This is a genomic window from Lelliottia jeotgali (assembly GCF_977070485.1).
Genome location: NZ_CDRVFO010000024.1, coordinates 1 through 56,929, shown reverse-complemented (window position 1 = coordinate 56,929; position 56,929 = coordinate 1). Strand labels below are relative to the sequence as shown.

Sequence of the window (56,929 nt, the reverse complement as noted above, 5' to 3'; positions counted from 1 at the left end):
GGCCGTAAGGTTCGAGAACGCGGTTCAGCTCGGCGTAGCGCTGCAGGTTCACGCCTTGCACCTGCACTTGCAACTGGCTGCTGGCGCCTGGCCGGGTCACGTAACGTGGCGCCAGGCGATTGCTGACGGCCAGCATCACGGCATCGGCCAATGCAGCCTGGTCGGCGCCTTCGGCGCTGCCTTGCTCGCGCTTGTCGCCCAGCCACAACTGCCATTTGCCTTGCCACTTGCCGTCGGCTTCAAGGGCGTGCACTGCCAACAGTGCGTCGGCGCCATAGCGCTCGGAGGCTTCGCGCAGTGGCGCCGGGTCGTTGCCTTCGAGCTGCTTGGCGTTGGCCACCAGTTGCTCCTGCAGGTCGGCCAGCGGCAGGCGCAATGGCAGGCCGCGGTGTTGGGCGGCACGGCGCAGGGACTGGGCGCTGGTCTGGCCATCGCCGACCAGGCTGCTACCCTCGACACTGTCGTTGAGCCACCAGCCGAGGATCGACGGCCGGTTGCTGCCCCACAGCGCCAACCCGGCCTTGCGCAATGCCCGCTCGGTGCTGCCCGGGTCGAACTCGACCATCACCGACTCAGGCGGGCCGGCCTCGGTACCGACCTGGTTGATGATCTGTTGCGGGTCCTTGCGCAGTTCGGCCAGCGCAGGGGTTTGCGGCGCCTTGGGGTCGCCGGTCAGGCGCAGCACCAACGTATCGAGCGCCTTGGTGGTAGCTGCAGTGCGGGCTTCAGCGCCCTGCCCTTCGAGCGGTTCGCGCACCTGATAGAGCCCGGCAACGTTTTCGGCCTGGGCGGCAATACTGACCAAGGCAAGGCAGCCGGCTGACAGATAATTGAGAAGACGCATTGAGGATTCCTGTCCAGTCGAGCTTCAAGCTGCAAGCTTCAAGCTGTAAGAAAAAGCAGTCAGAACCCAAGCGCTTTCGCTTGCGACTTGGGGCTCGCTGCTTGCAGCTTATACAGAAGGAACTGCATCAACCACCCGCGAGCCTTTTTCAGCAATTTACTGCCCTGCCCGTCGGCCTGAGGATGGCCGCTGCACGGCAACCCTGATAAAATCGCGCGCCTTCACAGACCTCTGACGTTTCAGGCAGCCGCCGCTCCCCAGCCGGCCTTGGCCGTCACGGTCGTTTTTACGAATCCCTCCCTCTTAAAGGCCTGGATCAATGAGCAAGCAACCCTCCCTGAGCTACAAGGACGCCGGTGTAGACATCGACGCCGGCGAAGCACTGGTCGAACGCATCAAGGGCGTGGCAAAACGCACCGCACGCCCTGAAGTCATGGGTGGCCTGGGTGGCTTCGGCGCCCTCTGCGAGATCCCGGCCGGCTACAAGCAGCCGGTGCTGGTCTCCGGCACCGACGGCGTCGGCACCAAGCTGCGCCTGGCGCTGAACCTGAACAAGCACGACAGCATCGGCCAGGACCTGGTCGCCATGTGCGTCAATGACTTGGTGGTCTGCGGCGCCGAGCCGCTGTTCTTCCTCGACTATTACGCCACCGGCAAGCTCAACGTCGACGTCGCCGCGACCGTGGTCACCGGCATCGGCGCCGGCTGTGAACTGGCCGGCTGCTCCCTGGTTGGCGGCGAAACCGCCGAAATGCCGGGCATGTACGAAGGCGAAGACTACGACCTGGCCGGTTTCTGCGTCGGCGTGGTTGAAAAGGCCGAGATCATCGACGGCTCCAAGGTCGCTACAGGCGACGCGCTGATCGCCCTGCCGTCTTCCGGCCCGCACTCCAACGGCTACTCGCTGATCCGCAAGATCCTCGAAGTGTCGGCGACCGACATCGAGAACACCCAGCTCGACGGTAAGCCGCTGACCGACCTGCTGATGGCGCCGACCCGCATCTACGTCAAGCCACTGCTGCAACTGATCAAGCAGACCGGCGCAGTCAAGGCCATGGCCCACATCACCGGTGGCGGCCTGCTGGACAACATCCCGCGCGTTCTGCCGAAAAACGCCCAGGCCGTGGTTGACGTGGCCAGCTGGCAGCGCCCTGCGGTATTCGACTTCCTGCAGGAAAAAGGCAACGTCGATGAGCACGAGATGCACCGTGTACTGAACTGCGGCGTGGGCATGGTCATCTGCGTGGCGCAGGACCAGGTCGAAGCAGCACTGAATGTTCTGCGCGCAGAAGGCGAGCAGCCTTGGGTCATCGGCCGCATCGAACAAGCCGCTGAAGGCGCTGCCCAGGTCGAGCTGCAAAATCTCAAGGCACACTGATGCCGAGCAAGCCCTGCAATGTAGTGGTACTGCTGTCGGGTTCCGGCAGCAACCTGCAAGCCTTGATCGACAGCAGCCGTGGTGAACACAGCCCGGTACGCATCGCTGCGGTGATTTCCAACCGTGCCGACGCCTACGGCCTGCAACGCGCGGCGGCGGCGGGTATCGCCACCGCCGTACTGGACCACACCGGCTTCGACGGCCGTGAAGCCTTCGATGCGGCGCTGATGGCGCGCATCGACGGCTTCGCGCCCGACCTGGTGGTGCTGGCTGGTTTCATGCGTATCCTCAGTGGCGGCTTTGTGCGCCACTACCAGGGCCGCCTGCTCAACATCCACCCGTCGCTGCTGCCCAAATACAAGGGCCTGCATACCCACCGACGGGCCTTGGAGGCAGGCGATGCCGAGCACGGCTGCAGCGTACACTTCGTCACCGAGGAACTCGATGGCGGCCCTCTGGTCGTACAGGCTGTGGTACCGGTATCGTCAGGCGATAGTGCTGAAAGCCTGGCCCAGCGGGTACACCAACAGGAACACCAGATCTACCCGCTGGCAGTGCACTGGTTTGCCGAGGGGCGCTTGCGCCTGGGCGAACAGGGTGCATTACTGGACGGCCAGCCACTGCCGGCCAGTGGTCATTTGATCCGACCCTAGGAGAATTTATGCGTCGCGCCCTGCTCTTGGCTCTCGCCGTGCTCGCCCTGCCCCTCCAGGCAGCCGACCTCAAACCCTTCTCGGCCAGCTACACCGCTGACTGGAAGCAACTCCCCATGAGCGGCACTGCCGAGCGCAGCCTGGTCAAGAATGCCAACGGTACATGGGACCTTAATTTCAAGGCCTCCATGATGATCGCCAGCCTGACCGAGCAAAGCACCCTGCGCATGGACAACGACACCCTCCTGCCGCAGAAGTATCACTTCGAGCGTGGCGGCCTGGGCAAAGCCAAGAAAGTCGACCTCACCTTCGACTGGAACGGCAAGAAAGTCACCGGCAGCGATCGGGGCGATGCCGTCAGCCTGCCGCTCAACCGCGGCGTGCTGGACAAGTCCTCCTATCAGCTGGCGCTGCAGCATGATGTGGCAGCCGGCAAGAAAAGCATGACCTACCAGGTGGTCGATGGTGACGAGATCGACACCTACGACTTCCGCGTGCTGGGCACCGAGAAAGTCACCACCAAGACCGGCCAGGTCGAGGCGGTCAAGGTCGAGCGCGTGCGCGACCCGAGCCAGAGCAAGCGCATCACCGAGCTGTGGTTCGCCAAGGACTGGGACTACCTGCTGGTACAGCTGCGCCAGGTCGAGACCGATGGCAAGGAGTATGTGATCGTGCTGCAGGATGGTACGGTCGATGGCAAGTCGGTCAAAGGCAACTAAGCCGCAGCCCGTAAGATCCGTAGCCCCGCCCTGTGCGGGGCTTCTTTTTGTCTGGGCAACATGAAACTTGTTTCATGGCCATTTTATTTACTTAGGCTGCTAACAAACTCTATAAAAGAAGTGCGCGACATAATGTCGCAACCAACTGAACAGTGGAGTTTAACGATGACAGTCCAAGTAACCGAACGCGACGAATCGAAAATGTCCCACGAAGGCCTGGCCGCTGGCGTGCGGATCTGGGATGTGCACCAGCAAGGCGAATTGGTCGGGATGTTCCACAACGAACACGAAGCCCACCAATATCGGGTAGAGCTTGAAGTGCTGGAAACCCAGCGCGCTGCGCAATGACCCACACAGTCTTTTGCTTTGGGGCCGCTTTGCGGCCCATCGCCGGCAAGCCAGCTCCTACAGGTACCGCGCAGGCCTCCAGTACTGCGAAATCCCTGTGGGAGTTGGCTTGCCGGCGGTCGACTGCGTAGCAGCCCCAATAGGCGTTACCGCTTAGGCGGGTTTCTTCATGCTTACCACATCAAGTCGTCAGGGATCTTGTACGCAGCGTACGGATCGTCCTCATCCGCTTCCTCGACATGGGTGTTGAGCAGCAAGATGCGATGAGGGTCGCGTTCCTGGATCTTCACCGCCGCCTCGCGTGGGATGACTTCGTACCCCCCACCAAACGACACGATCGCCAGCGCACCATTGCTCAGCTTGCTGCGCATCAGGGCGTTCACCGCAATGCGTTTGACCTTCTTGTCGTCGACGAAGTTGTAGTAGTCCTCGGTCGTGAGCTTGGGCAGACGGGTCGCCTCGATCAACTGCTTGATCTGCGCGGCACGGGCCTTCTGTTCGGCCTTTTCCTGCTGCTGACGGTTCAGTTCCTGGTCACGCTTGGCCTTCTCGGCCATGGCTTCCTTGGCCAGGCGCTGCTGGGTATCGTCGACTTCGACCTGGCCCTTGTGCTCCAGGCGTTTCTGTTTCTTTTGGGCCTTGTTGGCCTGGGAGACCTGCTTCTGGTTTACCAGACCGGCCTTGAGCAATTGATCGCGAAGGGAAAGACTCATGGATGTTCACTCACTTATTCAGCCACTCAGCCGCAGCTGGGCAGGTTCTTTTCCTGACGTTTGGCTTCCCCCCAAAGGGCGTCCAGTTCGTCAAGGTTACACGATTCGATGGGGCGACCGCTGTCGCGCAATGCCTGTTCGATAAAGCGGAAACGCCGTTCGAACTTGCGGTTGGCGCGACGCAGCGCATTTTCCGGGTCTTGCTTGAGATGGCGGGCCAAGTTCACGGCGGCGAACAGTAGGTCGCCGACTTCGTCCTCAAGTGCTTCGGCATCACCGTCAGCCATGGCCTGCAGCACTTCGTCGAGCTCCTCGCGGACCTTGTCCAGCACCGGCAATGCGTCTGGCCAGTCGAAACCGACGGTGGCAGCACGCTTTTGCAGTTTGGCCGCCCGCGACAGGGCAGGCAGTGCAGCCGGCACATCATCGAGCAGCGACAGCTGTTCGGGCTCGCTTTTCTCGGCGCGCTCCTGGGCCTTGATTTCTTCCCAGCGTGACTTGACCTGGGCTTCGCTCAGGCTAGGCGTGTCCAGCGGTGCGTACAATTCACCGGTGGGAAATACATGGGGGTGGCGACGGATCAGCTTGCGGGTAATGGCATCGACCACACCGTCGAACTCGAAACGCCCCTCCTCCCGGGCCAGCTGGCTGTAGTAGACCACCTGGAACAGCAGATCTCCCAGCTCACCCTGCAGGTGCTCGAAATCCCCGCGCTCGATGGTGTCGGCAACTTCGTAGGCCTCTTCGATGGTGTGTGCCACGATGCTGGCGTAGTTCTGCTTGAGGTCCCACGGGCAACCGTACTGCGGGTCGCGCAGCCGGGCCATGAGGTGCAGCAGGTCTTCGAGGGAATAGGTCATGTAAGCAGGTCCTTCGGCGGTGACTTCGTCGCGGGCGAGCCCACAAAGAAGCCACCGCAGTTTCAAGGGGTACGATTACGCCGCGTCTCGATGATGTTCGGCAACTGCGAAATCCTGCCCAACAGACGCCCCAGCGCATCCAGGCCCGGAATTTCGATGGTCAGCGACATCAACGCGGTGTTGTCTTCCTTGTTCGAGCGGGTGTTGACTGCCAGCACGTTGATTTTCTCGTTGAGCAGCACCTGCGACACGTCACGCAGCAAACCTGGGCGGTCGTAGGCACGGATAACGATATCGACCGGGTAGGTCTGCACCGGTATCGGCCCCCAGCTGACCTGAATCATCCGCTCCGGCTCACGCCCAGCCAGCTGCAGCACCGAGGCACAGTCCTGGCGGTGAATGCTCACGCCGCGGCCCTGAGTGATGTAGCCGACGATGGCGTCCCCCGGTAGCGGCTGGCAGCAGCCGGCCATCTGTGTGAGCAGGTTACCGACGCCCTGGATCTGAATGTCGCCACGCTTGCCATTGCGCGGGCCGGTAGGCTTGCGCGGTACCAGCTCGATCTGCTCTATACGCTCGGGTTCGAGCAACTGCTGGGCAGCGTTGACCAAGTGCGCCAGGCGCAGGTCACCGGCACCGAGCGAGGCGAACATGTCCTCGGCGGTCTTGACGTTGGTCTTCTCGGCCAGGCGTTCGAAGTCTACCTGCGGCAGGCCCAGGCGGCTGAGTTCGCGCTCGAGCAGGGTCTTGCCGGCGGCGACGTTCTGATCGCGCGCCTGCAGCTTGAACCAGTGGACGATCTTGGCCCGGGCCCGTGACGTGGTGACATATCCCAGGTTGGAGTTCAGCCAGTCCCGGCTGGGGTTGCCGTGCTTGCTGGTGATGATCTCCACCTGCTCGCCGGTCTGCAGGCTGTAGTTGAGCGGCACGATGCGCCCATTGATTTTGGCGCCACGGCAGTTGTGGCCGATCTCGGTGTGCACGCGGTAGGCGAAGTCCAGCGGCGTGGCCCCCTTGGGCAGGTCGATGGCATGGCCGTCGGGGGTGAATACATAGACCCGGTCCGGCTCGATATCGACCCGCAACTGCTCGGCCAGGCCACCGATGTCGCCCAGCTCCTCGTGCCATTCGAGCACCTGGCGCAGCCAGGAGATCTTTTCTTCGTAGTGATTGGAGCTGGGCTTGACGTCGGTGCCCTTATAGCGCCAGTGGGCGCAGACGCCAAGTTCGGCCTCTTCGTGCATGCCGTGGGTACGGATCTGCACTTCCAGTACCTTACCCTCGGGGCCGATAACGGCGGTGTGAAGCGAACGGTAGCCGTTCTCCTTGGGGTTGGCGATGTAGTCGTCGAACTCTTTGGGAATGTGCCGCCACAGGGTATGGACGATACCCAGCGCGGTATAACAGTCGCGCACTTCCGGTACCAGCACGCGCACCGCACGCACGTCGTAGATCTGGCTGAACTCCAGGCCTTTGCGCTGCATCTTGCGCCAGATCGAATAAATGTGTTTCGCCCGCCCGCTGATGTCGGCGTTGACCCCGGTGGCAAGCAGCTCGTTCTGCAGCTGGTTCATCACGTCACTGATGAAGCGCTCACGGTCCAGCCGGCGCTCGTGCAAAAGCTTGGCGATCTGCTTGTACTGATCGGGCTCCAGGTAGCGGAAGGACAGGTCTTCCAGCTCCCACTTGATGTGGCCGATGCCCAGACGATGGGCCAGCGGTGCATAGATGTCGAACACCTCACGCGCCACCCGCAGGCGTTTCTCGTCATCGGCGGACTTCACCGCACGGATCGCGCAGGTCCGCTCGGCAAGCTTGATCAGCGCCACGCGCACATCGTCGACCATCGCCACCAGCATCTTGCGCAGGTTCTCGACCTGCGCCTGCGAGCCCAGCACCAGCGACTGGCGGGGGCTGAGGCTGGCACTGATGGCAGCCATGCGCAGCACGCCGTCGATCAGCTTGGACACCACCGGGCCGAAACGCTGCCCGACCTCGGCCAGAGTCACCTTACCCTCACGCACGGAGCGGTAGATCACCGCCGCCACCAGCGAATCCTGATCGAGCTTGAGGTCGGCAAGGATTTCGGCGATTTCCAGGCCTGCCTGGAAACTGGAGGTACCATCGGCCCAGGAATGCTTGGCCGGGTTGCCCTTTTTCTCGATTTCCTGGGCGAACTCGCAGGCCTCTTCGAGTGCCACGCGATCCAATGCCGAATCGACGCTCACCACATGATCCAGCCATGCTTCGAGATTGATACTGCCGTCCGTATTGACCGGCTGGTGCACTCTCACCTGTACCATCTTTGTTTTACCTTTCCATACAGCGCGCCAATCGGAGCGCTGGCTATCACCGTGTGGCTCCCAGTCCATGGAAACCGCACCAAGGGGCCAGGTTTGCTAGCCCGCTTCGAATAACGCCATGGCCTCGACATGCGCCGTCTGAGGAAACATGTCGAGAATCCCGGCCCTTTTTAACCGGTACCCTTGGCCAACCAGTACCTGGGCGTCTCGCGCCAGCGTGGCCGGGTTGCATGATACATAAACCAGCCGCTTGGCCTTGAGGCGTGCGATGCCTTGCACCACCTCGAAAGCACCGTCGCGCGGTGGATCCAAGAGTACCGCAGAAAAGCCCTCGGCGGCCCATCCGGCGCCTGCCAAAGGCTGCGATAAATCGGCCTGAAAAAACCGTGCGTTATGCACATTGTTGTTTCTGGCATTGGCCGCAGCACGATCAACCATCGCCTGCACTCCTTCGACCGCCACCACTTCCCGCGCTTGGCGGGCCAGCGGCAGGGCGAAATTGCCCAGGCCACAGAACAGGTCGAGCACTCGCTCATCGGCCTGCGGAGCGAGCCAGGCCAGAGCCTGCTCGATCATTGCGGTGTTGACCTGGGCGTTGACCTGAACGAAATCGCCCGGGCGCCAGGCCAGCTCCAACTGCCAAGGCTGCAAGGTGAAGCCCAGCTTCGTGCCAGCATCCACCGGCGCCGGTTCACCTTCACCCTGCAGCCACAGCTGCGCCTTGGCCTCGTTGCAGAATGCCTGCAGACGCGCCAGGTCATCGGCCGGCAACGGTGCCACGTGGCGTACCAGTAGCGCTTCGGCCGTGCCGCTGAACAGCTCGACGTGGCCGATGGCCTGGGGCTTGCCCAACGAACGCAGCACGGTAGGCAGATGCCGCAGAATCGACTGCAAAGGCTGTACCAGCACGGCGCAGTCGTCGATGGCGACGATGTCCTGGCTGGCCTCGGCACGGAACCCTACCTCCAGCTGACGCGCTTTCACATCCCAGCGCACGGCTACACGTGCCCGACGCCGATAGCCGAATTCCGGCCCGCTCAATGGCGCCGCCCATTCTTGCGGTTGCACACCGGCAACCCGTTGCAGCTGTTCGGCCAGGGTACGTTGCTTGAGCGCCAGCTGCGCCTCATGCGGCAGGTGCTGCAAGTTGCAACCACCACAACGTTCGTAATGGCGGCACGGCGCCTGGCGGCGCTCGGGGCTGGCCTGCAGCACACGCTCCAGGCGAGCCTCGACTACCTTGCCACGGGCATTGAGCACCCGCGCCTCCACCGCCTCACCGGCCAGGGCGCCGCTGACGAACCAGGTGCGCCCGTCGTGGAAAGCGATGCCGCGGCCGTCACCGGCCAGGCGCTCGATCTCCAGGCGCTGCTTTTTGCCCACGGGGACCTGGGGCGTGCGGTTACCGCCGGCCGGCTGAAAGCGCAGGCCGCTGTTACTTTTCTTTCTGGACATTTAGCTCGGGTCGAACAGGCCGGTGGACAGGTAACGGTCGCCACGGTCGCAAATGATCGCGACCATTACCGCGTTTTCCACTTCACGGGACAGGCGCAGCATGGCTGCCACCGCACCACCGGAAGACACGCCGCAGAAAATGCCCTCTTCACGGGCAAGGCGACGCATGGTGTCCTCAGCTTCGTGTTGGGACATATCCATGACGCGGTCAACGCGGGTGGCATCGAAGATTTTCGGAAGGTACTGCTCGGGCCAGCGGCGAATGCCCGGAATGGCCGAGCCTTCCATCGGTTGCAGGCCAACGATCTGCACCGCCGGGTTCTGCTCCTTGAGGTACTGCGAGCAGCCCATGATGGTGCCGGTGGTGCCCATGGAACTGACGAAATGGGTAATGGTGCCTTGGGTCTGCTGCCAGATTTCCGGGCCGGTGCTGTTGTAGTGGGCAATCGGGTTGTCGCCGTTGGCGAACTGGTCCAGAACCAGGCCGCGCCCTTCGGCCTGCAGCCTCTCGGCCAGGTCGCGGGCGCCTTCCATCCCCTCTTCCTTCGTCACAAGGATCAACTCGGCACCGTAGGCAGTCATCGCTGCCTTGCGCTCTGCGGTGGAGTTGTCGGGCATGATCAGGATCATCTTGTAGCCCTTGATCGCTGCCGCCATGGCCAGGGCAATACCGGTATTGCCGGAGGTGGCTTCGATCAAGGTGTCGCCGGGCTTGATCTGACCGCGCAGCTCGGCACGGGCGATCATCGACAGGGCCGGGCGGTCCTTCACGGAGCCTGCTGGATTGTTACCTTCGAGCTTGAGCAGGAGGGTATTGCTGGTTTCTCCAGCGATGCGCTGCAGGCGAACCAGGGGCGTATTGCCGACGCAATCGGCGATGGTTGGGTACTGCAAGGTCATGGCGTATTTCACAATCCGGACGGCAGGGGCGCCTATCATACCGGCAAACCCTTCGCGGCCATATCACGCAATCTGTGGTGGGTATAGCTACAAGCTATAAGCGGCAAGCTTCAAGCAGTAGGTAGCGCCTGTGGCTGCGGGGTTTCCCGCGAGGGAGCGGGCAGATGTAGCGGCAAGCGCATGCAGAGCTTCAACCCGCGTTTGCCGTTCTCTGCCCACAGGGTTCCACCCTGGCGCTGGATCGCACTGCGGGCGATGCTCAGGCCCAGGCCGAAACCGCCGTCACCGGGGCGCGAGCCATCTAGCCGGGTGAAGGGGGCAAATATTCGCTCCAGATCATCGTTAGCCACGCCACCGCCTTGATCTTCCAGCCACAGGCGCCAATAGCCACCTTCACGCTGCCCGGCCAAGTGCACCAAGCCGTTTTCCGGAGAATGCCGGATGGCATTGCGCAGCATGTTTTCCAGCGCCTGGGCCAGATGATTCAGATTGCCCTGCACCCAGCAGTCGACTGGCAGCTCGCAGCGCAAGCGCTCGGGCGACCAGCCGCTTTCGTAACTGGCATCCTCCGCCAGCAGGTCCCACAGCGCCTGCACCTGGATCGGCTCAAGGTTCATCGGCGCACGCTCGGCATCCTGCCAGGCAAGCTGCAAGGTGTCCTCGACCAACTGCTGCATGCAGTCCACCTCGCGCCCAAGCCGCTCGCGCAGGCGCTGCAGGTCGGTTTCACCGTCGCAGGCCACGCGCAACCGGCTCAACGGTGTGCGCATTTCATGGGACAAGTCCCGCAGCAACTGCTGTTGCATCGCCACCGTGCCCTGCAGCCGCTCGGCCATCTGGTCGAAGGCCCGGGCCAACTCGCCCAGTTCGTCATGCCGGGCGATGGTGCGCGAATCCAGCCGTGCCGAGAGCTGGTCGGCACGCCAGGCATTGGCCTGCTCGCGCAACTGGTTGAGCGGCACGATCAGCATGCGGTACAGGCCGACGCACAGCAGCAAGGTGAACAAACCTGGAATGACACCGTTGGTCAACACCCGCCACAGCACCCGGTACTGGCCAGGGTTGAAACGCTCGGGCAACTCCATCACCAGCATGCCCTGCTCCGGCGCCCCCGGGAACGGTATGCGCAACCAGGGCTGGTCGATACTGCGCCGGCTCATGGGCCAGTCGACACCGCGCAGGCGCGTGAGGCGGTGCATGACATCGGGGCCGAGCGTGGCGCTGGCCAGGGGCTGCAGATTGATGTCGAGCACGCCTATCCAGCCACGCTCACGCCGGTGCATGGCCGCAACCCACTGGTCCAGGCCGGTGCGGCCACCACTGCGCCAGGCCGCTTCGGCCTCGCCGGCATAGTTGCGCAGCACTTGCCGGGCAGGCTCATCGAGAAAGGCATTCTGGGTTTCCATATGGCGGCCCCAGGTGTAACTCAGGCCGATCATCAGCAGGCAGAAGCCCACCAGCAGGATGGCCAGCTTCCAGAACAGCGAGTGACGGTCCAGCATGGCTTACTCTGCCTCGCCGGCGCTGAGCACGTAACCCTTGCCCCACACGGTGCGGATCTGCCGGTCCAGGTAGCCGATGCCCTTGAGCTTGCGGCGGATCTGGCTGACATGCATGTCCAGGCTGCGGTCATGCCGCGAATAGCCCCGTTGCAGCACCTGCTGGTAGAGAAAAGGCTTGCTCAGCACCTCGTCGACGTTACGGTTGAGGATATCGAACAGGCGATATTCGCTAGGGGTAAGGCCTGCCTGGCGGCCGCCGAAGCTGACATCGCAAAGGGTCTCGTCGAACCGCAGCTCGCCACAGGCAACACCCAAGGGCGGCTGATGGCGACGCTCAAGGGCGACACGGCGCAGGATGGCCTCGATGCGCACCTGCAGCTCGACCATGCTGAAAGGCTTGGGCAGGTAATCGTCGGCACCGAGCTGGAAGCCATTGATACGGTCCGCCTCGGCGCCCAGCGCCGACATCAGGATAACCGGCGTGGCGCTGCGTCGACGCAACTGGGCCAAGGCATCCAGGCCGTTGAGCCCAGGCAGCAGAATATCCATCAGGACCACGTCGAAGGCTTGGCGACCAGCGGTTTCCAAACCTTCCGCGCCGTTGCGGCACCAGGTCACCTGAAAGCCGCCTCGCTGCAGTTCTTCGTGCAGATAGGCACCCAGCACCGGATCATCCTCGATGGCGAGGATGCTGGAAGCATTAATAGTTACGGGATTCATTGGCAACTGCCACATATTCTCAATTACGCGATTATTGAGCATGCGTACGCCATAGGCAACTGCCCTGCGATCAGCGCCAGCGACCTGGCTGAAAACAGCTATATAAAGGGTGCATTAGGCAGGCAGGCGGAGTAACTTTCCGCTTTGGTCCGTTACCCCGGTAACGGCGTCCAGGCACATCACAGGAGGCGAGTGTGCTCGATCGTTTGGGAATCAGAAGCCGGGTACTGCTGCTGGCACTGCTGCCTGCCAGCTTGATGGCTCTGGTGCTGGGCAGCTATTTCACGTGGCTGCAGCAAGACCAGTTGCGCACTCAACTGCTGCAACGCGGCAAGATGATTGCCGAACAACTGGCACCCCTGGCAGCGCCCGCCATGGCCCGGCAGACGCCTGCGCAACTGGAGCGGATCGCTGCGCAAACGCTGGAGCAGGCCGATGTTCGCGCAGTGGCCTTCCTCGCTCCGGACCGCTCCCGCCTGGCCCACGCCGGCCCCAGCATGATCAACCAGGCGCCCAGCGGCGGCACGGGTACTCAACTGCTGGAACGCAGCGGCAACGATGCCACCCGCTACCTGATGCCGGTGTTCGGCCACCACCGCGACCTGGCCACCGAGGCCGTCCCGGCGGAAGCCGAGCGCCTGCTAGGTTGGGTCGAGATCGAGCTGTCGCACGATGGCATGCTGCTGCGCGGCTACCGCAACCTGTTCACCAGCATGCTGCTGATACTCGCTTGCCTGGTGCTCAGCGGCCTGTTGGCGATGCGCATGAGCCGCACCATCAATGACCCGATCGCGCGCATCAAGCATGCAGTCAACCAGCTCAAGGACGGCCACCTCGAAGAACGTCTTCCCGCCATGGGCAGCCACGAGCTGGACGAACTGGCCCGGGGCATCAACCGCATGGCAGAAACCCTGCACAGCGCCCATGAAGAACTACAGCACAGCATCGATCAGGCCACCGAGGATGTACGCCAGAACCTGGAAACCATCGAGATCCAGAACATCGAGCTGGACATGGCGCGCAAGGAGGCCCTGGAGGCGAGCCGCATCAAATCGGAATTCCTGGCCAACATGAGCCATGAGATCCGCACTCCGCTCAACGGTATCCTCGGCTTCACCCACCTGCTGCAGAAAAGCGAGCTGACCCCGCGCCAGCTGGACTATCTGAGCACCATCGAAAAATCGGCCGACAACCTGCTGGGGATCATCAACGAGATCCTCGACTTTTCCAAGATCGAGGCCGGCAAGCTGGTGCTCGACAGCATTCCGTTCAACCTGCGCGACCTGGTCCAGGACACCCTCACCATCTTGGCGCCCGCCGCCCACGCCAAGCAGCTGGAACTGCTCAGCCTGATCTACCGCGACACCCCGTCATCGCTGGTTGGCGACCCCCTGCGGCTCAAGCAGATCCTTACCAACCTGGTGAGCAATGCCATCAAGTTCACCCGCGAGGGCACCATCGTCGTGCGGGCGATGCTCGAGGACGAGCAACAAGACAACGCGCAATTGCGTATCAGCGTGCAGGACACCGGCATTGGCCTGTCGCCTCAAGATGTGCGCACGTTGTTCCAGGCGTTCAGCCAGGCCGACAATTCGCTGGCCCGCCAGCCGGGCGGCACCGGCCTGGGGCTGGTGATCTCCAAGCGCCTGATCGAGCAGATGGGCGGCGAGATCGGGGTCGATAGCACACCGGGCGAGGGTTCGCAGTTCTGGATCAGCCTGAGCCTGCCCAAGGCCCACGACGACAGCGAGGCGCAGTCGTCGCAGCCGCTGCTGGGGCGTCGTGCGGCGATCGTCGACGGGCATGACCTGGCACGCCAGGCTCTGGAGCACCAGTTGCAGGATTGCGGCCTGAGCGTGAGCCTGTTCGCCTCATATGAGCAACTGCTACAGGGTGTACAGGCGGGCTTCCAGGCCGGCATGCCCTTCGAGTTCGCGGTGTTGGGTGCCAACCTGGGCAATCTCACGCCCGAACAGCTGGGCCAATACCACCAGCAGCTGGAGCGTTACCACTGCCATTGCGTGGTTCTTTGCCCGACTACCGAGCAGGCGCTGTACCACCCTCACCTGCCTAATGGACACGGCCAACTGCTGTCCAAGCCGACCTGCACGCGCAAGCTGCGCCGCCTGCTGCTGGAGCTGCTGCAACCGCGCCGTACGCGGGGCGAACTGGCCCCGCCAACGCGCGGCCAGCGCCAGCCGAAAATCCTCTGCGTCGACGACAATGCGGCCAACCTGCTGCTGGTACAGACCCTGCTGGAAGACCTCGGCGCCGATGTGCTGGCGCTCGACAACGGCCATGCTGCGGTGCGGGCGGTACAGAGCGAACACTTCGACCTGGTGCTGATGGACGTGCAGATGCCAGGCATGGATGGCCGTGCCTGCACCGAGCAGATCCGCTTGTGGGAAAACACCCAGAGCGGCAGCCCTCTGCCGATCGTCGCCCTTACCGCTCACGCCATGGCCAACGAGAAACGTGCACTGCTGCACAGCGGCATGGACGACTACCTGACCAAACCGATCAGCGAGCGCCAGCTGGCCCAGGTGGTGATGAAATGGACCGGCCTGAGCCTGGGTGTCGGGCCACTGGAGCGCCTGGAGGAACAACAGGCCGAGGGCCAGGATCTACCGGTGCTCGACCCTGAGGAAGGCTTGCGCCTGGCGGCAGGCAAGCCGGATCTGGCGGCAGACATGCTGACCATGTTGCTGGCGTCGCTAGCGTCGGACCGTGAAGCCATTCGTGCTGCACGGGAGGCGCAGGACCACGGCGTACTGATCGAGCAGGTGCATCGGCTCAACGGTGCCTCGCGCTATTGCGGCGTGCCGCAGTTGCGTGCAGCCTGCCAGCGCAGCGAGACCTTGCTTAAACAGGAGCATCCGCAAGCGCAGCAGGCGCTCGACGAGCTGGATGGCGCAATTGTCCGGCTGGCGGAGCAGGCACGCCAGAACGCCTGACTTTCAGGGCCTCATCGCCGGCAAGCCGGCTCCCACAGGGTTCAGCAGCGCTGCGGATTGGGAGCCGGCTTGCCGGCGATGAGGCCGGTGCAGATCAACTTCCCTGTCCGCGCAGGTGGCTACAATCCCCCAACCACGATAAAGGAAGCCCGAGCATGCGCGCCCTGTTGTTCAGCAGCCAGCACTATGACCAGGAAAGCTTCACGCGGACCACTTGCGATAGCGCGCTGGAGCTGCACTTCCAGCCCGCCCGCCTGACCCTCGACACCGCAGCCCTGGCCCAAGGTTTCGAGGTGGTTTGCGCATTCATCAACGATGAGCTCGACGCCCAGGTATTGCAACGCCTTTGCGCTGGCGGGACGCGCCTGATCGCCCTGCGTTCGGCCGGCTACAACCATGTCGACCTGGCCGCCGCCAAAGCCCTGGGCCTGGCAGTGGTGCGCGTACCCGCGTATTCACCGTATGCCGTGGCCGAACATGCCGTGGCGCTGATCCTGGCCCTCAACCGGCGCCTGCACCGGGCCTACAACCGTACCCGCGAGGGCGACTTCACCCTGCATGGTCTGACCGGCTTCGACCTGCACGGCAAGACCGTCGGCGTGGTCGGTACCGGCCAGATCGGCGCCGCCTTCGCCCGGATCATGGCTGGCTTCGGTTGCCAGTTGCTGGCCTACGACCCCTACCCCAACCCTCAACTGCTGGCGCTGGGGGCGCGCTACGTTGAGCTGCCCGAACTGCTGCGTGAGGCGCGGATCATCAGCCTGCACTGCCCGCTCACCGAGCACACCCGGCACCTGATCAACCCGCAAAGCCTGGCCCAGTTGCAGCCCGGCGCCATGCTGATCAACACCGGTCGTGGAGCGCTGGTCGACACACCGGCCCTGATCGACGCCTTGAAAAGCGGCCAGCTCGGGTACCTGGGGCTGGATGTGTATGAAGAAGAAGCCCAGCTGTTCTTCGAGGACCGTTCTGACCTGCCGTTGCAGGATGATGTGCTGGCGCGGCTGCTCACGTTCCCCAACGTGATCGTCACTGCGCATCAGGCGTTCCTTACCCGCGAAGCGCTGGACGCCATTGCCGCGACCACGCTGGACAACATCAACCGCTGGGCGGCGGGTAATGCGCAGAATCTGGTCACAGGTTGATGCTAGGATACGCGGCATTTCTGGAGGACCCATGGTCGAGCACGATTTCCGCTACACACTTTTCAACCCGCAACACACTTTGATCGAGTGCCGCGCCTTGGTACCGGGCCGCTATCAGGTGACCGGTAACGGTGGCTCGATGCACAAGGGCGACACCCTGCTGGTCACCCTCAAGGGCAGCAAGGACTTGTCCATGCGCCTGACCGTAGAGAGCGTGCGCCACCTGATCAACCCGCGTGGCCAATGGGTGGCCGTGGCCAGCGGCCCGCTGTTCAACGAGCTGGAAATCCTCAACTGGCAGGCTGAGTGCGACAGCTGCGACGCCGTACTGGACTTCGAATTCGCCGTGGACGCCAAGTTGGGCAAGAAAGCCCGCCAGCCTGCTGCCAGTGCGCGCATCGCCGAGCTGGGCTGGGCCAGTCGTGGCGACAAGCACGTGTGCCCGCGTTGCCAGGAGAGCGCCGAGTGAAGAATCTGCTCACCGGCGCCCTGATTGCCACCGGCCTGCTCGGCTGCGCCGCCGAACCGTCGAAGCTGCAACTGGAACGCAGCTATGTGCTGGAGTGGATCGGTGAACGCCCGCTGATCGACTACAGCCACCTGACACTGACGCTGGCCAGCGATGGCCGCGCCTATGGCAATGCGGGCTGCAACCATTGGTTTGCACCGTACGCGCTGGACGGCGAGCACCTGAGCTTCGGCAAGGTCGGCAAGACCCGCAAGTTGTGCGCGCCGGCGTTGATGGAGCAGGAAAAGCGCTTCCTGCAGGCGCTGGAGACGGTGCAGCGCTGGGATGTTTCGCCCGTCGAGCAGATGCGCTTCTGGCCGGCCGAGGGCAAGCCGCTGCGGTTCTGGCCTGAGGAGGGCTAGCTGCAAGCTGCAAGCTGCAAGAAAAAGCGGATCGGTGCACGGCCAGCTTGTTCTTGTAGCTTGAGGCTTGCAGCTTGCAGCTTTCAAGCCCCCTTGAGCGCCTTGATCTTGGCTTGCAGCCCTTCGAGGGTCTGCTCACCCAGCAGCTGCTCACGCACCTTGCCCTTGTCATCGATGATGTAGGTCACCGGCAACGCCTCGCTGCGTGGCAGGTCATAGCGCTCGGCCGGGTCCTGCGCCAGCACGGTAAAGCCGATGCCCAAGGTATCGGCCGCCTGCTTCAACTCCTGCCCCTGCAGGCCATCGAAGTTCACCCCCACCACCTTGATGCCATCGGCCGCCCACTGCTTGGCTGCGGTGTTCAGTTCAGGCACCTCTGTACGGCACGGGCCGCACCATTCAGCCCAATAGTTGAGCACCAGCCAGTGCCCGTCGATCTGCTCGGCCTTCACCGTGTTGCCGTGCTGGTCCACGCCGTAGTCGGCACCGCAGCCACCGAGCAAAAGGCCTGCGGTGATGGCCAATACTGCTGCCAAACGCCTTGCCATGGGTCAATCCTTCTCTAAGTTTCAAGCGAATGGGTCAGTTCCTGCGGTTAGAATAGCCGCCACACCCAGCTGGATGCGACCCGACATGACTGACTTGACGCTCTATCATAACCCGCGCTGCTCGAAATCCCGCGCGGCACTGGAACTGCTCGAACAACGCGGCCTGACACCGACCATCGTGCGGTACCTCGAAACCCCGCCCGACGCTGCCACCCTCAAGGCTCTGCTTGGCAAGCTGGGCATCGGCCCGCGCCAACTGCTGCGCACCGGTGAAGACGAATACAAGGCACTCGAGCTGGCCAACCCGGCCTTGAGCGATGCGCAACTGATCGACGCCATGGCGCAGCACCCAAAGCTCATCGAGCGCCCCATCCTGGTTGCCGGTGACAAGGCGGTGATCGGCCGACCACCAGAGAAAGTGCTGGAGATCCTGCCGTGAGCGCGCCCTACATCCTGGTGCTGTATTACAGCCGACATGGCTCGACCAGCGAAATGGCCCGGCATATCGCCCGCGGCATCGAGCTGGCCGGCATGGAAGCGCGCCTGCGCACGGTGCCGGCGATTTCCACCGAGTGCGAAGCCGTGGCGCCAGACATTCCGGCCAGCGGCGCGCTGTACGCCACCCTGGACGACTTGCGCCACTGCGCAGGCCTGGTGCTGGGCAGCCCAACCCGCTTCGGCAACATGGCCGCACCGCTCAAGTACTTCCTCGATGGCACCAGCAGCCTGTGGCTGGGTGGTGAACTGGTTGGCAAGCCGGCTGGCGTGTTCACCTCCACCGCCAGCCTGCATGGCGGCCAGGAAACCACCCTGCTGTCGATGATGCTGCCCCTGATGCACCACGGCATGCTGGTAATGGGCCTGCCCTACAGCGAATCGGCGCTGCTCGAAACCCGCGGCGGCGGCACGCCTTACGGCGCCAGCCACCACGCCGGCGCAGACGGCAAACGTGAGCTGGATCAACACGAGATCACCCTTTGCCGCGCCTTGGGCCAACGCCTGGCAACCACGGCCAAGGCGCTGGAGGCCTCGCGTGGCTAAGAAGCCGAAGGTGTTGCCACAACTGGAGTGGCTGGCACCGCGCCTGCGCCTCACACGCGCCTTGAGCCTGGCGTTCTTTTTTGGCCTGATCGCATTGCTGGTGGTGAACAACCTGTGGTTCGCCAACCTGCACGGGGCGCGGGTCGAAGTGATCCTGGCGATCGAGCTTGTGCCACTGCTTTTGCTGCTGCCAGGCATGTTGCTGGGCAGCGCCCGGGCGCATGCCTGGACCTGCTTTGTGGTGAATATCTATTTCATCAAAGGGGTGCTGGCGGCGTTCGACCCGTCACGGGCAGTGTTCGGCTGGGTTGAGGTGCTGCTGAGCCTTGGGCTGTTCGTCAGCGGGCTGCTGTTCGTGCGATGGAAGTTCCAGCATGAACGGCGCATGGCAGGTGAAGGGCGTTGATTCCGGGGGCTGCTATCGCAGCCCCGGGCTTTTCAATGGTTGACGGTATGCGCCAGCATCACCGACAACTGGCACAGCGGCCGCCCGCTTTCGGCATGCCACTGGTTGAACGTCTGCTGCACCAGCGCCAGGTCGCGCTGGCTGGTCGGCTGCTTGTCGATCACCTTCTGTGCAATCAGCGCAGCGGCCATATCATCGGTGGGGATGAACGTGTCCTTGCCGACCATGCGCAAAAAGCGTGGTGCAGATAGCCCGCCCAGCTGGTTGCCATGCTTGGCCAGGTACTTCCACAACCCGACGATATCGGTCACCGGCCAATCGGCGATGAACGCACCAAAGCTGCCCTTCTCCTTCGCCACATCCAAGATCATCTGCGCATTGCGCGGCACGCTCTTGAGCTTGCCCAGGTGGCGGATGATGCGCTCGTCCTGCATCAACCGCTCCAGGTGCTCTGCGCCCATCAGTACGACCTTCTCCGGGTCGAAGCCGAAGAACACCTGCTCGAACGCCGGCCATTTGGCATCTACCAGGCTGTGCTTGAGCCCGGCGCGGAACACGCGCAAGGCCAGGGTCGACAGGTAGCGGTCGTTGCTGATGTCGCGCAGCTGCGCCGGCGTGCGCGGCTGCGGCAGGAAGGCCTCCAGGGCTTGGGCCGAGCCGAAGCGGTTCAGGCAATACTCATGCAACCACTGGTAATCGCGCATGGATCAGATGTTCAGTACATCGAGGAAACGCGGAGTGGCGCTTTCGTCGATCTTGAGGCTGGTGAAGTCGAACAGGTTGCGGTCGGCCAGCTGCGACGGGGCAACGTTCTGCAGGGCGCGGAAGATGCTCTCGGTACGGCCCGGGTGCTTGCGCTCCCACTCCACCAGCATGTCCTTGACCACCTGGCGCTGCAGGTTCTCCTGCGAACCGCACAGGTTGCACGGGATGATGGGGAATTCCTTCATGTCCGAGTAGGCCTGGATGTCCTTTTCGCTGCAGTAGGCCAGCGGGCGGATAACCACGTTACGGCCGTCGTCGGCGCGCAGCTTGGGCGGCATGCCCTTGAGCGAGCCGTTGAAGAACATGTTGAGGAAGAAGGTCTCGACGATATCGTCGCGATGGTGCCCAAGGGCCATCTTGGTTGCGCCGATTTCGTCAGCGAAGGTGTACAGGGTACCTCGGCGCAGGCGCGAGCACAGCGAGCAGGTGGTTTTGCCCTCTGGCACCAGTTCCTTGACTACCGAGTAGGTGTCCTTCTCGACGATGTGGTACTCGACGCCCAGTTCTTTCAGGTAGGCCGGCAGCACATGCTCGGGGAAGCCCGGCTGCTTCTGGTCCATGTTCACCGCGACGATCTCGAACTTGATCGGCGCCACCTTCTGCAGGTGCAACAGAACATCGAGCATGGTGTAGCTGTCCTTGCCGCCGGACAGGCAGACCATGACCTTGTCGCCATCCTCGATCATGTTGTAGTCGGTGATAGCTTCGCCGGCGAGACGACGCAGGCGTTTTTGCAGTTTGTTCTGGTTGACCGAGAGGGTGCCCATAGCGCTTGGATCCGCGAGGTGTGACAAAAGCCGGCTATTTTACGCACAAACTACGCGCACCTGTAGGGATTCCGATAAAGACTTCAAGGGAATCAGCAGCCCTCCTTACAGCGCAATTTGCTCTAAAAAGCACAGTTTGTGCAGGGAACGGCTTCCTATACTGCGACATAAGGCCACATTACCGCTTGCATCGGCGCCCTGGCCTCGGGCCGCTTGCGCTCCATCTGGGGGGCGATTGGCAACAACGAGAGGAGTAACCGGCATGATTCATCACGTTGTGGGGCTGTTTACCCACCCCGACCAGGAATGGCGGGAGATACGCGGGGAAGACGAAAGCATAAGCCACATGTACCTGACGCACACGCTGATCCTGGCGGCGATACCCGCCGTTTCGGCATTCATTGGCACTACCCAGGTCGGCTGGGTGATCGGCGACCGGCCAGCGGTAATGTTGACGATGGAAAGCGCACTTTGGATGAGCATCATGTCCTACCTGGCGATGCTCGCCGGGGTCGCGGTAATGGGCGCTTTCATTCACTGGATGGCACGCACCTACGACGCCAACCCGTCCATGGCGCAATGCATCGCCTTTGCCACCTATACCGCCACCCCGCTGTTCCTCGGCGGCCTGGCAGCGCTTTACCCGCACCTGTGGCTGGGCATGCTGGTAGGGACCGCGGCCATTTGCTACACCGTTTACCTGCTGTACGTCGGTTTGCCGACATTCATGAACATACCGACCGATGAAGGCTTCCTGTTCTCCAGCTCGGTGCTGGCAGTGGGCCTGGTGGTACTGGTAGCGATCATGGCTGCGACCGTGATCATCTGGGGACTGGGCGTGGGGCCCGTCTATACCAACTAGCTTCGAAAACACCTAGATCCAACACTGGGGCATCAAACCGGAGGCCGCCGCAAGGCGGCTTCCGGCTGTGTGCTGACCGGTGGGCTCGGCAGCCTGCCGGTGCTTGCGGCATAATGCCCGGTCAGGAGAATTACCCCGCCATGCCCGAGCTGCTCAAACAACGCGTCGAAACCTGTTACCAGCAAGCCGAAACCTTTTTCAAGCGCCCCTTCCCGCGCCCGGAAGTCAGCTTCAAGCTGCGCGGGCAGAAGGCTGGCGTCGCCCACCTGCACGAGAACCTGCTGCGCTTCAACTTGCAGCTGTACCGCGAAAACCAGGAAGACTTTTTGCGCCAGACCGTGGCCCATGAAGTGGCGCACCTGGTGGCTCACCAACTGTTCGGGGACCGCATTCAGGCCCATGGCGAAGAGTGGCAGCTGATCATGCGCGGGGTGTATGAACTGCCGCCCAATCGCTGCCACAACTACGAAGTGCAGCGGCGGGTCGCGACCCGGTACATCTATCGCTGCCCATGCCCACAAGGTGAGTTTGCGTTTACCGCGCAGCGGCACAAGCTGGTGAGGCAGGGGCGGCGATACCTGTGCAAGCGGTGCAGGGAGACGCTGGTGTACAGCGGTGAGACTCGAGTTGAATGACAGCGAGCGCACCGATAGACCAGGCACAAAAAAGGCGACCCGAAGGTCGCCTTTCGCTTTACTGCATCAGGCTCAACGAGCCACGCCTTCAGCCACGCCCAGGTCGTCGGTCGGGCGGGTGTCAGCCAGCGGCGCACCACCGGAGGCCAGCTCCGACGCCAGCTTGTCGTTGTCCATCTCCTTGACCCACTTGGCCACCACCACGGTAGCAACAGCGTTGCCCACCAGGTTGGTCAGGGCGCGGGCTTCGGACATGAAGCGGTCGATACCCAGGATCAGCGCCAGGCCGGCAACCGGCAGATGGCCGACAGCCGACAGGGTAGCGGCGAGTACGATGAAGCCAGAACCGGTAACGCCGGCAGCACCTTTGGAAGCCACCAGCAGCACCAGCAGCAGGGTGATCTGGTGGGTGATGTCCATGGTGGTGTCGGTGGCCTGGGCGATGAACACTGCGGCCATGGTCAGGTAGATCGAGGTACCGTCCAGGTTGAACGAGTAACCGGTCGGGATCACCAGGCCAACCACCGACTTCTTGGCACCCAGGCGCTCCATCTTGGCCAGCATGCGTGGCAGCGCAGATTCCGAGGACGAGGTGCCCAGTACGATCAGCAGCTCTTCACGGATGTAGCGGATCAGCTTGAGCACGCTGAAGCCGTGCGCGCGGCAGATACCGCCCAGCACTACCAGCACGAACAGCAGGCAGGTGATGTAGAAGCAGGCCATCAGGTAGCCCAGCTGTACCAGCGAGCCAACACCGTACTGGCCGATGGTGAAGGCCATCGCACCGAAGGCACCGACCGGGGCCAGTTTCATGATCATGTTGATGATGTTGAACATGACATGGGCGAAGCGGTCGATCAGGTCCAGCAGCGGTTTGCCGTAGCTGCCCAGACGGTGCAGGGCAAAGCCGAAGATCACCGAGAACATCAGCACCTGCAGGATGTCGCCGTTGGCGAAGGCACCTACCACGGTGTTAGGGATGATGTTGAGCAGGAAACCGACGGTAGTCTGCTGCGCACCGGCGGCGGCGTAGGCGGCCACGCTGCTGGCGTTCAGAGTGCTGACGTCGATGTGCATGCCAGCGCCCGGTTTGACCACGTTGACGACGACAAGGCCGATGATCAGGGCGATGGTGGAAACGATCTCGAAATACAGAAGCGCGTAGCCGCCGGTCTTGCCGACCGACTTCATGTTCTGCATGCCGGCAATGCCGCTGACCACGGTACAGAAGATGATGGGCGCGATGACCATCTTGATCAGTTTGACGAAACCATCACCCAACGGCTTGAGGGCGACGCCGGTTTCTGGATAGAAGTGGCCGAGCAGGATGCCGATGGTGATGGCAACGATCACCTGGACATACAGAGATTTGTACAGCGGCTGACGTGTCGTCATGGCTAAATTTCCTCAAGTGTGCCTGCTTCACCCTTCCCAGGATGTCGGGGCACCTGAATCGCTAACCCTCCTGCACCCGGAGGGATTTGTCGTTGTGTTCGAGCTGCCTGGGCAGGCCTCTGCCAAGTCAGATAGCAAGGGCGATGCCAAAACGCCCATGAAGGGTGCAAAGGCCGTATTTGCTAGCGGGAAATGCCCAACGACAGGGCGAATTGCCTGAGGAAAGATGGCGGATTTCCGCCCGATGGCGGGATTTGTACAGGCACCTTGGCGGGAATCCGCCCTGCTTGTTGCGAGCGATGAGGCAGGAGCTGCCTGAACATCAATCAAGGTGAAAGGTGATCCGGAATGCCGCCCCGCCCAGCGGCGAATCACCCAGGCTCAGTTCAGCGTCATAGCTGTCGACGATATCTTTGACCACCGCAAGGCCAATCCCCTGCCCCGGATGCTGGCGGTCCAGGCGCTCGCCCCGCTCGAGAATCCGCTCACGCTGATCCGCCGGCACACCCGGCCCGTCATCTTCGATGCACAACGTCAGCCGCCCGGGAGCTTCCTGCAAGCTCACCCGCACCTGCCCCAGGCTCAGCCGGAAGGCGTTTTCCAAGAGGTTGCCCAACAACTCCAGCAGCGCGCCCTGCTCCATCGGCACTTGCGCCTGCGCCGGCACTTCAAGCAGCACCTCGACGCGCTTGTCGCGGTACACCTTGGCCAGGGTGCTGCACAGGCTGTCCAGCACCGGAAGCAACTGCACGCTGTGGCGCACCAGGCCACTCTTGCGCAGGCTGGCACGCTGCAACTGGTAGTCGATCTGCTGGCTCATGCGCTCGATCTGGCTCTGCAGCACCCGCGCCTGCTCGCGCTCGCTGACACGCTGCTGCATGCTCTCCCCCACGCCCTGCAGCACCGCCAGCGGGGTCTTGAGGCTGTGCGCCAGGTCACCCAGCGAGTCACGGTAACGCTGGCGCTGTTCCCGCTCGCTGCGCAGCAGGCGGTTGAGCGAGCCGGTGAGGCGCAACAGCTCACGCGGGTGCTCGGCACTCAGCCCATCGCGCGCACCGGCCTCCACCTCGTCCAGCTCGCGGCTCAGCCGTCGCAACGAACGCAGGCCCCAGGTCAGGCCGGCCCAAAGCAGCACCAGCAACGCCAGCAAGGCCGCACCAAAGCCGAGGTAGAGCTTTTCTCGCAGGCCATCGAGGGTTTGCTGGTACTCACGCACCGGCTGCAGGGCAACGATGCTGTAGGCGGCGCTCTGGCCACCCAGCAGCTTTATTTCGACGTCGTAGACAAAGAATTCCTCGCCGTCATCCTGGTGCATGCGGGCGAACTCATTGCCGCGCCCATCGTAGCGCGGCTGGTAGTTGATGTGCTGGTCGGCGGTGGCCCGGGAACGCCAGACCAGCTTCCCTTCGCGGTTGAAGATGTAACCGAGCAAACCGGTATAAGGCAGGTTGTAACGCTCGTCCGGCAGCAGTGCGGGCATCTGCAGCTGGCCATGCTCGATGCGCGCCGACGAAATCAGCGTGGTCACGTCAGAAGCCAGGCGCTGCTCGATCGATTCCTGCAAGGCCAGGCTAAAGGCCTTCTGCAGGGCGGGCAGCAGCGCCAGCATGAACAGCACCGCCAGCACCGCTGCCGCGAGCATCAAGCGCACCCGCAGCGAACGAATCATCGGCAACGCTCGGTGAACAGATAGCCGAGACCACGCACAGTGTCGATCGGCTTGAACCCGCGCTCACCTTCGAGCTTGCGACGCAGACGGCCGACCAGCACCTCGATGACGTTAGGGTCACGCTCCTCGTCGCCTGGATACAGCTGCTCCATCAGGCGCTCCTTGGCCACCACCTGCTGGTGATGACGCATCAGATACTCAAGGATGCGGTACTCGTAGGCGGTCAGCGCCAGCGGCTGCTCGTCAAGGGTCGCCTGCTTGCGGTTGAGGTCCAGCACCAAGGGGCCGGCGGCGATGGTCGACTGGGTGAAGCCGCTGGAGCGGCGCAGCAAGGCATTGAGGCGTGCCTCAAGCTCTTCGAACTGGAACGGCTTGACCAGGTAATCGTCGGCACCGGCGGCCAGGCCTTCGACCTTGTCCTGCCAGTTGCCACGGGCGGTGAGTATCAGAATGGGAAAGGTCTTGGCCTGGGTTCGCAGTCGGCCGATCAGCTCCAGGCCGCTCATGCCGGGCAGGCCGAGATCGATCACGGCCAGGTCGAAGTGGAATTGCTCGGCCTGGTACAGCGCTTCTTCGGCGTCAGCCACAGCCTGGACCACATGGCCGCTTTCGCCCAGGCGTGTATAGAGGTGGTGCCTTAACAGGGCTTCGTCCTCGACCACCAGCAGTTTCATGTGACGCTCCTTTCATGTATTGGCTGTACCGGCCTCATCGCCGGCAAGCCGGTTCCCACAGTGAACTCCACACACCTGAAAGCAGTGGAGACCCCGTGGAAAACGGCTTGCCGGCGATGAGGCCAGTAGAGGATAACTCGGCTCGCAGATCAGAACTTGTAGTTCGCCGACAGGTAAGTCTGAGCACTGCTGGTCAGGCGCAGGGTACCCTCTTTCGGCCCGCCGCTCGCCCCCACCTCGGTCGCTGCGTTGGTGCGCAGATAACGGTAACCCAGCTCAACCGAAGCTCGGTCGGTGATCTCCTGGATTACGCCGGCCTGCAGGCCGACTGCGTAGCCATAGTCGGTATCACGGCTGGCCCCTGGCGAGTCCTGGGTCAGCTTGGTCATGCCCAGGCTGCCACCACCGAACAGTTTGGTGGTATCGCCTACCGGCAGGAACAGGTCGTAGCTGCCCAGCAGGTTCTCCTGGCGCAGCTTCAGGCCGCTGTGGTCGCCCGAGACATTGTCGTAGGTCATGTAGTAGCGACCCTGGTCGTTGATCTTGCCCAGGCGCACGCCCCAGGTGTCATCCTTGCCGATGATGCCGTCGGCGTTCAGGTGGTCGGTGTTGCGTTGCAGCAGCCCGGACTTGCGTACCTTGTCGCTGGTCTGGCCGTAGGTCAGGCTGGCGAAGTTGTCGTCGGCGGCCTGGGCGGTGGTGATGCCAGCGACACAGACGGCCATGGCGGCCAGCAGGGTATTGAAGGTTTTCATGGCGTTATACTCCAGTTGAATGCGCTGTTTCGGTCTGGAAGCTAGAGTAAGCAGAACGCCCTGAACCGCGGCTGAACCCTGGCTGAACCTGGGCTGAACGATACGTTTGCAAAACAAGGAGTAGTGAACATGCGTGCCCTGCTGGTTTTGACCCTGATGTGCAGCGCCGCTCTTGCCCAGGCGGCAGTAGTGACCCGCGAGATCCCCTACCAGGACGACGATGGCAACCGCCTGGTCGGCTACTACGCCTATGACGATGCACTGGAGGGCAAACGCCCGGGCATTGTCGTGGTGCATGAATGGTGGGGGCTTAACGACTACGCCAAGCGCCGTGCCCGTGACCTCGCGGCACTGGGCTACAAAGCGCTGGCCATCGACATGTACGGCGACGGCAAGCACACCGAGCACCCGCAGGATGCCCAGGCATTCATGGCCCAAGCGCTGAAGGACCCGGCCGCGGCGGCCGCACGCTTCGACGCAGGCCTTGAATTGCTGAAAAAGCAGCCGAACGTCAACAAGCACAAACTGGGTGCCGTAGGTTACTGCTTCGGTGGCAAGGTGGTACTGGACGCGGCACGGCGCGGCGAAAAGCTGGACGGCGTGGTGAGCTTCCATGGTGCGCTGGCCACCCAGACGCCGGCCAAGCCTGGCGTGGTAAGGGCCGACATCCTGGTGGAGCACGGTGCGGCGGACAGCATGGTCACTGATGAGCAGGTCGCCGCGTTCAAGGCTGAAATGGATGCGGCCAAGGTCAATTATCAGTTCGTCAGCATTGCCGGCGCCAAGCATGGCTTCACCAACCCGGATGCCGACCGCTTGAGCCACGGCGCCCATGGTGGGCCGGACATTGGCTACAACAAGGCCGCGGACGAGAGTTCGTGGGCGGACATGCAGGCGTTCTTCAAGAAAGCATTCGACTGAAGATTGCCGGGGCCGCTTCGCGGCCCATCTCCCACACAGCCACATCGGCTGGCACAATACCGCCATGAACAGATTGCCTTCCTGCTGTGCCCCGCTCCAGCACCACTGGCCCCTGCCCCGCCCGTTGCCCGGCGCGGTGCTGGTCAGTTGCGCCTTCGACCCCAGCCGCCTGGCCGCCGACGACTTCCAGCGTGCCGGTATCGAACCCAGCCCCAGCCTGCAACGCTCGGTGGCCAAGCGCCAGGCCGAGTATCTGGCCGGCCGGGTGTGTGCGCGCGCCGCGCTGCAACGCCTGAATGGCAGCGACCATGTGCCCGGCACCCATGAGGACCGCTCACCGATCTGGCCCCCGGGCATCCACGGTTCGATCACCCACGGCAAAGGCTGGGCCGCCGCCGTGGTTGCCGCGCAAGGCAGCTGTCGCGGCCTGGGGCTGGACCAGGAAGCACTGCTCGACGACGAGCGTGCCGAACGGCTGATGGGCGAAATCCTCACCCAGGCAGAGCTCGAGCGCCTGGACCGCAGCCAGTTGGGGCTGGCGGTTACCCTGACCTTTTCACTCAAGGAAAGCCTGTTCAAGACCCTCTACCCACTGACCCGGCAGCGCTTTTACTTCGAGCACGCCGAGATACTGCAGTGGTCACCTGAAGGCCTGGCACGCCTGCGTCTGCTCATCGACCTGTCGCCAGAATGGCGCCATGGCGCCGAGCTGGAAGGCCAATTCTGCCTGCAGGACGGCCATCTGCTCAGCCTGGTCAGCGTCTAAGCCTTACAGCGGCGCCTGCTCGCGTGGCCAGTTGAGGCTGAAGCAGGCACCGCCCAGCGCTTCACTGCGCCCTACCGTGGCCCGGCCGGCGTGCCAGTAGATGATGCGCCGCACGATCGACAGGCCCAGGCCATGCCCTCCCGAAGCCCGGGTACGGCTGTCATCGAGCCGGGTGAACGGCGTGAAGATACGGTCCCAGTAACCTTCGGGGATGCCCGGCCCGTCATCTTCCACTTCGATGCGGCAGCGCTGCTGGCCCAGCTGGTAGCTCAGCCGTACTTCAGTCCGGGCATGGCGCAAGGCATTGCTGACCAGGTTCTGCAGCGCCCGATGCAGATAGCGCGGCTCGGCCTCGACCCAGGCATCTTCGCCATCCTGAAGCTCACAGGTACCGCGCGTCAGCCTGACGCCGGCATTGAGCGGGGCCAGCTCTTCGATCACCCGGTCGAGCAAGGCATCCAGGTCGACGCGCTGGAACTGCAGGGCCGGCGCGCCCTGCTCCAAGCGGGCGTAGGTCAGCATCTCGTCGACCAGCTTGTCCAGGTCCTGGATATCGCCGTCCATGCCTGCCAAATGCTTGGCCCGGGCCTGTTCGGTCGGCGCGCTTTCAATCATTTCCAGGCCAAAGCGCAAACGCGCCACCGGCGTGCGCAGCTCATGGGACACCGCCCGCACCAGTTCGCGCTGCATGTTCAACGAACGCTGCAGGTGTTCGGCCATGCCGTTGAACGCCGCCGCCAGGCGCCCCACCGAATCGGCATCGCCGGCGGGCACACGGGTTTCCAGGCTGCCCTGGGCGATGCGCGTGGCGGCCATTTCCAGGCCAGACACCCGCCGCTCCAGCTGACGCACCAGCAGATAGACCACCAGGCCAATCAGGCACAGGCCGAGGAACGCGATCAACACCAGCAATTGCGGCGGATAGGGGTTGAGCTGGTACAGCGGGCCAATCTCCAGCACCCAGGGCGAGCCCGGCAAGCCTGCGAACACGCGGATCGAATCGCCATCCTTGCCCAGCGCCATGACCGTGTCGCCCTCCTCTACCCGGCGCCGCTGGTCATCGTCCAGGCCGACCCGCTCCAGGCGCTGCAGGGCGATACCAAAACCGAACCCCTTGCTCTGCTTGATTTGTGCCAGGCGCTGTTGCTGTTCAGTGACGGGATAACGCACCAGTTCATCGGTGAGCAAATAGAGCGTGGCACGCGCCAGCTGCTCGCTGACCTGCTTGACCTCGGCCACCAGCAGCAGGTCTTCCTGGCCCACCTTGCGCAGCACCTGGGCGGCGTGCGGGCCGGTTTTCTGCACCACCACCAGGGCGCGATTCAGCCGCGCGCGCTGGCCGCCATCAAGGGTGCGCGCCGACAGGGGCAGCAAGTCCAGCGGCACGCCCAGCAAGCGCTCCCACATCAACAACGAGCGTTTGCGTTCGGTTTCATTCTGCTGGGCCAGGTTGTCAGCCATCAGGCTGAACGTGCCTTGGGCCAGGCGCTCGCGGTGCTGGGCGGCGCGCACTTCGTTGACCAGGTGCAGGCTGAGTACGCCGAGCAGGGCCACCAGCACCAGCACCGCAAGCATGCCGCCGTAAATGCGCAGGAAGATCGAGTTGTTCATGGTGCATCGCCGACGAACAGGTAGCCTTTGCTGCGCAGGGTCTTGATAAGACGGGGATGGATCGGGTCGTCGCCTATCTTGGGGCGGATCTTGGAGATGCGCACGTCGATGGAGCGGTCCTGGCCGTCGTAACCGACACCGCGCAAGGCGGTGAAGATCTGCTCACGCGACAGTACCCGCCCGGCATTGCTGGCCAGCAGCCAGAGCAGGTCGAATTCGGCTCCGGTAAGTTCGATCAGCTGATCGCCGAGCCGGGCTTCGCGCAGGCGGTTGTCGATGCGCAGGTCACCAAAGGCCAGCTCCTGGGTTTTGCCTTGTGCCGGCTCGCTGCGCCGCAGCAGGGCCTGGATACGTGCCAACAGCAGGCGTGGGCGCACCGGCTTGCACACGTAATCGTCAGCGCCAAGGTCCAGGCCCTGGACCTGGTCGAGCTCGTCGCTGCGGGCAGTGAGCATGAGGATGGGCCCTGCGTACTGGCCACGTACGCGGCGGCAGATGCTCAGGCCGTCTTCACCGGGCAGCATCAGGTCGAGGATGACCATGTCTGGCTGGCTGTCGACGATACGCCGGGCGGCGCGCGCACCATCGCCCTCCACTGCCACCTCGAAACCGTTGGCCTGCAAGTATTCAGCCGTAAGCTCGGCGAGGCGCTGGTCGTCTTCGACGATCAGGATGCGGGGTACGGGTTGGTCCATGGCGTTTGCCTTGATTGTTGTTTTTGCGTTGCCTGTTCCGGCCCCATTGCCGGCATTGCCATCTTAACCAAAAGGCAACATCCCCTGCCGATACTACGTCCCGCGCCCGGCACTGCCAACATCACCGGAAACACCCCTGGACTGAACCGTTTTTTGTGCTAGGGTTCGCGCCCTGAAAAATCTGCACCGGGGCAACGAGCCGCAGAAAAATACTGCAAACCACTTGGTACAAGGCCTACAGCCAATACCCACTATTCACTCACAAAGTACGCACAACTTATCCACAGGCGCTCGCCTTGCAAAGCCCCCGATACCGCATTATCTTGTATCCCCAGCGCAGCGAACCACTAGATGTTGGGTTTCACACACCAACGCCAAGCATGAGTCAGCAGACAAATTCAAGCGATTTTTCTGCCTGAACTTATTGTGGTTTCAACAACCAAACCGCTCCAGCGGAGATGGAGAGCAACAGCTTTTGGGCTAGCCCCATAGCCTTTGACTTCGGCCAGGGAGCGGCATGTTCTTTGCCCCTTATTCCTGAGTCTGTCCCGAAGTCGGTACGCCCGAGCGGGCGGATGCGCGCGCATGACGCATCCCCGCCAGGGCCGTCGAACAAGTGGACGGAACGGTGGGCGCCCAAAAGGCGCCTGAACATATAGAAACTGTGGAGACACCCACCCATGCAAACCGACACAACTCGCGAGAACCCGCAGGCTTTGGCGCCGCAGGCCGCCGATTCCAACCAGGATCTGGCCGCGACCGCTCCGGGCCAGCTGCGCGTGATCAAGCGCAACGGCACTGTCGTCCCTTACACCGACGATAAGATCACCGTGGCCATCACCAAGGCGTTCCTCGCAGTTGAAGGTGGCACCGCCGCTGCCTCGTCGCGCATCCACGACACCGTCGCGCGCCTGACCGAGCAGGTCACCGCCACGTTCAAGCGTCGCATGCCATCGGGTGGCACCATTCACATCGAAGAAATCCAGGACCAGGTCGAACTGGCCCTGATGCGTGCCGGCGAGCAGAAAGTCGCCCGTGACTACGTGATCTACCGCGACCAGCGTGCCAAAGAGCGCGCTACCCGCGCCAACACCGACGCCGCAGTCGAGCCGCACCCAAGCATCCGCATCACCCTGGCCGACGGCAGCCTGGCGCCGCTGGACATGGCGCGCCTGAACACCATCATCAGCGAAGCCTGCGAAGGCCTGGCCGAAGTCGATGGCGACCTGATCCAGCGCGAAACCCTGAAGAACCTGTACGACGGCGTGGCCATCAAGGACGTCAACACCGCCCTGGTGATGACTGCCCGTACCCTGGTAGAGCGCGAGCCGAACTACTCGTTCGTCACTGCCCGCCTGCTGATGGACACCCTGCGTGCCGAAGGCCTGGGCTTCCTGAACGTTGCCGACAGCGCCACCCACCACGAGATGGCCGACCTGTACGCCAAGGCCCTACCGGCCTACATCGCCAAGGGTGTCGAATTCGAGCTGCTGAACCCGGCCCTGGCCGACTTCGACCTGGAAAAACTGGGCAAGGCGATCAACCACGAGCGCGACCAGCAGTTCACCTACCTGGGCCTGCAGACCCTGTACGACCGCTACTTCATCCATAAGGATGGCGTACGCTTCGAACTGCCGCAGGTGTTCTTCATGCGTGTGGCCATGGGCTTGGCGCTGGAAGAGAAAGACAAGGAAGCCCGTGCGATCGAGTTCTACAACCTGTTGTCGTCCTTCGACTACATGGCCTCGACCCCGACCTTGTTCAACGCCGGCACCCTGCGCCCGCAGCTGTCGAGCTGCTACCTGACCACCGTGCCGGACGACCTGTCGGGCATCTACCACGCGATCCACGACAACGCCATGCTGTCGAAATTCGCCGGTGGCCTGGGCAACGACTGGACTCCTGTGCGCGCACTGGGCTCCTACATCAAAGGCACCAACGGCAAATCCCAGGGCGTCGTACCCTTCCTGAAAGTGGTCAACGACACCGCCGTCGCCGTGAACCAGGGTGGCAAGCGCAAAGGCGCTGTCTGCGCCTACCTGGAAACCTGGCACCTGGACATCGAAGAATTCATCGAGCTGCGCAAGAACACCGGTGATGACCGTCGTCGTACCCACGACATGAACACCGCCAACTGGATCCCTGACCTGTTCATGAAGCGCGTCTTCGATGACGGCAAGTGGACCCTGTTCTCGCCATCGGAAGTGCCAGACCTGCACGACCTGACCGGCAAGGCCTTCGAAGAGCGCTACGAGTACTACGAAGCCCTGACCGAGTACAACAAGATCAAGGTGTTCAAGACCATCCAGGCCAAAGACCTGTGGCGCAAGATGCTGTCGATGCTGTTCGAGACCGGCCACCCATGGCTGACCTTCAAGGACCCGTGCAACCTGCGCTCGCCGCAGCAGCACGTGGGCGTGGTCCACAGCTCGAACCTGTGCACCGAGATCACCCTGAACACCAACAAGGACGAGATCGCGGTCTGCAACCTGGGCTCGATCAACCTGCCGAACCACATTGTCGACGGCAAGCTGGACACCGCCAAGCTGCAACGCACCGTGAACACCGCCGTGCGCATGCTCGACAACGTGATCGACATCAACTACTACTCGGTGCCGCAAGCGCGTAACTCGAACTTCAAGCACCGCCCGGTCGGCCTGGGCATCATGGGCTTCCAGGACGCGCTGTACCTGCAGCACATCCCGTACGGCTCCGACGCTGCCGTCGAGTTCGCCGACAAGTCGATGGAAGCGGTCAGCTACTTCGCGATCCAGGCGTCCTGCGACCTGGCCGATGAGCGCGGCGCGTACGAGACCTTCCAGGGTTCGCTGTGGTCCAAAGGCATCCTGCCGCTGGATTCGCAACAGATCCTGATCGAGGCCCGTGGCCAGAAGTACATCGACGTCAACCTGGAAGAAACCCTGGACTGGGCGCCGGTACGTGCCCGCGTACAAAAAGGCATCCGTAACTCGAACATCATGGCCATCGCGCCGACCGCGACCATCGCCAACATTACCGGCGTGTCGCAGTCCATCGAGCCGACCTACCAGAACCTGTACGTGAAATCGAACCTGTCGGGCGAGTTCACCGTGATCAACCCGTACCTGGTCCGCGACCTGAAAGCCCGCGGCCTGTGGGACTCGGTCATGATCAACGACCTGAAGTACTACGACGGTTCGGTGCAGCAGATCGAGCGTATTCCGCAGGAACTCAAAGACCTGTACGCCACCGCGTTCGAAGTCGAGACCAAGTGGATCGTCGATGCCGCCTCCCGTCGCCAGAAGTGGATCGACCAGGCGCAGTCGCTGAACCTCTACATCGCCGGCGCTTCGGGCAAGAAGCTGGACGTGACCTACCGCATGGCCTGGTACCGTGGCCTGAAAACCACCTACTACCTCCGTGCCCTGGCCGCGACCAGCACCGAGAAGTCGACCATCAACACCGGCAAGCTCAACGCCGTTTCCAGCGGCGGCGACAGCGCCCCGGCCCAGGCCGCAGGCCCGGCGCCAGTGCCGAAGGCTTGCGCGATCGACGAGCCGGACTGCGAAGCCTGCCAGTAAGGCCTGCTGATGCCGCAAGGGGTGCCCCAACGGGTGCTCCTCGCGGCATTTTCTTATCTGCGCAAGCGCAGCTTTTGTAGGAGCGGCCTTGTGTCGCGAAGGGGCTGCAAAGCAGTCCCGGAATCCTTGTAAAAATATTGGATTCCAGGGGCCGCCTTGCGGCCCTTTCGCGACACAAGGCCGCTCCTACAAAAATCGCGCCAACCCAACATCATGTATCGATAAAATAAAAAACCACAACATGTAGTGCCTCGCGCTATTTGCCGCTAAACTCCCTTCCCGTAAAAGACGACACGAGATACCGTGAACGGACGCGCGTAAAACCGGTCGAAAAATTACCCTCGCCCGCAAGACGCGCACCCCGATCGAAAGCGAATTCCGGTATACTCCGCCCCCTCTGAAAAGGGCACCTATTCAAGTCCCTGGCCCCTCCCCGAGGCCTGGCCAGGCACGAATCCAGATGTAACGAGAGTCAGCCTCTCGAGCTGTCCATTCGCCGTTACGGCCTTGCGTCAGGCATCACATTTTTAAAATCCAACCGGTTGCCCCAGGGCGACCCTCAAGCAGGAGCCAAACCATGCTGAGCTGGGACGAATTCGACAAAGAAAACGGCGAAGTAGCCGCCAAAGGCAACACCCCTGCGCAGGCCAACGCCGCCGCCACCCTCGACAAGCTCGACAGCGCCGGCGGTGCTGCCGCCCTGGAAGCCCGTGCTGCCACCGCCGCCGACTCCGACGCAGTGAAGCGCGCCAAGGCCGCGCTGGACGCCCTGGACATCGCCGAAGGCCTGGCCGAGCTGGAAGGCTCCTCGGCCCGCGTCGCCGTTGACGAAAAGCGCATGATCAACTGCCGCGCCGACCTCAACCAGCTGGTGCCGTTCAAGTACGACTGGGCCTGGCAGAAGTACCTCGACGGCTGCGCCAACCACTGGATGCCGCAAGAGGTCAACATGACCGCCGACATCGCCCTGTGGAAGAGCCAGGACGGCCTGACCGAAGACGAGCGCCGCATCGTGATGCGCAACCTCGGCTTCTTCTCCACCGCTGACTCGCTGGTTGCCAACAACCTGGCCCTGGCCGTGTACCGCCTGATCACCAACCCGGAGTGCCGCCAGTACATTCTGCGCCAGGCCTTCGAAGAGGCGATCCACACCCACGCCTACCAGTACTGCATCGAGTCGCTGGGCATGGATGAAGGCGAGATCTTCAACATGTACCACGAGATCCCGTCGGTCGCGAAGAAAGCCGCCTGGGGCCTGAAGTACACCCGCGCCATCTCCGACCCGGAGTTCAACACCGGCACCGTCGAAACCGACAAAGAGCTGCTGCGCAACCTGATCGCCTACTACTGCGTGCTGGAAGGCATCTTCTTCTACTGCGGCTTCACCCAGATCCTGTCCATGGGCCGCCGCAACAAGATGACCGGCGTTGCCGAGCAGTTCCAGTACATCCTGCGTGACGAGTCGATGCACCTGAACTTCGGCATCGACGTGATCAACCAGATCAAGATCGAGAACCCGCACCTGTGGGACGCGGCGATGAAGGAAGAAGCGACCCAGATGATCCTGCAAGGGACCCAGCTGGAGATCGAATACGCCCGTGACACCATGCCACGCGGTGTATTGGGCATGAACGCTGCGATGATGGAGGACTACCTCAAGTTCATCGCCAACCGTCGTTTGACCCAGATTGGTTTGAAGGAAGAGTACCCAGGAACGACCAACCCGTTCCCGTGGATGAGCGAGATCATGGACTTGAAGAAAGAGAAGAACTTCTTCGAGACCCGCGTGATCGAGTATCAGACTGGTGGGGCGTTGAGCTGGGACTGATTGTCCGGGCTGAACATGGAAAAGGCTGCCAATTGGCAGCCTTTTTTTTTACTAAGAGCTCTTGCGAAAGATTGCAGCCTGGGGAATGCGCGGTTCTTGAGGTCTGCGCTGGATCTGTGGAAGCTGGGTTGCCGGCGATGGGCTGCACAGCAGCCCTGATAACGCTGACTGACTGGCATCAGCCTCCGGCCTGTCGACCGCTACCTGAGCAAAATCGAAGCCGGTACTCCAGCGTGGAGAAGCACAGCTATTTGACCGCACATCCCTTAGAACTCCCCAGCGCCCTACACCACGGAGTGTGGGTGCGGCTCAAGCGTATGTCACGGGGACGTCTGGAAAATGTGGTCGAAGCATACGCCTCTAAGCGACTTTAGTCGTAGTACCTCCTTAACAAAATGTTGATGCCCGAGCTAGAGCGGCTATTACTTGAAACGCGCTGGTCAAGGCTGCCATTTCCCGAATTCATTGCGCCAGCAAGCGTTGACATCCCCACCGTCGCTTGATAAAAACCGATGACGTTGTACGACAACACATAACAAAAACAACAATCAGTGGACAATCTCCCCATGTCGACCCCCATCGCGCTACACCCCAGCCTCTCGCCGCCCCTCATTCCAGCATGCACGGCCACCTAGTGCCGTAACCCTGTTTCACCCTACCCGGCCTTCACCGGCCCGTACCCACCCGCCCCTGCCGCAGGCCGCTTGCGCGTGCCCGGTGGACGGGCTGCCGCACCCTTTTGTGGAGCACAACAATAATGAAAATCTGCCATACCCTTCCCTTTGCCCTGCTGGGCGCCGGCATGATCGGGAGCTTGCCGGGCACCAGCGTGGCCGCAGGCTTCATCGAAGATTCCAAAGCCACGCTTGGCCTGCGCAACTTCTATATCAACCGCAACTTCACCAACCCCAGTAACCCGCAGAGCAAGGCCGAGGAGTGGACGCAAAGCTTCATCCTCGATGCACGCTCTGGGTTCACCGAAGGGCCGATCGGCTTCGGCGTGGATGTGCTGGGGATGTGGTCGGTGAAACTCGATGGCGGTGGCGGCACCTATGGCACTGCCCTGCTGCCGCGCCATGACGATGGGCGGCCGGCGGATGACTTCGGGCGCCTGGCTGTGGCGGGCAAGGCGCGGATTTCCAAGACTGAACTGAAAGTCGGCGAGTGGATGCCGGTGCTGCCGATCCTGCGTTCCGACGATGGCCGCTCGTTGCCACAGACCTTCCGCGGTGGGCAGGTCACCTCTAACGAAATCGCCGGGCTGACGCTGTACGGCGGGCAGTTCCGCGGCAACAGCCCGCGCAACGACGCCAGCATGGACGACATGAGCTACGGCGGCGGCCTGTCGGACCGTTTCAACTTCGTCGGTGGCGAATACAAGTTCAACCAGGACCGCACGCTGGTCGGGCTGTGGAACGCAGTGCTCAAGGACGTCTATGAGCAGCAGTACCTGCAACTGAGCCACAGCCAGCCGGTCGGCAGCTGGACCTTTGGCGCCAACCTCGGTTACTTCCATGGTGGCGAAGACGGCTCCGAAAAGGCCGGGCAGCTGGACAACAAGACCTATTCGGGGATGTTCTCGGCCAAGTATGGCGGCAACACGTTCTGGGTGGGCCTGCAGAAGGTCGATGGCGATACCTGGATGCGGGTCAACGGCACCAGCGGCGGCACCTTGGCCAACGACAGCTACAACTCCAGTTTCGACAATGCCAACGAGCGCTCCTGGCAGGTGCGTCATGACTTCAACTTCGTCACCGTTGGCGTGCCGGGGCTGACGCTGATGAACCGCTACATCAGCGGGCAGGACGTGCATACCGGGGCGGTGACCGACGGCAAGGAGTGGGTGCGGGAAACGGAGCTGGCCTATGTGATCCAGAGCGGGGCGTTCAAGGATTTGAGCGTCAAATGGCGCAACTCGTCGATTCGGCGCGACTACAGCAACAACGAATTCGATGAGAACCGGTTGATCTTCAACTACCCGCTGTCGCTGTTGTAACCCAGGCTGAGCCGTTCCCTGGAGCAACGGCCTTGTGTGGCAATTGCCTTGTGTAGGAGCGGCCTTGTGTCGCGAAAGGGCTGCGCAGCGGCCCCCGGCTATGGGGCCGCCTGCGAAGTTCTTGGGGCCGCTGCGCGCCCCTTTCGCGACACATGGCCGCTCCTACAGTTGACCACCAAACCAGGCGAAAGCCGCACACGCCTCATTGACAACTGCCAACCCCACTGCCAATAATCAACGCAGTCATACGACAACCTACAACAATTAACAAATAGAGCCGGCCATGACCACTACCCCCCTCAATCGCCTGCTGCTCACCGGAGCTGCAGGCGGCCTGGGCAAGGTCCTTCGCGAACGCCTGCAAGGCTACGCCGAGGTCCTGCGCCTTTCCGATATCAGCCCGATGGCACCTGCCGCGGGTCCGCATGAAGAGGTCGTGACCTGCGACCTGGCCGACAAGGCCGCCGTCCACGCACTGGTAGAAGGCGTCGACGCCATCCTCCATTTCGGCGGCGTATCCACCGAGCACTCCTTCGAGGACATCCTCGGCCCTAACATTTGCGGTGTGTTCCACGTTTACGAGGCGGCGCGCAAGCATGGGGTCAAGCGCATCATCTTCGCCAGCTCCAACCACACCATCGGTTTCTACCGCCAGGACGAGCGCATTGACGCTCACGCTCCACGCCGGCCCGACAGCTACTACGGGTTGTCCAAATGCTACGGCGAGGATATGGCCAGCTTTTACTTCGACCGCTATGGCATCGAGACCGTCAGCATCCGCATTGGCTCGTCCTTCCCCCAGCCACAGAACCCACGCATGTTGTGCACCTGGCTGAGCTACGACGACCTGGTCCAGCTCATCGAACGTGGGCTGAACACCCCAAACGTGGGCCACACCATTGTCTACGGCGCCTCCGACAACCGCACCGTATGGTGGGACAACCGCTATGCCGCGCACTTGGGCTACGTGCCTAAAGACACCTCCGAGGTGTTTCGCGAAGTGGTAGAGGCCCAGCCGGCACCTGCCGCCGATGACCCGAGCATGGTCTATCAGGGCGGCGCCTTCGCCGTAGCCGGACCGTTCAACTGATCCCCAGTGCTCCAGGAGGCCCGGCCATGAACTGCGAACTGATCGTCGACGCCCGCAACGGCACCGGCGAAAGCCCCGTGTGGCACCCCACCGAACAAGCCCTGTACTGGGTCGACATTCCTGCACGCCAGCTGCATCGCTGGCAGCCTGATGGTGACCATCAGACCTGGCAAGGCGACGAGATGCTCGCCTGCATCGCGCGCACTGAGCGGGGCTGGATCGCCGGCATGGAAAGCGGCATCTTCCAGCTTGAAACCAGGGCCGATGGCAGCCTTGCCAGCCACTTGCTCAGCGCCGTCGACCATGCCCAGAGCGGCATGCGTTTCAACGATGGGCGCTGTGACCGCCAAGGCCGCTTCTGGGCCGGCACCATGTTGATGGACATGCAGCAAGGCGCCAAGGTCGGCGCGCTGTACCGGCATGACGGCGAGGGCCAGTTACACCTGCAGCAGGAAGGCATGATCGTGCCCAATGGCCTGGCCTTCAGCCCCGACGGCACACGCATGTACCTGTCGGACTCGCACCCCGACGTGCAGAAGATCTGGGTGTTCGACTACGACATCGACAGTGGTATACCCCACAACAAGCGGCTGTTCGTCGATATGCGCGCCTTCCCCGGTCGCCCGGACGGCGCTGCCATCGACCAGGACGGCTGCTACTGGATCTGCGGCAACGATGCCGGTCAGATCCATCGGTTCACGCCGGATGGCCGCCTTGACCGCTCACTCAACGTGCCCGTGAAAAAGCCGGCGATGTGCGCCTTCGGCGGCGCCAACCTGGACACCCTGTTCGTCACCTCGATCCGCCCCGCAGGCATCGACCTCTGCGACCAGCCGCTGGCTGGTGGGGTATTTGCCTTCGAACTCGGCGTCAAAGGCCTGGAGGAACCTGCCTGCCGGGGCTGAACACCCGTACTGCCAACCACACTCGTACGCCCGAAACCGGATAATAAAAACCACGGAGTTTCATCATGACTTTCAAACGCAAGCTGCTTCTTGCTGCACTCCCGTTCGCCTTCAGCCTCTCCCTGCCAGCCCACGCGCTGGATATCAAATTCGCCGAGATCCACCCGGCCGGTTACCCGACCGTGGTCGCCGAGCAGAACATGGGCAAGAAGATCGAAGCCGCCAGCAATGGCGAGATCACCTTCAAGATGTTCCCCGGCGGCGTCCTGGGCTCGGAAAAGGAAGTCATCGAGCAGGCGCAGATCGGTGCCGTGCAGATGACCCGCGTCAGCCTGGGGATCGTCGGCCCGGTAGTGCCGGACGTGAACGTGTTCAACATGCCGTTCGTGTTCCGCGACCATGACCACATGCGCAAGATCATCGACGGCGATATCGGCCAGGAGATCCTCGACAAGATCACCAATTCCGAATTCAACCTGGTGGCCCTGGCGTGGATGGACGGCGGCTCGCGCAGCATCTACACCAAGAAGCCGGTGCGCAGCCTGGAAGACCTCAAGGGCATGAAGATCCGCGTGCAGGGCAACCCGCTGTTCATCGACATGATGAACGCCATGGGCGGCAACGGCATCGCCATGGATACCGGCGAAATCTTCAGCGCCCTGCAGACCGGGGTGATCGACGGCGCCGAGAACAACCCGCCAACCCTGCTCGAGCACAACCACTACCAGAGCGCCAAGTACTTCACCCTCACCGGCCACCTGATCCTGCCGGAGCCGGTGGTGATGTCCAAGACCACCTGGAACAAGCTCACGCCTGAGCAGCAGGCGCTGGTGAAAAAGGTCGCGCGCGAAGCGCAGATGGAAGAGCGCGCGCTGTGGGATGCCAAGACTGCCGCCAGCGAAGAGAAGCTCAAGGCCGCGGGCGTGGAGTTCATCAGCGTCGACAAGAAACCGTTCTTCGAGGCTACCGCTTCGGTACGCGAGAAGTACGGTGCGCCGTACGCGGACCTGATGAAGCGTATCGACGCCGTCCAGTAATACCGGCCCCCTTCCAAGTTTGACCTCGGCAGTGCGGCGCCCGCCGCCCTGCCGCTTTGGTGATGCCTATGAAATCGCTTTTCCTTAGCGTGAACGACACGCTCTACCGCAGCTGCATCTGGGTCGCCGGCCTGTCGATCCTGGCCATGTCGCTGATCATTCCCTGGGGCATCTTTGCACGCTACGTGCTGGGTACGGGCTCCAACTGGCCTGAGCCGGTGTCGATCCTGCTGATGGTGGTGTTCACCTTCGTCGGTGCCGCCGCCAGCTACCGGGCCGGCGCGCACATGGCGGTGGGGATGATCACCGACCGCTTGCCACCGCTGCAGCGCCAACTGGTTGCACTGCTGGTGCAGCTGCTGATGCTTATGGTGTGCGTGTTCATGACCTACTACGGCATCAAGCTGTGCATCACCACCTGGAACCAGTCGCTGGCCTCCTTGCCTGGTGTGCGGGTGGGCATGACCTACGCGCCGATCCCCGTCGGTGGCGTGCTGACACTGATTTTTGTACTGGAAAAACTCCTGCTGGGCGATCAGAGCAACCGCAAGGCGGTTCGTTACGATCTGGCGGAAGAAAACGAAGGAGCTGCGTAAATGGATGCGTTCATTCTGTTGGGCAGTTTCATCGTGCTCATCCTGATCGGTATGCCGGTGGCCTTCGCCCTGGGCCTGTCGGCGCTGATCGGCGCCTGGTGGATCGACATTCCGCTGCAGGCGATGATGATTCAGATCGCCAGTGGGGTTAACAAGTTTTCACTGCTGGCCATTCCGTTCTTCGTGCTGGCTGGCGCAATCATGGCCGAAGGTGGCATGTCACGGCGGTTGGTGGCCTTCGCCGGGGTACTGGTGGGCTTCGTACGGGGCGGGTTGTCGCTGGTCAATATCATGGCCTCGACCTTCTTCGGCGCCATTTCCGGCTCGTCGGTGGCTGACACCGCGTCTGTAGGCTCGGTACTGATCCCCGAGATGGAGCGCAAGGGCTACCCGCGCGAGTTCTCCACGGCAGTGACCGTCAGCGGCTCGGTGCAGGCACTGCTCACACCACCCAGCCACAACTCGGTGCTGTACTCGCTGGCGGCGGGCGGCACAGTGTCGATCGGCTCGCTGTTCATTGCGGGGATCATGCCCGGCTTGCTGCTGAGCGCGGTGATGATGGGCCTGTGCCTGATTTTCGCCAAGAAACGCAACTACCCCAAAGGTGAAGTGATCCCGCTGCGTCAAGCGTTGAAGATCGCCGGCGAAGCACTGTGGGGCCTGATGGCGATGGTCATCATCCTCGGCGGTATTCTCTCGGGCGTGTTCACCGCCACCGAGTCAGCTGCCGTGGCAGTGGTCTGGTCGTTCTTCGTGACCATGTTCATTTACCGTGACTACAAGTGGCGCGACCTGCCCAAGCTGATGCACCGTACGGTACGGACCATCTCGATCGTGATGATCCTGATCGGCTTCGCCGCAAGCTTCGGCTACGTGATGACGCTGATGCAGATCCCGTCGAAGATCACCACAGTGTTCCTGACCCTGTCGGACAACCGCTACGTGATCCTGATGTGCATCAACTTCATGCTGTTGCTGCTGGGCACGGTGATGGACATGGCGCCGCTGATCCTGATCCTGACGCCGATCCTGCTGCCAGTGATCACCGGCATAGGTGTGGACCCGGTGCACTTCGGCATGATCATGCTGGTGAACCTGGGCATCGGGTTGATCACTCCCCCGGTGGGTGCGGTGCTGTTCGTCGGCTCGGCCATCGGCAAGGTGAGCATCGAATCGACGGTCAAGGCGCTGCTGCCGTTCTACCTGGCGCTGTTCCTGGTGCTCATCGCGGTCACCTATATCCCGGCCATCTCGCTGTGGCTGCCGAGCGTTGTGCTGTAACGGCGCTCATCCGGGGCCGCTGTGCGGCCCATCGCCGGCAAGCCGGCTCCCACTGGGACAACGCCGATCTGAAGGCCAATGCCAAACCTGTGGGAGCTGGCTTGCCAGCGCTGGGCTGCGCAACAGCCCCCTGAACACACCTGCAAATGGATCATGCACATGGCTGTCGCTGCTTCTGTCTCCCTTTTCCCGCGCAAGCTGGCGGTCGCGCTACTGGCGCTGCTGGCCTGCTCGTTCGCCGGCAACCACATTGCCGCGCGCATCGCCTTCGATGACGACACCGGCGTGCTGTTGGCCATCCTCTGTCGTTCCGGCATCACCTTCCTGGTGCTGGCCAGCCTGGTGCTGTGGCAGCGCCAGCCGTTGAGCCTGCCGGCTGGCACACGGCACTGGCAACTGCTGCTGGGCCTGCTGATCGCCACCCAGAGCCTGTGCCTGTACTCGGCCGTGGCGCGCATTCCGGTCGCCTTGGCGCTGCTGGTAGGCAACACCTTTCCGATGCTGCTGGCGCTGCTCACCTGGGCACTGGGTGGCGCTCGTCCGACCGGCCGCACCGTGCTGTTCATGGGGCTGATCCTGTGTGGCCTGGTGCTGGCGCTGGATGTGCCTGGGCGCCTGGCCGATAACGGTGAGGCCAACCCGCACTGGTTACTGGGCGTGGGCCTTTCGTTCTGCGCCGCCTGCGTGTTCGCCTGTGCGTTGTGGATCACCGACCACAAACTGGCTGCCGTTCGCGGCCCGGTGCGCAGCTTGCTGACCCTGCTGATCGTGTTCGCCAGCATGCTGGTGGCGGGGGCCAGCGGAGTGATGCCATCAGGGTTGTCGCTGCCGGCCAGCGCCAGCGGCTGGGCAGCCTTGGCCAGCCTGGTAGTGCTGTATGGCGTGGCCTTCACCTTGCTGTTCGTCTGCGTGCCACGGCTGAACATGGCGCAGAACGCGCCAGTGATGAATATCGAGCCGATCGCCACGTTGCTGCTGGGCTGGGCGTTGCTGGACCAGCGCCTGGGCACCTGGCAATTGATCGGCGCCGCCGTGGTGGTGTGCGGCATCGTGCTGCTGACCTACCGTCGGGCCAGCTGACCCGCTTTGTGAAAGGAGCCGCTGATGGCTGTCACCGAACTGCAGCTGCAAGACCGCCTGACCCGCCTGACCCTGGCGCCCGAGCTGGGCGCCAGCCTGATCAACTGGGAAGTGAAGGCGACCGGGCAGGCGCTGCTGCGCCATACCGATCAGGCAGCGCTGGCCAGCGGTACACCGCGCCAGCTGGGGTGCTACCCGTTGGCGCCCTGGTCCAACCGTATTGCCGAGGGTGGTTTTGCAAGGCCCGAGGGTTGGCTGGCCCTGACGCCCAACACCGCACACGACCCGTATCCGATTCATGGCACCGCCTGGCAGCAGGCCTGGCAGGTGGCCCATCACAGTGAGCGAAGTGCAAGGCTGACACTCCAGAGCAGCGTGCCGTTCGCCTATCGGGCGGTACTGGATGTGCATTTGCATGAAGGCTGCCTGAGGCTTGACCTGCATGTAACGCATCTGGATGAGCCCGCTACCTGGTACGGACTGGGGTTGCATCCTTACTTCCCGCGCTACCCTGACACCCGCTTGCAGGCAGCAGCGCAGCATGTGTGGCTGGCCGAAGATGGACGGTTGCCGTCGTACACGGCAGCGGTGCCTCAAGACTGGCGCTTCGATGCGCCGGCCTGCCTACCGAGCACCGTGGTCGACCATGCGTTCGGCGGGTGGGCCGGGAACTGCGTGATCGAACAGCCCAGCGCCGGTTATCGCCTGGCATGCAGCGCCAGCGGTGCCGAGCATTTCCTGCTGTTCTGCCCCCAGGACAAACCGTTCTTCTGCTTTGAACCGGTCAGCCATCCGATCAATGCCCATCACCTGCCGGGGCAACCGGGTTTGCGCTTGTTGCGCCAGGGTGAAGAAATGAGCCTGGGGTTCAGCCTGGAGTACCAGGCGATCCAGACGGTTGTCAGCGAGCAACCGCAACCAGGCGAACCGAAGGCAGGATGACTTCAGTCGAGCCCTTGGGCCCGCAGCTCATGCGCCAGCATGTCGACGAACATGCGCACCTTGGCCGAGCCGTGCTTGCTTTCGCGGTGTAGCACATGGATCGGCCATGGGGCTTCCTCATAGTCGGCAAGGATCACCTGCAACTGCCCGCTGGCGATCTCGTCCACCACTTGGTAGGACAGCAGCCGGGCAATCCCCAGCCCGCCCAGCGCCGCTGCGATCGCACCGTCGTTGCTGGTCACGGTGAGCCTGGGTTTGATGCGCACCATGGTCGGTTCGTCCGTCACTCCGAAGCGCCAGCCGGCGCGCGGCGAGAGGTTGGTGGTGGCGATCACCGCATGCGCCGGCAAGTCCGAGGGGTGCTGCGGCACGCCTTGTCTTGCCAGGTATTCAGGCGAGGCGCAGAGCATGCGCCTGACCCTGCCCACGCGCAGGGCCTTGAGGCCGGAGTCAGGCAGCGGACCAATACGCACGGCAACGTCCATGCCCTCCTCGACCATGTTGACGATGCGGTCGAGGAAGTAGGCGGATACGTCCACCTCGGGGTACTGCTGCAGATAACGCACGATGCTCGGCATGACGAATTTCTTGCCGAACAGGATGGGCGCGGTGACGGCCAGCTCGCCTTTGGGCGTGGCGTTGATGCCGGCGGCGGCTTCGTTGGCCTCAAAGATGCTGGCGAGGATGTGGCGGGTGTCCTCAAGATAGCGGCCACCCGCCTGGGTCAGGCGCACGCTGCGCGTGGTACGTAGCAGCAGTTTGACGCCGAGCATGTCCTCAAGCGCGCTGACCGCGCGGGTTACTGCAGCGGGCGAGATGTCCAGACGGCGGGCGGCAGCAGCGAAGCTTTCCAGCTCGCCTACCGCGACGAACACCTTCATCAGGTGGATCTGGTCCATGCCGGCTCCTGAGTATCATGGGTAAAGATTATCTGCTATCTGCAGGCAGCATCAAATATCCAGTACCAACGCCTGCCCGCCCTCCTGCGCTTTACCCGGCACCGCGCAGCAGATCAGCACTGTCCCTGCTTCCGGCATCTCGGCAGGCGGGTTCGGGTAATGCACCTGCCCGCTCACCACCTTGGTCTTGCAGGTGCCGCACGAACCGCCCCGGCAGCTGAAGTCCGGCGACAACCCACGGGCTTCGGCAAGTTCCAGCAAGGTTCCACCGCCCGGTGCCCAGCGCGCCTCCTTGGCCGAGCTGGCAAAGTATACCGGCACTGGCTCGCTGGCAGCCGGTGGCTGCTGCAGCGTCGGCTGGTCGTCATCGGTATGACGCCTGAGTGTCGACGGGCCGAAGGCTTCTGCATGAATGCGCTTGTCCGGCACGTGTATGGCGCGCAACCCTTCATACAGGTCCTGAGTAAAGCTGGCCGGCCCACACAGGTAGAAGTCATAGTCATCCAGCGCCAGCTTCGCTTTCACCTGCTCGATCGCCAGGCGCCCGGCATGTTCATAGTCGCGTCCTGGTACAGCGTCGTCCTCCGGCTGGCTAAGGGAGCGATGCACACTCAACAGGCCACCTGCCTGCTCGGACAACGCGGCCAGCTCCTGCTGAAATGGCAAGTCAGCGAGGCGGCGGGCGCCGTGGAACAGATGAATTCGCCGCGACTGCTGCCGGGCCAACTGCTCGCGCAACATGGCGATCAGCGGGGTAATGCCCACGCCTGCACCAATCAGCACGATGGGCCTTGCACTGTCGCCGTCCAGGGTAAAACTGCCCATGGGCAGCCGCACGTCGAGCAGGTCGCCAACGCCGACCTGTTCGTGCAGATACCGCGAAGCCGCACCCTGGGCCTTGACGCTGATGCGCAGGCTGCCGTCCGATGGCGCGCAGGACAGGCTGTAGGTGCGAATCAACGGCGTGTCGCCACCCAGCGGGAGACGCACAGGAATGTGCTGGCCTGGGGCGAACGTTACCGGCCTGTCTGGCGCAAGGTAGAACGAGCGGATGTCTCGGCTCTCCTGCTCTACCCGCTCCACACGCCAGGTCAGCCATTGGCGCTGCCGTTCGCGCTGCTGCTGGCGCTGCTCGGCCTCAGCCCAGGTACCGGTCATCAGGCTGGTCGGTGCGTACTCCTGGAAGGCCCAGCGCAACGACACGCCAGCCCGGCGCAGCACGACCTGTTCGACCTGAAGCGTCCATAGCCGCTCGGCGCCCTCGAAGTCTTTGATCAGCGGGCTGTCGAGCAAAATATCAGTGCGCCCCGTCACTTGCAGCACGTTGCCGTTGCTGAAATCGACGAACAACAACCCTGCCTGCGGATTTTCCAACAGGTTGCCGAGGGTATTGAAGTGCAAGTTGCCGGCATAGTCGGGGATGGTCAGGCGGTTACCGTCGACCTTGACGAACCCGGCACGGCCGCCGCGGTGCGAGACATCCACAGCGCGGTGGCCGTCTTCGTGGTCGATGTAGCTGGCGACAAAAAAGGTGTCTGCCTGCTCGATCATCGTCACTGCGTGGGCATCCAGTACGCTGGAGTCCAGCCTGCTCTGCGGCGGCTCATCGACACGCGTGTAAGCGCGCAACTGGATGTACTGGGGACAATTGCCGAAGGCATGCTCCACCGTCACCGCCAGCGGGCCACCGCCCCCTTGCTGGATAAGCCCGTTGATGCGGTTGCGCCGGCGGCTGTGCAGCTCGATGCCGAGCAGGCCGACAGCACCGCCTGCGCCCAGGCCAGGCGTTGCCGGGTCGTCGCTGGCGAGGTGGGTGTCGATCAACAATTGCCGTGGGTCGGGCGAGCTGACGAACCCTTCGGGGCCTTCAAGCAGCGTCGCCCAGGGTTTACCGTGGGCGTCCACGGCGCCAGCGACCAGGAAAGGCAATTGCCGGTAAAACTCGCGGTGCTGGTCGGGCATGTAGTCACGAATGACCTTCTGCCCGAACGCCTCCATGCGCTGCGCCACACCGGCCTGCTCCTGCAGCCGTTTTTCGCCAACGTGCCAGGGCGAGGGTCGAGGGTCAGGGGTTTGTTGCATGGCGGCGTTCCTCGGTTGGATTGCGGCTCAGACGTTGGCTTGCAGGCCCACGGCGGTACGTGGCATGGCAACGAAGCCGGGCAGCGCTTCGATGCGTGCCAGCCAGGCGCGTACGTTGGGGTACGGCTCCAGCGAGACGTTGCCCTCAGGGGCGTGGGCGATGTAGGAGTAGTTGGCCACATCAGCGATGGTCGGCTGGTCGCCCACCAGGAATGGCGACTCGGCCAGTTCGCGGTCCATCACCTTGAGCAAGGCGTGAGCGCGACCGATGACTTCGTCGGTATTGAATGAGGCGCCAAACACTGTAACCAGACGGGCAGCGGCCGGGCCGAAGGCGAGCGGCCCTGCGGCGGTGGTAAGCCAGCGTTGCACACGAGCGGCGCTGACCGGGTCATGGGGCAGCCAATGGCCGGCTTTGTCGTACGTGCTGGCCAGGTAGACGAGGATGGCGTTGGAGTCGGCAATGACAGTACCGTTGTCATCGATCACCGGTACCTGGCCGAGGGGGTTGAGGGCGAGGAATTCGGGCTGCTTGTGCGCGCCCTTGGCCAGATCCACGAACACCAGTTCGGTGGGCAGGTTCAGCAGCGACAGCATCAGCTCGATGCGATGGGCATGGCCGGACTTTGGGAAGTTGTAGAGTTTGATCATGGTCTGTGCTCCAGGGTCGGCACCGGCGTGGTGCTGGTGGAGCACATGCTGCGCTGAATCACTGAGTTGCAGAATCAGTGCTGGGGGAAGATCATAATTTCGCTATGCGAAATAATCGCTGGGTTCCCAAGGGGCCCTTGGGCGAGGCAGCCCCAAAGGGCCAGCCCCATCTGGTCAGTGGCGCTGCTGCTTCTGATACCGATACAAGCCCTTCGCAGCAGCAATCACGTGTGGCACGCAGGCCTGCAGCTCATCGAAACTCATGGTATCGAGCAGCTCAAAGTTATCCTCCAGCCCGTGCAGCGAAATAGCCTTGAGCAATTGATCCTGCTCCGGCGGAAGGTCGCTCCATTGCGCGATCTGGGTAGCGCGCATGTAGCCAAAGCACCATTCTTCCATGATGATCGCCGGCCCTTCCTCGCTTTCACTTTCTTCGAACACCGGCTCAAAGCCGTCGACATTTTCCGCAAGCTGTTCCGCCACCTGGTGGGCATAGCGCAGCATCAATGCCGTATAGGCTTCTTCATGGGCAGGCTTCTTGAACTTCGGCACCTTGCCACCGGCGACCGCAGGCAACCACTGCTCGGGATTGATCCGGGAGGGCGAGCTGGCCAGGCCGGTGAAAAAGCCGTTGAGCTCGGCAAGGTTGAGGACCGAATAGTCGTTGCCGTAGGTGATCAGCAGGTCTTCGAGGCGGTCGAGTTCTTTTTCGCTGAGGGGGGGGAGCATGGTTGCACATCCTGAAAAGCAAAAGTGTGTGCACCCTATCACAGCGACGGGTCAAGGGCTGCCCACAGCCACAGAGCTGCGGGCATTTACCCTATCGGGGTAGCCAGGTGCACAGCGACGACTGTTGCCCCGTGCCGAGTAGCAACCACAACAATATTCGACACTTGCGCGGACAGAGTTGTCCGGCCATGTGTACGCCTTTGGACTGCAAGTCGATCTCGGCCCCCGCAAAACCGTAGGTGGCCCGAGCGGTGGTCCCACTTCCGGTGCGGGTAGCGACAATCACCGGCAGGTTCGGCGCCAGCTCACCCAACACATCGGACCAGGCGCTGGAAACGTGCCCGGCACCAAACCCGGATATGACCAGCCCCTCGAACCCAAAGGCCGCAACAGCCTGCAGCAAGGTTGTATCTGCATCCAGGCAAGCTTCCAGCAGCGCAACCCGATGCCCGACGCGTTCGGGGAGCGGTAGCACCATGCGCGGGCAAGGCGGTTGACGATAAACCGCCAAGCCTTCTACGAGTTCACCAACGGAACCACTGCCAGGCGACTCGAACGCGGCCATCGACAGGCTGGCAGTCTTGCGTACCCGTGTTGCGCAGTGGATCTGGTCGTTGATCACTACCAGCGCACCTCTTCCCCTGCTAGCGTGAGCCAGAGCTACCTGCGTCGCCGCCAGCAAATTGCCCGGCGCATCGCTCCCCGGCTGGCTGGGCGGGCGCATTGCACCGGTGAGCACAAGCGGTGCGTCGAAAGGCCAGAGCAGGTTGAAGAAGTACGCCGTCTCCTCCAGCGTATCAGTCCCCTGAGTGAGTATCACTGCCTGCGAGCCACCTTCAATTTCAGCGCGAGCCCAGGCCAGCACATCCAGAAGCATCACGAAGCTCAGTGAGGCACTAGGGACCAGACACAGCGTGGCCACTTCAAGGTGCGCCATTTCGCGCAAGTGAGGTAACAAGGCCAATTGCCTCTCACAGTCGAGACTTGGCGTCACCCCCCGCCCCGGTTCACCAGCCTGCATGCTGGCTGTTCCTCCCAGGCTGGCAATCGACAAGCGAGGCAAATTTTTAAACTCCGTCATACGCCAACCCCTGTAACAAGCCCGACCAGCGGCACGATACCTAATGTACTGATGGCCATGGACAGAACATTACCGATATAGCCATGCATATGACTCGGTAACCGTTGGCTGATGGCCACAGCCAACGGCGGTGCGATCAGCGCGCCCAATATTGCGCTGAGCATGACCACCTGCCAGCTACCGCCATGGGTCAGCACTGCGGCAGGAACAACCGACACAATGGGAATGTAGGTGGGATACCAGCCACGCGCTTGCCACTGACGACGCCACATCACTACACCAACCAATGAAGACAACCCCTGCCCGGCCACCAGTTGAACAACCAGGTGCGAGCCATAGGCGGGTGCAGCGGGCGCTAGCGTGTAGGCGGCCAGGACACCCAGCAAGAGCCCCAGACTGGCCAGTTCATTTCCGAAAAATGGCCCTTCGCTGAAATCGGCCAGAACTCGCCTGAGTGACCAGACCACGCCATAGTCCGGGTTTGGCGCAACAGCCTGCAACGTCTCGGGCCTGCGGCCGCGCTCGACCAGCGATGGAAAGCGCCTGCACAGCATGAAAGCCATCACGCTTGCTACAGCCATCCCGCTGACATTGCCGATCACAGCAGGCAACTGCAGGGGGTAGCACAGGTAATTGACCAGCAACAGGCTGGCTGGTGCTACCAGCAGTGCGCCCAGCACCGCACCGGTGATCGTCACCTGCCAGCCGCCACCAAACAGCAGAACCATGGCAGCAGGCAGCGAGACGAAGGCGACGAACGTGGGTTGCCAGGCGCCACTGGCCAAGGTCCAGCCCCACAAGGCATGACTGAGCAGCAAGCCAAGCAGCGAGCTGATGAAAACCCAGGGCCACAAGCCACTGCCATAACAGATGGCGAAGCCCTGGCAACGGTAGCCACGGATATAGGCCCAATGCGCGAGGCAAGCGCCGAGCAGCAAGCCGAGGGCGGGTAGTTCATGCTTGTAAAAAGTGACTTCGCTGATGTCTGCGACTATCCAGCGTAGGCGGCTCAGTGGCTGATCCAGTGTCGAGGTCCACTGTGCATAATCCGGCCATTGACCGAGCACCAGGCTGGCAGCCAGCAATACTGTCAGGCTGGCCAGCATCAACGCTGGGATCAATTGCTGAGGCGGAATGAGTTTAACCTTCATTTCCATCTCCTCAGCGTGGCATCGGTGCATGCATGCGATAGCCGAGCGTGGCGTCGTAAAGATCTGTACGCCGGTCTCGCGGCAAATCGTTGAGGCTGTTCCAGATTGGCGCCGAACGGGCTGCGCTGAGATCGACATCGGCATAGAGGATGGTTTCGTGATCTGCGCTGGCCGTTTCACCGATGGGCCATCCGTTGGTCCCGGCGATCAGCGAACAGCCCAGAAAACGGCCTCCCCGCTCGCTACCGATTCGGTTGGCGGCGGCGATATAGACATTGTTGACGTGTGCTGCCGTCATGGTGAGGTATGAAGCCATGCAACGTCCGGCAGCATCGAACAGCGGCGGTGGCGTCCATACCCAGTTGTTCAGGCTGCAGAGGATGTCGGCACCTTGCGCCGCCATCAGGCGTGGGACCTCGGGAAACCAGATATCCCAACAGATCAACAAACCTATACGTCCGATGGGCGTTTCGAAGACAGGGAAGCCCAGGTCGCCTGGGGTGAACCACAGCTTTTCGTGATTCCACAGGTGGGCCTTGCGATAATGCCCAAGCATCCCTTCAGGCCCGAGCAGCACTGCACTGTCATAGAGTTTCAGACCATCGCGTTCCGCGAAGCCTGCGGCCAGATAAACCTGATGTTCCTGCGCAAAGTCCGCCCACGCCTGGAGGCTGGGCCCGTCCTGTAGCGTCTGGGCATGAGCATAGGCTTCGGCACGCGACTGAAAGGTATAACCGGTGTTTGCCAGTTCAGGCAGCACAATCAGGTTGGCACCTTCGCGAGCAGCTCGCCGGGCCAGGGCCAACCCGTGTTTCAGGTTGCCATCGCGATTGTCTAGCCCAACCTGAGGGTCGTACTGAATGACGGCGATTTTTACCGGGCTTATGGGGAGGCATAGTTCGGACATGGCGGCTTCCTTTTTTGGTTGTTGTGGAAGAGCGCCAGTAAAACGGGGCCAGGCTGGGGAGCGACAGTCAGCGCACTCCCACAGACCTGTAGGAAAAACGAAGAATTTGGGTAAGAAGCGCCTATGCGAGGGCCTTCAACCCCTTTGTCTACCGGACCTGGTAATGCGGGTAGTCATCAAGGGTGAAGCCACCATGGAACTTGGCTGATGTGCGATCACAGATGTTTATGACCGTATCGATCGCCGTGCGCAGACATGGCTCCGTCCAACCGGCATCAACAGAGAAGGACTCTCCAGCCAGATAAAGTCCCGAGGAGGCACTCAGTTCACGGTTGTATTTCATCAAGCCAACAGCGTCGTAATAGGTGCCTGCTCGATAAAGCTTTGCGCAGCCCAAGGCGTTTCTATCAGTCATCCATCGCTGTATACGAATGTTTCGAGTATCGATGTAAGGCGATATGGCTTCACCGATGTTGGAACAGCGCAACAGGATCCGATCAAGCTCGGTGATGCACTTTTGTACTAGCTCCTCATCAGAGAATGCTGCCAGTTTGGTGGCGTCGTCTTCCCAGGTGTAGCTGAGAAGGATGCAATCATCGGTGTAGCTATCGTTGTAGCGGTAGGCATATACATCGTGAACAAAGCTGTCGGTGATCAGGATTTGTGGCAAAGGAAATTGGCGATCGAGGAAGGCTTTCTTGAGCGGCGCGTAGACTTTGCAGCTGGTCTCCCAATGGGCATGCTTCCAGGCATCCATGATCGGTTGTGGCAAAGACTCCCGGCTGAAATCACTAAGCCGGATCTGAGTTTCAATCAACCAGGACGGCGTGGTCAGAATAACGCTGTCGAAATCATCGTGCAGCAACTGCTCTCGCTGTGAGTTGCTCCACTGCCAACGGTATTGGACTCGAATACGACCATCTGGCAGTTTCTGAAGACCGCACACCGAACTGTCAGTCAGCAGACCGTCATCACGTTGAGCAAGATGGTTATACAGTGACGTACCCCGAGTATCGATATCCATGAACAGCAGGCAGTCATCCATTGCTGCCAGACCAAGATAGGCCGGTGCCTGGAACATGAGCCCCTTGCTGTCAGGTACCGTCTCGACTCCCAGATACGGTGCGCCGAAAGGTTTGCCCTCCTGATCCACACGCCCATGAACCAACTGTAAGTGGCTGCTGAAGCCAAAGATTGCAGTACGCAGAGGGTACAGACAGCAGACATCATAGAATGCACCCCAGCTGCCATCACCGATACCTATCGCATAAAAGATCGCCGACTCATCCCTATCCATACCTAACCCGCCAAAGTCACCCGGGTTTGCTGGATCCCAGTGATCAAGAACAGGTTGATGGACCAATTCCCGAAATGAGAGCCGGTGATACCTTTCTACAATCGCAGACCACATCGACTCCCAACTTTGCGTGCCGTAGAAAGTGGCAACCTTTTCGGCGAACAGCTCTGCAAAGCGTGTCCATTTACCGTGAATGCGCTGCAGGGTGGCCGTAGGAGGAGGAGTATCTCCTTCTGGATTGCGCCAGATCAGAAGGGCCGGATCACTTTTTTCGTCAAGCTGACCTTCCCGCAGGTAGATCCCTGTGGCATTCACCCAAGGTGTACCAGGATTAGGAAAGTCTGAGAGGCGCAAATCGAATAAGTTGGCGTAGTAGGCCATCAGCGAACGTCCGTCCTTGGCAGGTTCTCCCGTCCTGTTGAAGAAAGGCATGCGCATTGCCCCCATTTCAAAAGGGGTAGTAGGCTGCTTGTAATTGCCGAGGTTATTCACCACTGTCAGGTGGCGGCCGCCAATACGCCGGGATTGCTCGATCAAGGTGATTTGGGTGAAGCCGCAACGCAGGAGCTCACGGGCAGCGGTCAAACCGGTAACACCAGCGCCGATGATGCAGATTCGATGGTCCGGTTGGACGGTACGCGCGATACCACCTTTTTGCTCAATCAGCCGGCGATAGTCAAAGCAAAGGTCTGGTGGATTCGGGAAGCGCGCAGCCCAAGGTTGCAAGGTTGAAAGAGGCTCAATGGCCAGGTTGGCGGGGTGATTGTATGACGATCCGATGGTCATGTTCTCGTGTTCTCCATGGGGGCTGAGAACCTGAGAATGGTGAATCGTGAGATCTGAGCGGTGGTTAATATATACGCCCCAACGAGCGCAGGCCCTGCTCTGTAGAGCCTTATCGCCGACAAACGCCCCACGTGCCAATCACTGGCCAAAGAGACCAGTGATATTCCCGTGGGAGCCGGCTTGCCGGCGATTGGGCCTTAAAGCTTACACCGCCAGCGCGCGCTCACGCAGCTCGCTGTTGAGAATGCGGTCGTTCTCGCTGTAGTCGACCGGGCAGTCGATCACGTGCACGCCCGGGGTCTTGATGCAGTGCTCGAGCAGCGGCAGCAAACCTTCGGCGCTTTCCACGCGGTGGCCATTGGCACCGTAGGCTTCGGCGTACTTGACGAAGTCCGGGTTGCCGTAGTCCAGGCCGAAATCGGTGAAGCCCATGTTGGCCTGCTTCCAGCGGATCATGCCGTAGCCGTCGTCACGCAGGATTACCACGGTAACGTGCATGCCCAGACGGACTGCGGTTTCCAGCTCTTGGCTGTTCATCATGAAGCCGCCGTCGCCACATACCGAGATCACCGGGCGGTCCGGGTACACCAGGTGCGCTGCCATGGCCGACGGCAGGCCGGCGCCCATGGTCGCCAGAGCGTTGTCGAGCAGTACGGTGTTGGGCTTGTGAGCCTTGTAGTTGCGCGCGAACCAGATCTTGTAGATGCCGTTGTCCAGGGCGACGATGCCTTCGGACGGCAGTACACGACGGATATCGGCAACCAGGCGCTGAGGGTAGACCGGGAAGCGGTCATCGTCGGCGCCTTCGGCGATCTGGGCCTCGTTGGCTTCACGAATCGCCATGAGGCGGGTGAAGTCCCAGTGCGAGGTGTCGCCCAGGCCTTCAGCGATCTGCCAGACGGCGTTGGCGATGTCGCCGATCACTTCAACCTGCGGGAAGTACACGGCGTCGACTTCGGCGGAACGGAAGTTGATATGGATGACTTCGGTGCCGCCACGGACCATGAAGAACGGCGGCTTCTCGATCACATCGTGGCCGATGTTGACGATCAGGTCGGCCGCTTCGATCGCACGGTGTACGAAATCACCGGACGACAGCGCAGCATTACCCAGGAAGCGCGGGCTGCGCTCGTCAACCACACCCTTGCCCAGCTGGGTGGTGACGAACGGGATACCGGTCTTATCGACCAGTTGCTTGAGGACCTTGGCGGTCATCTTGCGGTTGGCACCGGCACCGATCACCAGGATAGGGCTGCGTGCGGTGCGCAGTTTCTCGATGGCAGCTTCAATGGCCACGTGCTCGGCCAGCGGACGGCGGTGCAGGCTGCGCGGGATCGGCATGGCATCGGTCTGCTCGGCGGCGATGTCTTCCGGCAGCTCCAGGTGCACGGCGCCCGGTTTTTCTTCTTCGGCCAGGCGGAACGCTTCACGCATGCGGGAAGGGATGTTGTCGGCCGAGGCGAACTGGTGGGTGTACTTGGTGATGGGGTCCATCATGCCGCACACATCGATGATCTGGAAGCGGCCCTGCTTGGACTTCTTGATCGGCTTCTGGCCGGTAATCATCATCATCGGCATGCCGCCCAGGTAGGCGTACGCACTGGCAGTTACCAGGTTGGTAGCGCCAGGGCCCAGGGTCGACAGGCTTACGCCGGTCTTGCCGGTCAGGCGGCCATAGGTGGCTGCCATGAAGCCCGCAGACTGCTCATGGCGAGTCAGTACCAGCTTGATCTTCGACTTGCGCAGGGATTCCAGCAGGTCGAGGTTTTCCTCACCAGGAATGCCGAACACATACTCGACACCTTCGTTTTCCAGGCATTGCACAACGACATCGGCGGCCTTGGCCATCTTGCTTGTAACCTCAGTTGTATAGGACGGTGAAGGTCCAGAAATGCGCAGCACGGCACGCTGGCATCGCTATGTCCGGGCGCGAGGATGCCCCGAACCTAAGCCTTGACGCAGCTTGGGCAGGGCAAAGTCACGTAAATGAACAGGATTAATTGTCGCACCCTTCGGCGCGTTTGCGCAGGTGCGAGACGGACAAAACATCTTTGCCTGGAGAAAGGTGTGCGAATATCGGAAAGACAAAACCCCTACCTGCTCGCGCAGATAGGGGTTTTGCGAAATGAATCTTGACGATGACCTACTCTCACATGG

General features: G+C 62.2%; 51 protein-coding genes (1 of these 51 cut by a window edge). 25 read left to right on the top strand and 26 right to left on the bottom strand.

Annotation, left to right across the window (positions count from 1 at the left end; genetic code table 11):
* Positions 1 to 844, bottom strand: partial view of a DUF2066 domain-containing protein gene (locus tag ACW4TB_RS25335; RefSeq protein ID WP_012313139.1) — the 5' portion only. The gene continues 230 nt to the left of window position 1, outside the view; 844 of the gene's 1,074 nt are visible here — the first part of the coding sequence; its start codon is at positions 842 to 844; its stop codon lies off the left edge, out of view.
* Positions 845 to 1,163: 319 nt separating this feature from the next.
* Between ACW4TB_RS25335 and purM the strand changes: the two genes are divergently transcribed.
* The 4 genes from purM to ACW4TB_RS25315 all read left to right on the top strand — a co-directional run bounded on the left by purM (position 1,164) and on the right by ACW4TB_RS25315 (position 3,942).
* A complete protein-coding gene (gene purM / locus ACW4TB_RS25330; RefSeq protein ID WP_012313138.1) occupies positions 1,164 to 2,222 on the top strand; it encodes a phosphoribosylformylglycinamidine cyclo-ligase in 1,059 nt (352 codons plus the stop codon).
* Positions 2,222 to 2,875, top strand: coding sequence for a phosphoribosylglycinamide formyltransferase (purN, locus tag ACW4TB_RS25325; protein WP_012313137.1), 654 nt, complete (start codon positions 2,222 to 2,224; stop codon positions 2,873 to 2,875). Before purM ends, purN begins: the two co-directional genes overlap by 1 nt.
* 8 nt (positions 2,876 to 2,883) lie before the next feature.
* The gene (locus tag ACW4TB_RS25320; protein ID WP_012313136.1) at positions 2,884 to 3,594 is read left to right on the top strand and encodes a DUF3108 domain-containing protein; all 711 of its coding nucleotides are present in this window, start codon (positions 2,884 to 2,886) and stop codon (positions 3,592 to 3,594) included.
* 165 nt (positions 3,595 to 3,759) lie between these two features.
* Complete coding sequence (locus ACW4TB_RS25315) at positions 3,760 to 3,942, top strand: hypothetical protein (protein WP_012313135.1); 183 nt, start codon at positions 3,760 to 3,762, stop codon at positions 3,940 to 3,942.
* Between the two features lie 173 nt (positions 3,943 to 4,115).
* On the opposite strand, the gene ACW4TB_RS25310 is transcribed toward ACW4TB_RS25315, so the two are convergent.
* The 7 genes from ACW4TB_RS25310 to ACW4TB_RS25280 all read right to left on the bottom strand — a co-directional run bounded on the left by ACW4TB_RS25310 (position 4,116) and on the right by ACW4TB_RS25280 (position 12,395).
* Complete coding sequence (locus tag ACW4TB_RS25310; RefSeq protein ID WP_012313134.1) at positions 4,116 to 4,655, bottom strand: DUF2058 domain-containing protein; 540 nt, start codon at positions 4,653 to 4,655, stop codon at positions 4,116 to 4,118.
* A 26-nt stretch (positions 4,656 to 4,681) separates the two neighbouring features.
* Positions 4,682 to 5,515 (bottom strand): nucleoside triphosphate pyrophosphohydrolase, encoded by an 834-nt coding sequence (mazG, locus tag ACW4TB_RS25305; RefSeq protein ID WP_012313133.1) that lies wholly within the window; start codon positions 5,513 to 5,515, stop codon positions 4,682 to 4,684.
* A gap of 62 nt (positions 5,516 to 5,577) precedes the next feature.
* Positions 5,578 to 7,818 (bottom strand): GTP diphosphokinase, encoded by a 2,241-nt coding sequence (gene relA, locus ACW4TB_RS25300; protein ID WP_012313132.1) that lies wholly within the window; start codon positions 7,816 to 7,818, stop codon positions 5,578 to 5,580.
* Positions 7,819 to 7,914: 96 nt separating this feature from the next.
* Complete coding sequence (gene rlmD / locus ACW4TB_RS25295; protein ID WP_012313131.1) at positions 7,915 to 9,273, bottom strand: 23S rRNA (uracil(1939)-C(5))-methyltransferase RlmD; 1,359 nt, start codon at positions 9,271 to 9,273, stop codon at positions 7,915 to 7,917.
* A complete protein-coding gene (cysM, locus tag ACW4TB_RS25290) occupies positions 9,274 to 10,173 on the bottom strand; it encodes a cysteine synthase CysM (RefSeq protein WP_042111224.1) in 900 nt (299 codons plus the stop codon).
* A 110-nt stretch (positions 10,174 to 10,283) separates the two neighbouring features.
* Positions 10,284 to 11,675: a sensor histidine kinase gene (locus ACW4TB_RS25285; RefSeq protein WP_012313129.1), complete on the bottom strand. Its 1,392-nt coding sequence runs from the start codon at positions 11,673 to 11,675 to the stop codon at positions 10,284 to 10,286.
* 3 nt (positions 11,676 to 11,678) lie between these two features.
* Positions 11,679 to 12,395: a response regulator transcription factor gene (locus ACW4TB_RS25280; RefSeq protein WP_254467257.1), complete on the bottom strand. Its 717-nt coding sequence runs from the start codon at positions 12,393 to 12,395 to the stop codon at positions 11,679 to 11,681.
* Between the two features lie 194 nt (positions 12,396 to 12,589).
* Between ACW4TB_RS25280 and ACW4TB_RS25275 the strand changes: the two genes are divergently transcribed.
* The 4 genes from ACW4TB_RS25275 (at position 12,590) to ACW4TB_RS25260 (ending at position 17,364) form a co-directional block, all read left to right on the top strand.
* Entirely contained in the window at positions 12,590 to 15,349 is a 2,760-nt protein-coding gene (locus tag ACW4TB_RS25275) for a response regulator (RefSeq protein WP_012313127.1), read from the top strand.
* A gap of 155 nt (positions 15,350 to 15,504) precedes the next feature.
* Entirely contained in the window at positions 15,505 to 16,494 is a 990-nt protein-coding gene (locus tag ACW4TB_RS25270; RefSeq protein WP_012313126.1) for a 2-hydroxyacid dehydrogenase, read from the top strand.
* A gap of 31 nt (positions 16,495 to 16,525) precedes the next feature.
* A complete protein-coding gene (locus ACW4TB_RS25265; RefSeq protein WP_012313125.1) occupies positions 16,526 to 16,963 on the top strand; it encodes a hypothetical protein in 438 nt (145 codons plus the stop codon).
* Complete coding sequence (locus tag ACW4TB_RS25260) at positions 16,960 to 17,364, top strand: META domain-containing protein (RefSeq protein WP_012313124.1); 405 nt, start codon at positions 16,960 to 16,962, stop codon at positions 17,362 to 17,364. Before ACW4TB_RS25265 ends, ACW4TB_RS25260 begins: the two co-directional genes overlap by 4 nt.
* Positions 17,365 to 17,447: 83 nt before the next feature.
* Here ACW4TB_RS25260 and ACW4TB_RS25255 read toward each other — a convergent pair whose 3' ends face one another.
* Positions 17,448 to 17,912, bottom strand: coding sequence for a TlpA disulfide reductase family protein (locus ACW4TB_RS25255; RefSeq protein WP_012313123.1), 465 nt, complete (start codon positions 17,910 to 17,912; stop codon positions 17,448 to 17,450).
* 85 nt (positions 17,913 to 17,997) lie between these two features.
* On the opposite strand from ACW4TB_RS25255, the gene arsC reads away from it, so the two are divergent.
* The 3 genes from arsC to ACW4TB_RS25240 are packed head-to-tail and all read left to right on the top strand — an operon-like array spanning position 17,998 to position 19,359.
* Positions 17,998 to 18,351 carry an arsenate reductase (glutaredoxin) gene (gene arsC, locus ACW4TB_RS25250; RefSeq protein ID WP_012313122.1) on the top strand — a complete coding sequence of 118 codons (354 nt, stop codon included), beginning with the start codon at positions 17,998 to 18,000 and terminating at the stop codon, positions 18,349 to 18,351.
* Complete coding sequence (gene wrbA / locus ACW4TB_RS25245) at positions 18,348 to 18,953, top strand: NAD(P)H:quinone oxidoreductase (RefSeq protein WP_012313121.1); 606 nt, start codon at positions 18,348 to 18,350, stop codon at positions 18,951 to 18,953. The genes arsC and wrbA overlap by 4 nt, the downstream gene beginning before the upstream one ends.
* The gene (locus ACW4TB_RS25240) at positions 18,946 to 19,359 is read left to right on the top strand and encodes a DUF2069 domain-containing protein (protein ID WP_012313120.1); all 414 of its coding nucleotides are present in this window, start codon (positions 18,946 to 18,948) and stop codon (positions 19,357 to 19,359) included. Before wrbA ends, ACW4TB_RS25240 begins: the two co-directional genes overlap by 8 nt.
* A gap of 32 nt (positions 19,360 to 19,391) precedes the next feature.
* Here ACW4TB_RS25240 and ACW4TB_RS25235 read toward each other — a convergent pair whose 3' ends face one another.
* The gene (locus ACW4TB_RS25235; RefSeq protein ID WP_012313119.1) at positions 19,392 to 20,063 is read right to left on the bottom strand and encodes a DNA-3-methyladenine glycosylase I; all 672 of its coding nucleotides are present in this window, start codon (positions 20,061 to 20,063) and stop codon (positions 19,392 to 19,394) included.
* A gap of 3 nt (positions 20,064 to 20,066) precedes the next feature.
* Complete coding sequence (gene ttcA, locus ACW4TB_RS25230) at positions 20,067 to 20,891, bottom strand: tRNA 2-thiocytidine(32) synthetase TtcA (protein ID WP_012313118.1); 825 nt, start codon at positions 20,889 to 20,891, stop codon at positions 20,067 to 20,069.
* 265 nt (positions 20,892 to 21,156) lie between these two features.
* On the opposite strand from ttcA, the gene ACW4TB_RS25225 reads away from it, so the two are divergent.
* Both ACW4TB_RS25225 and ACW4TB_RS25220 read left to right on the top strand, forming a co-directional pair.
* Entirely contained in the window at positions 21,157 to 21,753 is a 597-nt protein-coding gene (locus tag ACW4TB_RS25225; protein WP_455843104.1) for a Yip1 family protein, read from the top strand.
* A gap of 140 nt (positions 21,754 to 21,893) precedes the next feature.
* Positions 21,894 to 22,388 carry a SprT family zinc-dependent metalloprotease gene (locus ACW4TB_RS25220; protein ID WP_012313116.1) on the top strand — a complete coding sequence of 165 codons (495 nt, stop codon included), beginning with the start codon at positions 21,894 to 21,896 and terminating at the stop codon, positions 22,386 to 22,388.
* Positions 22,389 to 22,460: 72 nt separating this feature from the next.
* On the opposite strand, the gene ACW4TB_RS25215 is transcribed toward ACW4TB_RS25220, so the two are convergent.
* The 4 genes from ACW4TB_RS25215 to ACW4TB_RS25200 all read right to left on the bottom strand — a co-directional run bounded on the left by ACW4TB_RS25215 (position 22,461) and on the right by ACW4TB_RS25200 (position 26,881).
* Entirely contained in the window at positions 22,461 to 23,783 is a 1,323-nt protein-coding gene (locus ACW4TB_RS25215; RefSeq protein WP_012313115.1) for a dicarboxylate/amino acid:cation symporter, read from the bottom strand.
* A 322-nt stretch (positions 23,784 to 24,105) separates the two neighbouring features.
* Positions 24,106 to 25,452 (bottom strand): ATP-binding protein, encoded by a 1,347-nt coding sequence (locus ACW4TB_RS25210; protein WP_279931485.1) that lies wholly within the window; start codon positions 25,450 to 25,452, stop codon positions 24,106 to 24,108.
* A complete protein-coding gene (locus ACW4TB_RS25205; RefSeq protein ID WP_046787467.1) occupies positions 25,449 to 26,126 on the bottom strand; it encodes a response regulator in 678 nt (225 codons plus the stop codon). The genes ACW4TB_RS25210 and ACW4TB_RS25205 overlap by 4 nt, the downstream gene beginning before the upstream one ends.
* Before the next feature lie 149 nt (positions 26,127 to 26,275).
* Positions 26,276 to 26,881 carry an outer membrane protein gene (locus tag ACW4TB_RS25200; RefSeq protein WP_279931488.1) on the bottom strand — a complete coding sequence of 202 codons (606 nt, stop codon included), beginning with the start codon at positions 26,879 to 26,881 and terminating at the stop codon, positions 26,276 to 26,278.
* A gap of 129 nt (positions 26,882 to 27,010) precedes the next feature.
* Here ACW4TB_RS25200 and ACW4TB_RS25195 point away from each other — a divergent pair, with 129 nt between their 5' ends.
* Entirely contained in the window at positions 27,011 to 27,802 is a 792-nt protein-coding gene (locus ACW4TB_RS25195; RefSeq protein ID WP_012313111.1) for a dienelactone hydrolase family protein, read from the top strand.
* A gap of 64 nt (positions 27,803 to 27,866) precedes the next feature.
* Positions 27,867 to 28,568: a 4'-phosphopantetheinyl transferase family protein gene (locus ACW4TB_RS25190; RefSeq protein ID WP_254467254.1), complete on the top strand. Its 702-nt coding sequence runs from the start codon at positions 27,867 to 27,869 to the stop codon at positions 28,566 to 28,568.
* 3 nt (positions 28,569 to 28,571) lie between these two features.
* On the opposite strand, the gene ACW4TB_RS25185 is transcribed toward ACW4TB_RS25190, so the two are convergent.
* On the bottom strand, positions 28,572 to 30,179 hold the full coding sequence (locus ACW4TB_RS25185) for an ATP-binding protein (RefSeq protein WP_279931490.1): 1,608 nt from the start codon (positions 30,177 to 30,179) through the stop codon (positions 28,572 to 28,574).
* Positions 30,176 to 30,874 carry a response regulator transcription factor gene (locus ACW4TB_RS25180; protein ID WP_279931492.1) on the bottom strand — a complete coding sequence of 233 codons (699 nt, stop codon included), beginning with the start codon at positions 30,872 to 30,874 and terminating at the stop codon, positions 30,176 to 30,178. Before ACW4TB_RS25180 ends, ACW4TB_RS25185 begins: the two co-directional genes overlap by 4 nt.
* Before the next feature lie 680 nt (positions 30,875 to 31,554).
* Here ACW4TB_RS25180 and ACW4TB_RS25175 point away from each other — a divergent pair.
* The 10 genes from ACW4TB_RS25175 to ACW4TB_RS25130 all read left to right on the top strand — a co-directional run bounded on the left by ACW4TB_RS25175 (position 31,555) and on the right by ACW4TB_RS25130 (position 45,189).
* Positions 31,555 to 34,434 (top strand): ribonucleoside-diphosphate reductase subunit alpha, encoded by a 2,880-nt coding sequence (locus ACW4TB_RS25175; RefSeq protein WP_012313107.1) that lies wholly within the window; start codon positions 31,555 to 31,557, stop codon positions 34,432 to 34,434.
* Positions 34,435 to 35,011: 577 nt separating this feature from the next.
* Entirely contained in the window at positions 35,012 to 36,262 is a 1,251-nt protein-coding gene (locus ACW4TB_RS25170; protein ID WP_279931495.1) for a ribonucleotide-diphosphate reductase subunit beta, read from the top strand.
* A 757-nt stretch (positions 36,263 to 37,019) separates the two neighbouring features.
* Positions 37,020 to 38,258: an OprD family porin gene (locus ACW4TB_RS25165; RefSeq protein ID WP_012313105.1), complete on the top strand. Its 1,239-nt coding sequence runs from the start codon at positions 37,020 to 37,022 to the stop codon at positions 38,256 to 38,258.
* 283 nt (positions 38,259 to 38,541) lie between these two features.
* Complete coding sequence (locus ACW4TB_RS25160) at positions 38,542 to 39,348, top strand: NAD-dependent epimerase/dehydratase family protein (RefSeq protein ID WP_012313104.1); 807 nt, start codon at positions 38,542 to 38,544, stop codon at positions 39,346 to 39,348.
* Between the two features lie 26 nt (positions 39,349 to 39,374).
* Positions 39,375 to 40,253 carry a glucurono-1,5-lactonase gene (locus ACW4TB_RS25155; protein WP_279933766.1) on the top strand — a complete coding sequence of 293 codons (879 nt, stop codon included), beginning with the start codon at positions 39,375 to 39,377 and terminating at the stop codon, positions 40,251 to 40,253.
* Between the two features lie 65 nt (positions 40,254 to 40,318).
* Complete coding sequence (locus tag ACW4TB_RS25150) at positions 40,319 to 41,290, top strand: TRAP transporter substrate-binding protein (protein ID WP_012313102.1); 972 nt, start codon at positions 40,319 to 40,321, stop codon at positions 41,288 to 41,290.
* Between the two features lie 68 nt (positions 41,291 to 41,358).
* Positions 41,359 to 41,886, top strand: a complete 528-nt coding sequence (locus tag ACW4TB_RS25145; RefSeq protein ID WP_039603134.1) for a TRAP transporter small permease — start codon at positions 41,359 to 41,361, stop codon at positions 41,884 to 41,886.
* On the top strand, positions 41,887 to 43,167 hold the full coding sequence (locus ACW4TB_RS25140) for a TRAP transporter large permease (RefSeq protein ID WP_012313100.1): 1,281 nt from the start codon (positions 41,887 to 41,889) through the stop codon (positions 43,165 to 43,167). It begins immediately after the preceding gene.
* Between the two features lie 159 nt (positions 43,168 to 43,326).
* Entirely contained in the window at positions 43,327 to 44,247 is a 921-nt protein-coding gene (locus tag ACW4TB_RS25135; protein ID WP_012313099.1) for an EamA family transporter, read from the top strand.
* 24 nt (positions 44,248 to 44,271) lie between these two features.
* Positions 44,272 to 45,189: an aldose 1-epimerase gene (locus ACW4TB_RS25130; RefSeq protein ID WP_279933765.1), complete on the top strand. Its 918-nt coding sequence runs from the start codon at positions 44,272 to 44,274 to the stop codon at positions 45,187 to 45,189.
* 2 nt (positions 45,190 to 45,191) lie between these two features.
* Here ACW4TB_RS25130 and ACW4TB_RS25125 read toward each other — a convergent pair whose 3' ends face one another.
* From ACW4TB_RS25125 to ACW4TB_RS25085, 9 genes are all read right to left on the bottom strand, one after another.
* On the bottom strand, positions 45,192 to 46,088 hold the full coding sequence (locus tag ACW4TB_RS25125) for a LysR family transcriptional regulator (RefSeq protein WP_279933764.1): 897 nt from the start codon (positions 46,086 to 46,088) through the stop codon (positions 45,192 to 45,194).
* 51 nt (positions 46,089 to 46,139) lie between these two features.
* Entirely contained in the window at positions 46,140 to 48,170 is a 2,031-nt protein-coding gene (locus tag ACW4TB_RS25120; protein ID WP_279933763.1) for a pyridoxamine 5'-phosphate oxidase family protein, read from the bottom strand.
* Between the two features lie 27 nt (positions 48,171 to 48,197).
* Positions 48,198 to 48,821: a glutathione S-transferase family protein gene (locus ACW4TB_RS25115; RefSeq protein WP_012313095.1), complete on the bottom strand. Its 624-nt coding sequence runs from the start codon at positions 48,819 to 48,821 to the stop codon at positions 48,198 to 48,200.
* Between the two features lie 174 nt (positions 48,822 to 48,995).
* On the bottom strand, positions 48,996 to 49,550 hold the full coding sequence (locus tag ACW4TB_RS25110) for a UPF0149 family protein (RefSeq protein ID WP_012313094.1): 555 nt from the start codon (positions 49,548 to 49,550) through the stop codon (positions 48,996 to 48,998).
* 91 nt (positions 49,551 to 49,641) lie between these two features.
* Positions 49,642 to 50,631: an asparaginase gene (locus tag ACW4TB_RS25105; protein ID WP_279933762.1), complete on the bottom strand. Its 990-nt coding sequence runs from the start codon at positions 50,629 to 50,631 to the stop codon at positions 49,642 to 49,644.
* Positions 50,628 to 51,782: a hypothetical protein gene (locus ACW4TB_RS25100; protein WP_279933761.1), complete on the bottom strand. Its 1,155-nt coding sequence runs from the start codon at positions 51,780 to 51,782 to the stop codon at positions 50,628 to 50,630. The genes ACW4TB_RS25105 and ACW4TB_RS25100 overlap by 4 nt, the downstream gene beginning before the upstream one ends.
* A gap of 10 nt (positions 51,783 to 51,792) precedes the next feature.
* Complete coding sequence (locus tag ACW4TB_RS25095) at positions 51,793 to 52,689, bottom strand: nitrilase family protein (RefSeq protein ID WP_012313091.1); 897 nt, start codon at positions 52,687 to 52,689, stop codon at positions 51,793 to 51,795.
* A gap of 148 nt (positions 52,690 to 52,837) precedes the next feature.
* Complete coding sequence (locus ACW4TB_RS25090; RefSeq protein WP_279933760.1) at positions 52,838 to 54,772, bottom strand: flavin monoamine oxidase family protein; 1,935 nt, start codon at positions 54,770 to 54,772, stop codon at positions 52,838 to 52,840.
* A 204-nt stretch (positions 54,773 to 54,976) separates the two neighbouring features.
* Entirely contained in the window at positions 54,977 to 56,620 is a 1,644-nt protein-coding gene (locus ACW4TB_RS25085) for an acetolactate synthase large subunit (RefSeq protein WP_012313089.1), read from the bottom strand.
* Positions 56,621 to 56,929 lie beyond the last annotated feature (309 nt).

What these genes read in the sequence shown, in the direction of transcription:
- purM (WP_012313138.1), top strand. Translation starts at nt 1,164, where the DNA reads ATGAGCAAGCAACCCTCCCTGAGCTACAAGGACGCCGGTGTAGACATC.
- purN (WP_012313137.1), top strand. Translation starts at nt 2,222, where the DNA reads ATGCCGAGCAAGCCCTGCAATGTAGTGGTACTGCTGTCGGGTTCCGGC.
- ACW4TB_RS25320 (WP_012313136.1), top strand. Translation starts at nt 2,884, where the DNA reads ATGCGTCGCGCCCTGCTCTTGGCTCTCGCCGTGCTCGCCCTGCCCCTC.
- ACW4TB_RS25315 (WP_012313135.1), top strand. Translation starts at nt 3,760, where the DNA reads ATGACAGTCCAAGTAACCGAACGCGACGAATCGAAAATGTCCCACGAA.
- ACW4TB_RS25310 (WP_012313134.1), bottom strand. Translation starts at nt 4,655, where the DNA reads ATGAGTCTTTCCCTTCGCGATCAATTGCTCAAGGCCGGTCTGGTAAAC.
- mazG (WP_012313133.1), bottom strand. Translation starts at nt 5,515, where the DNA reads ATGACCTATTCCCTCGAAGACCTGCTGCACCTCATGGCCCGGCTGCGC.
- relA (WP_012313132.1), bottom strand. Translation starts at nt 7,818, where the DNA reads ATGGTACAGGTGAGAGTGCACCAGCCGGTCAATACGGACGGCAGTATC.
- rlmD (WP_012313131.1), bottom strand. Translation starts at nt 9,273, where the DNA reads ATGTCCAGAAAGAAAAGTAACAGCGGCCTGCGCTTTCAGCCGGCCGGC.
- cysM (WP_042111224.1), bottom strand. Translation starts at nt 10,173, where the DNA reads ATGACCTTGCAGTACCCAACCATCGCCGATTGCGTCGGCAATACGCCC.
- ACW4TB_RS25285 (WP_012313129.1), bottom strand. Translation starts at nt 11,675, where the DNA reads ATGCTGGACCGTCACTCGCTGTTCTGGAAGCTGGCCATCCTGCTGGTG.
- ACW4TB_RS25280 (WP_254467257.1), bottom strand. Translation starts at nt 12,395, where the DNA reads ATGAATCCCGTAACTATTAATGCTTCCAGCATCCTCGCCATCGAGGAT.
- ACW4TB_RS25270 (WP_012313126.1), top strand. Translation starts at nt 15,505, where the DNA reads ATGCGCGCCCTGTTGTTCAGCAGCCAGCACTATGACCAGGAAAGCTTC.
- ACW4TB_RS25265 (WP_012313125.1), top strand. Translation starts at nt 16,526, where the DNA reads ATGGTCGAGCACGATTTCCGCTACACACTTTTCAACCCGCAACACACT.
- ACW4TB_RS25255 (WP_012313123.1), bottom strand. Translation starts at nt 17,912, where the DNA reads ATGGCAAGGCGTTTGGCAGCAGTATTGGCCATCACCGCAGGCCTTTTG.
- arsC (WP_012313122.1), top strand. Translation starts at nt 17,998, where the DNA reads ATGACTGACTTGACGCTCTATCATAACCCGCGCTGCTCGAAATCCCGC.
- ACW4TB_RS25235 (WP_012313119.1), bottom strand. Translation starts at nt 20,063, where the DNA reads ATGCGCGATTACCAGTGGTTGCATGAGTATTGCCTGAACCGCTTCGGC.
- ttcA (WP_012313118.1), bottom strand. Translation starts at nt 20,891, where the DNA reads ATGGGCACCCTCTCGGTCAACCAGAACAAACTGCAAAAACGCCTGCGT.
- ACW4TB_RS25220 (WP_012313116.1), top strand. Translation starts at nt 21,894, where the DNA reads ATGCCCGAGCTGCTCAAACAACGCGTCGAAACCTGTTACCAGCAAGCC.
- ACW4TB_RS25215 (WP_012313115.1), bottom strand. Translation starts at nt 23,783, where the DNA reads ATGACGACACGTCAGCCGCTGTACAAATCTCTGTATGTCCAGGTGATC.
- ACW4TB_RS25210 (WP_279931485.1), bottom strand. Translation starts at nt 25,452, where the DNA reads ATGATTCGTTCGCTGCGGGTGCGCTTGATGCTCGCGGCAGCGGTGCTG.
- ACW4TB_RS25205 (WP_046787467.1), bottom strand. Translation starts at nt 26,126, where the DNA reads ATGAAACTGCTGGTGGTCGAGGACGAAGCCCTGTTAAGGCACCACCTC.
- ACW4TB_RS25200 (WP_279931488.1), bottom strand. Translation starts at nt 26,881, where the DNA reads ATGAAAACCTTCAATACCCTGCTGGCCGCCATGGCCGTCTGTGTCGCT.
- ACW4TB_RS25195 (WP_012313111.1), top strand. Translation starts at nt 27,011, where the DNA reads ATGCGTGCCCTGCTGGTTTTGACCCTGATGTGCAGCGCCGCTCTTGCC.
- ACW4TB_RS25190 (WP_254467254.1), top strand. Translation starts at nt 27,867, where the DNA reads ATGAACAGATTGCCTTCCTGCTGTGCCCCGCTCCAGCACCACTGGCCC.
- ACW4TB_RS25185 (WP_279931490.1), bottom strand. Translation starts at nt 30,179, where the DNA reads ATGAACAACTCGATCTTCCTGCGCATTTACGGCGGCATGCTTGCGGTG.
- ACW4TB_RS25180 (WP_279931492.1), bottom strand. Translation starts at nt 30,874, where the DNA reads ATGGACCAACCCGTACCCCGCATCCTGATCGTCGAAGACGACCAGCGC.
- ACW4TB_RS25175 (WP_012313107.1), top strand. Translation starts at nt 31,555, where the DNA reads ATGCAAACCGACACAACTCGCGAGAACCCGCAGGCTTTGGCGCCGCAG.
- ACW4TB_RS25170 (WP_279931495.1), top strand. Translation starts at nt 35,012, where the DNA reads ATGCTGAGCTGGGACGAATTCGACAAAGAAAACGGCGAAGTAGCCGCC.
- ACW4TB_RS25165 (WP_012313105.1), top strand. Translation starts at nt 37,020, where the DNA reads ATGAAAATCTGCCATACCCTTCCCTTTGCCCTGCTGGGCGCCGGCATG.
- ACW4TB_RS25160 (WP_012313104.1), top strand. Translation starts at nt 38,542, where the DNA reads ATGACCACTACCCCCCTCAATCGCCTGCTGCTCACCGGAGCTGCAGGC.
- ACW4TB_RS25155 (WP_279933766.1), top strand. Translation starts at nt 39,375, where the DNA reads ATGAACTGCGAACTGATCGTCGACGCCCGCAACGGCACCGGCGAAAGC.
- ACW4TB_RS25150 (WP_012313102.1), top strand. Translation starts at nt 40,319, where the DNA reads ATGACTTTCAAACGCAAGCTGCTTCTTGCTGCACTCCCGTTCGCCTTC.
- ACW4TB_RS25145 (WP_039603134.1), top strand. Translation starts at nt 41,359, where the DNA reads ATGAAATCGCTTTTCCTTAGCGTGAACGACACGCTCTACCGCAGCTGC.
- ACW4TB_RS25140 (WP_012313100.1), top strand. Translation starts at nt 41,887, where the DNA reads ATGGATGCGTTCATTCTGTTGGGCAGTTTCATCGTGCTCATCCTGATC.
- ACW4TB_RS25135 (WP_012313099.1), top strand. Translation starts at nt 43,327, where the DNA reads ATGGCTGTCGCTGCTTCTGTCTCCCTTTTCCCGCGCAAGCTGGCGGTC.
- ACW4TB_RS25130 (WP_279933765.1), top strand. Translation starts at nt 44,272, where the DNA reads ATGGCTGTCACCGAACTGCAGCTGCAAGACCGCCTGACCCGCCTGACC.
- ACW4TB_RS25125 (WP_279933764.1), bottom strand. Translation starts at nt 46,088, where the DNA reads ATGGACCAGATCCACCTGATGAAGGTGTTCGTCGCGGTAGGCGAGCTG.
- ACW4TB_RS25120 (WP_279933763.1), bottom strand. Translation starts at nt 48,170, where the DNA reads ATGCAACAAACCCCTGACCCTCGACCCTCGCCCTGGCACGTTGGCGAA.
- ACW4TB_RS25115 (WP_012313095.1), bottom strand. Translation starts at nt 48,821, where the DNA reads ATGATCAAACTCTACAACTTCCCAAAGTCCGGCCATGCCCATCGCATC.
- ACW4TB_RS25110 (WP_012313094.1), bottom strand. Translation starts at nt 49,550, where the DNA reads ATGCTCCCCCCCCTCAGCGAAAAAGAACTCGACCGCCTCGAAGACCTG.
- ACW4TB_RS25105 (WP_279933762.1), bottom strand. Translation starts at nt 50,631, where the DNA reads ATGACGGAGTTTAAAAATTTGCCTCGCTTGTCGATTGCCAGCCTGGGA.
- ACW4TB_RS25100 (WP_279933761.1), bottom strand. Translation starts at nt 51,782, where the DNA reads ATGAAGGTTAAACTCATTCCGCCTCAGCAATTGATCCCAGCGTTGATG.
- ACW4TB_RS25095 (WP_012313091.1), bottom strand. Translation starts at nt 52,689, where the DNA reads ATGTCCGAACTATGCCTCCCCATAAGCCCGGTAAAAATCGCCGTCATT.
- ACW4TB_RS25090 (WP_279933760.1), bottom strand. Translation starts at nt 54,772, where the DNA reads ATGACCATCGGATCGTCATACAATCACCCCGCCAACCTGGCCATTGAG.
- ACW4TB_RS25085 (WP_012313089.1), bottom strand. Translation starts at nt 56,620, where the DNA reads ATGGCCAAGGCCGCCGATGTCGTTGTGCAATGCCTGGAAAACGAAGGT.